Genomic DNA, 57,671 nt, shown 5'->3' with positions numbered 1-57,671 from the left:
TCCTGACAGGAAACACGGGATCTGCATGCGACACACGCTGCCAATAGCGCCACAATTCTATGTGACGGCCCCACAGCCCTGCCCCTATCTTGAGGGCCGGATGGAAAGAAAGCTGTTCACGGCACTACAGGGCGAAGGCGCAGAACGACTGAACAACTCTCTGTCGCAACAAGGGTTTCGCCGATCTCAGAATGTTCTCTACCGCCCGTCCTGCGCAGATTGCGCGGCGTGCCTGTCCGCCCGGATTGACGTGTCCAAATTCCGCCCCACCAAAAGCCAGAAACGCGCAGCCAGACGCAACGCATATCTGGAACGGCGCGCAACATCGCCCTGGGCAACCGATGATCAGTTCGAATTGTTCCGGCGCTATCTGGATGTCCGCCACGCTGACGGCGGAATGGCGGATATGGACGTGTTCGAGTTCGCTGCAATGATCGAAGAAACACCAATCCGCAGCCGCGTCGTGGAGTATTCCGACACCCGAACCGGCGACCTGATCGCCGTCAGTCTGACCGATGTGCTCGAGGACGGCCTCAGCATGGTCTACTCCTTCTACGACCCGCTACAGCCGCAGAATTCACTCGGCACCTACATGATCCTGGACCACATCGACATCGCCCGCGAGGCCGGGCTGCCGTACGTCTATCTGGGTTACTGGGTGCCCGGCAGCCCAAAGATGGGATACAAGGCAAAGTTCGCCGGGCTTGAAGTCTACATGAACAACGCCTGGCAAAGCGTCCCGAATCCCGAAAGGTTTTCCCGCACCTCCAGCCACCCTCTCTCGACGGCACCCATTGCCGAGCAGGTCGCCAACATACAACTCCCTGACAGACATCCAACCAAAGGCTGATCCCGCATGCAGCAAAGCCTTCACGCCGTCACTCTGGTGGTGCCGGACTACGACGACGCGATCTCGTTCTATGTCGGGACACTGAGTTTCTCTCTGGATCAGAATCTGGACCTTGGCGGCGGCAAACGCTGGGTCCGCGTGACACCGCGGGGATCAAGCAATGGCTCGTTGATCCTGGCACTGGCTGACGGCTCTGACCAGCAGGCAGCCATCGGCAATCAAACCGGAGGGCGCGTAGGGTTTTTCCTGTCCACTGACGATTTCGCCCGCGATCACTCTACGATGCTGGCCAAAGGTGTTCAGTTCGAAGAAGAACCGCGCCACGAACCCTACGGTACGGTCGCAGTCTGGCGCGACCCTTTCGGTAACCGCTGGGATTTAATCCAGTTCACCTGAAACCCTTCCTTTCGCCCAATATATCCCGGGGATGAATTGGCCATCAGGTCAAGACGGGGCAGCGCCCCTTCGCGCCCAAACGTAAAAAGCAAAGGGGGCCATCCGGCCCCCTTTTCAATTTGATATCAGCGATCCCAGATCAGTTCGGAATCAACTCGGGAACAATTGTCACGATTGTCGGGAACAACCACAGGATCGCGATCCCGACCACCTGAATGATCACGAAAGGAATGATCCCGCGATAGATATGCCCTGTCGTAACCTCTTTGGGTGCCACACCGCGCAGATAGAATAGCGCAAACCCGAACGGTGGTGTCAGGAACGAGGTCTGCAGGTTCACCGCAACCATGATCGTCACCCATTTCGGATCGAACGACCCGCCATAGATGACCGGTCCCACAATCGGGATGACAATGTAGATGATCTCGAGGAAATCCAGCACGAAGCCAAGGACAAAAAGCACCAGCATCACGATCAGGAAAACCGTGAACTCATTGTCAAAGCTCTTCAAGAATTGCTGGATGTAATGCTCTCCCCCGAAAGAGATCACCACAAGGTTTAGCAGCTGCGACCCGATCAGAATGGTAAAGACCATCGACGTGACCTTGGCGGTTTCACGTACGACCGGTGTCAGAACACCGCTTGCAAACAGAACCCAGCACCCGAAGATCAGCCCGAACAAAGCGTACAGATATGTGGCATAGGCCAGTACGAACGCGATCCACGTTTCGACCGTGACGCCGCCCTGATTGATCCGCAGGTCAAAGTTCACCCCGATCAGCAAGCAGATGATGATGGCAAACGTGGACCAGATGATGACCTTGCCAGAACGCCCCTGATCCTGAAGCTTGCGATACGCTGCCAGCATGATGGCCCCACCTGCCCCAAGCGCCGCTGCAGGCGTCGGATTGGTGATACCGCCCAGGATCGACCCCAGAACGGCAATGATCAGGACCAGTGGCGGAAAGACGACACGGATCAGATCATTCGTTGCACAACGGGCTGCGGCCTCCCTGCAGCCATAAAGCGCAAGCAGGGCAGGCAATGCCAGAATAACGAACGTAGCACCCGAGGATGTCAGCGGTGTCACCAGCAGAATGTCGGCCAGCAGGACCAGCAACAATCCGATACCGCCCAGGATAAGCGGTTGCGGTGAACGCGAAGGGGCAATGCCACGACCAAGAACCAGCGTCAGACCCAGCAGCACGACAAAGACGGCAACGCCCGTGCCAATCGGTGCGGCTCCGGCAATTTTTGCCTCACGGGCAGCCGTGATTTCCTCCTCGCTCAGTCTCTGCGATTGCGACACTCCACCCGCCGCGTCGATCTGTTCCTGCTCGGCCACGGCCTGATCCCAGGCCGACTGACCGTGCAGTTCGATCATGGACGCCTGACATTCAGCGGATACGTTCGTGCGCAGGGATGCCCCTTCGGAAATGTCCGAGAACCCCGAAACCGAGACATCCTGACTGCCGATCAGTCCAACACTGCCCATCAGAACGGCGCCAACGATCAGGCCCACAGGTGCAGCCAGCAACCATGTCAGCCCTTCGGCGCGGGTGATCGGCTCACCGCTGCCGCCGGACAGGGCAACTGCCGGTGCTTTTTCCGGGTTCAGCATCGCATAGCCAAAGGCGTAAAGCGCATAAAGCAACGCCAGCATGATCCCCGGCAGCAGCGCGGCCTGAAACAGCGTACCCACGGACACAACCGCAGGCTCACCCAGATAAGTCAGCGCATCCGAACATCCCGCCTCGACCGCGCGGGTTTCCTGCGCCGTCGAATACAGATCGCCTGCCAGCGTCCCCAGCAGAACGATAACGATGGACGGTGGAATGATCTGCCCCAGTGTACCCGACGCGGCAATAACCCCGGTCGCCAGTTCCGGTGAATAGTTGTTGCGCAACATCGTCGGCAGGGCCAACAGCCCCATCGTGACAACCGTCGCGCCCACGATCCCGGTCGATGCCGCAAGGAACGCCCCCACGACCACAATGGAAACGGCCAGACCGCCCGGTAGCGGGCCGAATACACGCGCCATTGTCGTCAGCAGGTCATTGGCGATCTTGGAACGTTCCAGCGTGATGCCCATCAGAACAAACATCAGAACCGCCAGAAGTGTCTCGATGGATTGCCCCGCCAGCACCCGTTCGTTCATGCGGTTCACGATGAACGATACGTTGCGATCCAGCGCGGTTTCCCATCCCGACACGAATACCGGTTCAGCTATCCTGGGCAAATCCGGGTATCGGAACACGGATATGACATCTGGTTTGACGCCCGAATTCACAACGTCCCGATAGGCCTGAGAACTGGTGTCTATCGCCTGATGTATAAGCAGCCCGGCGCTGTCCAGTGCAGCGATAATCCCGAACGAGATGATCCCGGCACCGCCGATGGCGAAAGCCACCGGAAACCCGGATAGGATACCGCCGAAAAGGCAGAAAAATACGATAATGAGGCCGATTTCGACGCCATCAAGTCCGAATAGCATTGTCTTGGTCTCCGTCCTTAATGTGCGCCTTCATAGGCTTCTTCGCCCTCGCCAAGGCTGTCCTTGTCGAGGTATTTACCGGCACTTTCGGGCCCTTCCACATATTCCAGATACGACCGGTACAGGAACGCAATCGCGTGCAGGAACACCATGCCGGCGAACGCCACCAGCAGTACCTTGAACAGGAAATAGCCATTAAAGCCGTTGGGGCTGAACCCGATGGTTTCGACGTTCCAGCGCAACGCGCGGGACTTCATAACCAGCCGGTCCAGGGTATCGCTTGCGGATGGTTTCGGCACAATCAGGTGCCGCCACATAAAGTACCAACCGTACATCCATGTCAGCACAGCCATGGGCATCATGAAGAACACCGACCCCAGCATGTCGACCACCCGTTTGCCCCGGTGGCTGAGCCCCGCATAGATCAGGTCAACGCGAACATGGCCGCCCTGAACAAAGGTGTAGGTGACGCACAGGCAAACGACCATGGCATTGTACAGTTTCAGTTCCTCGGCATACCAACTGATGTCCATCTGGAACGGAATACCCAGACCAAATGCCATATCGGGCCGGGCAAAAACGCGCTGCATGAAAACGATGACGATTTGCTGGATCACCATCAACAGGCCCGCCCATGCGAAAAAGCGACCGGTGGTATTGGCAAATCCTTCCAGCCCGCGGACCATGCCCCACATGAAATTCCGATAGTACAGGCCGATGGCCGTCAGAACCAGAAACAGGGTGAAGACCACAAAGAAGAACTCGACAGATCCGCCATAGTAGACAAAGCGCATGATCGCCTCTTTGTCCGACCAGTTCAGCCAGAGCTGCGGATGCGTGATGGCGTATCCGAAATTATAGAAGGCCTCGGCGATGTTCTGAACGAACCAGATCAGTCCGTTCCATAGGGCGCCGAAGAAGGAGATACCGTTATCGTCCTGCATTTTGTCCCCGGTTCATCAGTTGCTATGCTTATGTTAGCGGACTTTTCCAATCCGTGCATGTGCAACAGGAAAAGCTCCCCCGCGGTTGCGGGGGAACCAAAGTGCTACAAGATCGGCGATCAGCCGCGAACGCGGTCGCGCTGTCCGGTGTAAACACCCGACGACATGTTCAGCCAAGCAGACGATGCGGCCATCGATTCCATGGCGCTGTCGTTGATCTTCTTGAACAGCTCGTCGCCCATGTTCTCGTCCAGAACTTCCTGGCTGGCCTTGCCGAACGCATCCCAGACGCTGTCCGGGAATTCCAGAACCTTGACGCCGCCCGCCTGCAGACGCTGCAGGGCTGCACCGTTGTTGGCCAGGAACTGTGCCAGGTTCCACTGGTGGCATTCGCCAGCCGCGATCTCGATGATCTTCTGCTGAGCAGGTGTCAGGCTTTCGAATACTTCGCGGTTGGTCGCCAGCGACAGACCCGCACCCGGCTCGTGGAAGCCAGCGGTGTAGTAGGTCTTGGTGATTTCCTGGAAGCCAGCCTTTTCGTCGGCCCACGGACCGATCCACTCGGTTCCGTCGATCGCGCCGGACGACAGCGCCTGATACACTTCCGAACCCGGAATGTTCTGAACCGACGCGCCCAGTTTGCCCAGTGCCTTGCCGCCCAGACCCGGCATACGGAACTTCAGTCCGTTGAAGTCTTCGGGGCCATTGATCTCTTTCGAGTACCAGCCGCCAGCCTGCGCACCGGTGTTACCGGCCAGGAATGATTTCAGGCCAAAGATCTGACCCAGTTCATCATGCAGTTCTGCACCACCGGCATGATAGTACCAGTTGACCATTTCCTGCGCGGTCATGCCGAACGGAACAGCGGTGAAGAAGGCATAGCCCGGGTGCTGACCAACAAAGTAGTAGTCGGCCGCGTGATACATATCCGCTTGGCCCGACGACACCGCGTCAAACACTTCAAACGCGCCAACCAGTTCGCCTGCAGCCTTGATATCAACGGTCAGGTTGCCGTCCGACATGGTGGTGATGCTGTCAGCGCAGCGCTGCGCGCTGTCGAACACCCCGGCCAGACCACGACCCCAGGACGTAACCATGGTCAGCGTGCGCTTACCCTGCGCATACGCCGGAGCGGCCAGCGAGGTCGCCGCAGCAGCCGAGCCGCCGATTGCGGATGTTTTCAAAAATGAACGACGATCCATGTGAGTGATCCTCCCCTACACAATTCTATTGCCCGGATGTGCTCCGGGTCAGTCGTTTCCAGTGCGCGCCAGCCTAATGACGGAGTCGTGAATGTGAATACCAAGTACTGCGTAGACGGATCGGTTTTTTGACAGAAACGAATGAACCACGTCCATTTTTCCCGGACTTACGATGCGACACTCACGCGGAATGGTCGCCGCGATGTATTCCTTTTGCAATTTAGCCCCGGCTTGCGTAACGATTCGGACATGCGTCCACTCCGCGATATGATTTCACTCACATACGCCCAGAAGCTGTCGCTTGTGGCTGCGATTCCGCTGGTGGCTGCGGTGGCTGCCATCGCTGTGATGGTGACCTACGAAGCCCGCGCCACTGCTGACCGCGAAATCAAGGCGCTGGAGCGCAGGCTGATCGAAGCCAAGAAAGAAGAGTTGCGAAACTATGTGACCCAGGCCCGCAATGGGTTTGCCTATATCTATGGTCGCGCCGCGCCGGATGATGAGATCGCCAAGAACCTTGTCACGCAAATCCTTTCGGCGATGATCTATGGCAAGGATGGGTTCTTTTTTGTCTACGACTATGACGGCACCAACCTTGTCAGCCCCCGCCAGACCGAATTCATCAACCGCAACTGGGAAGGATTGACCGACAGCAACGGCACCCCGGTCGTGGATGAGTTTCTTCGTCTGGCACGGCAGGGCGCAGGCTGGCACAGCTTCATGTGGCAAAAGCCCTCGACCGGGGACGAGGCGATGATGATTGCCTATGTGGTGGGGTTGCAGGATTGGCGATGGGCGGTAGGGACAGGCGTTTTCATTGACGACATTGTGGCCACCGTGGCCAATGCTCGCGCCGAGGTCGAGGCGCGGGTGCGGCGCACGTTCCTTTATATCGGCGGCATCGTTCTGGCCGCGCTTCTGATCGTGTTCGTTTCGGGAATGCTATTGAATTTCCGCGAGCGCAGGCTGGCCGACGCCAAACTCAAGGAACTAACCCAGCGGGTGTTTGATGCGCAGGAAGAAGAGCGGGGCCGCGTCGCCCGAGAATTGCATGACGGCATCAGCCAGATTCTGGTTGGCGTACGCTATGCGCTGGACAATGCCCGCCGCAGGCTGCAGCGCGGGGACGATGGTGGCGCGCGTGACCCTCTCGACAAGGGGATCGACAATCTGGGCTCGGCCATCACCGAGGTGCGCCGCATCAGCCGCGACCTGCGTCCCGGCGTTCTGGACGACCTGGGACTGGGTCCTGCGTTGAAGGCGCTGACCGACGATTTTCGCGAACGCACCGGGATCGAAACCGAATTCACTACCGTCGTATTCCGCAACCGGCTGGATCAGGACGCCAAGATCGCACTCTACCGCATCGCACAAGAGGCGCTGACGAATATCGAACGTCACTCTGGCGCCACCCGTGTCACGATCGATCTGCGCGGCCACAAAAGAGGCGCAACCATGCGGATCACCGATAACGGCCGCGGGTTGCGCCGCAGGCTGGGCGAAATCACTCCGGGGATCGGCCTGCGCAACATGCAGGAAAGGATCGAACAGCTTGACGGATCGCTGCGCATTCTGTCATCACGCGGCGCGCAAAGTGGTACGGTAATCGAGGCCAGCCTGCCGCTAAGCCGCCTGCTGCCGCCGCAGGAAGATGCCACACCCAAAGGAAAGGCCGGTTCATGATGTCCGATACGGTTCGTGTCCTTATCGTTGATGACCACCCGATGGTGGCCGAGGGTATTCAGTCGATACTGGAAAGCTATGATGACATCCGGGTCGTCGGAACCCTGGGCACTGGTCAGGAAGCGGTGGATCAGGTCGAGGCGCTGCGCCCGGACGTCATCCTGATGGATCTGAACATGCCCGGCCTTGGCGGCCTCAGCGCGACCGAGATCATCCTTGAACGCCTGCCCGACACGCGCATCCTGATTTTGTCGATGCACGACAGTCCCGAATATATCTCGACCGCGCTCAGCCATGGCGCCAAAGGTTATGTGCTCAAGGACGTTCCTACCGAGGAAATCAAACAGGCCATCGATGCGGTGATGCAGGGCGAGCGGTACCTGTGCACCGGGGCCAGCGGATCACTTGAACCCAAAGGCGACAGCACGCGCGAGGCATTGACGGGCCGCGAACAGACGATCCTGCTGCAACTGGCGCAGGGCAAATCCAACAAGGAAGTGGCGAATGCACTCGATATCTCGGTGCGTACCGTCGAAACCCACCGCAAGAACATCAAGCGGAAGCTGGGTATCTCTTCGACGGCCGGTCTGACCCGCTATGCGATGGAGCACGGAATGCTTCAGGGAACCGGCGTTGGGTTCTGACCCGCCCATTCGTTTAGCGTTCAACGGCGACATCTTCGCCGGCACTTCACAGCAACGGTCAGTGACGGCTGAAGCGGATCAATCCAACAGTTGATCACCCCGCAAACCTTCACGCTCATAATGATGGGGCAGCACGCGACCATAAAGCTGTTTGGTCCTCTCGACCCCGCCACACATGCCTTCGGTCTCAACAAACGAGAAAATTCCAACATACCGCTTTTGGGCACCGGAAACCGGCTTGACCCGGTGCAGGGCGTACCGGCCCTTGAATATCTGGAGGTCGCCGGGATTCAGTGTCAGCTGGCGCACCTTTGCCATGTTCCCCTGAAGGATCGAGGTCACCCCAGGGAAATTCTCGTCCTCGGAACTGCGCAGGTTTGAGGCATATTCGAACTCTCCCCCCTCCTCTCCGTTTTGGATCGCCAGCGTAACGGTGAAGTTGTTGGTATCAAAATGCCACGGAAACCCCTGCCCCTCTTCTACGACATTGATAATGACATCCGCCAACGGGTCTTCATATCGAAAGAACCGGTCTTCGGGCTCATCCAGCGCGGTGCGAATGAACGGCATGAAGCCTTCGTATTCATAGATTCGCCGCAACGGGCTGGATTTCGGGAAATTGTCTGCGGGAACAAAGGCATTTGAACGGTCAAAGAACTGGCGCACCGGATGGGATGGCGCCAGCGACGGATTATCCTTGCTGAAATATGCATTGGTCCGGTTGAAGGATCGATGCGCCTTGGACGCGACAGTTTCGGCTTCTTTGACCAGCTGCTCGACACCCGTTTCATGCACGAAACCAGGCAATACGGCACAACCATCATCTTCCAGTTCGCGTCTCAGGTCAGCGATCAGCCTGTCGTAGGCCGGCGAACCTGGCCTGTCGATTGGATAACGCCCCAAATCAATAAGGTCCTGCATCATAATCCGCACTCCATATTCAACCAATCTCGGATCAGCGTGGACTGTGTGAGCGGTAACTTCAGGCCAATTTCGGACATTGCGCTGACGGTTTTGAACCATCGCGACTATCCCGGATCAAATTTACGAGGGGTCATTTCCCGGATATTCCCAGCATGCGGCAATCTGCGCAATAAAATGTCGCAAAATCCACCGCTCCAGACAGGAAATTTACACGATTGACGGTTGACGCCCCCTGCCCCCGCTCATAATGTCCCCTCCAGCAAAAAGGAGCCTCTGGCGATGAACACGCTAGTCGTAATCGTAGGAACCTCGCGCATGGGCCGGTGACGGTGAACCATAATCGAACCCATGCGCCTCCGAAAAATCGGGGGCTTTTTTTATGCTGAATGCAAGACACATGTCGCGAACGGAGCAAAGCAGATGACACGTGAGATGACCGGCGCAAAGATGGTGGTTCAGGCCCTCAAGGATCAGGGCGTGGACACGGTATTCGGGTATCCCGGTGGCGCCGTGCTGCCGATCTATGATGAGATCTTTCTGCAAAACGACATCCGTCACATTCTGGTGCGCCACGAACAGGGTGCGGTGCACGCAGCCGAAGGTTATGCCCGCTCAACCGGCAAACCCGGCGTGGCGCTTGTGACATCCGGCCCCGGCGCGACGAATGCGGTGACCGGATTGACCGACGCGTTGATGGATTCGATCCCGATCGTGGTTCTGACCGGTCAGGTTCCGACCTTCATGATCGGGTCCGACGCCTTTCAGGAGGCGGACACCGTTGGCATCACACGCCCCTGCACCAAGCACAACTGGCTGGTTAAGGACACCGACTCTCTGGCCGAGACGCTGCACGAAGCCTTCCACGTGGCGACCGCGGGTCGACCCGGCCCGGTTCTGATCGACATCCCCAAGGATGTACAGTTCGCAACCGGCGAATACTCCTCTCCGAAGCCGTCGGTTTCGCACTACCAACCAGTCGTCAAAGGTGACCTGGAAGAGATCACCGAACTTGTCGCGGCCATGGAAACGGCAAAGAAGCCCGTGTTCTACACTGGTGGTGGCGTGATCAATTCGGGCAAGGCCGCCAGCCAGCTTCTGCGTGAGCTGGTAGACTCAACCGGTTTTCCGGTCACATCAACCCTGATGGGGCTTGGGGCATATCCGGCATCGGGTGAAAACTGGCTTGGTATGCTGGGAATGCATGGCCTGTATGAGGCCAATATGGCGATGCACGACTGCGATTTGCTGATCAACGTCGGCGCCCGTTTCGACGACCGGATCACCGGCCGGATCGACGCCTTTTCACCCAACTCGAAGAAGGCGCATATCGACATCGATCCGTCCTCGCTCAACAAGGTAATCCGTGTGGATATCCCGATTGTCGGCGATGTTGCACATGTGCTTGAGGACATTCTGAAGGTCTGGAAATCGCGCGGACGCAAGACCGACGCGGCCAGCGTCAAGGAATGGCAGGCGCAGATCGCGGATTGGCGCAAGGTGAACTGCCTTGCCTACACCAACAGCGAAAAGTCCATCAAACCGCAATATGCCCTGCAACGGCTGGAAGAGCTGACCAAAGGTCACGACCGCTATGTCACGACCGAGGTCGGGCAGCATCAGATGTGGGCGGCACAGTTTCTGGGTTTCGAGGATCCGAACCGCTGGATGACATCGGGCGGATTGGGCACCATGGGATATGGCTTCCCGGCCTCGATCGGCGTGCAGATGGCACATCCAGATGCGCTGGTGATCAACGTCGCTGGTGAAGCTTCGTGGTTGATGAACATGCAGGAAATGGGCACCGCCGTTCAGTACCGCCTGCCCGTGAAACAGTTCATTTTGAACAACGAACGCCTTGGCATGGTGCGCCAGTGGCAGGAACTGCTGCATGGCGAGCGCTATTCGCATTCATGGTCCGAAGCCTTGCCGGATTTCGTTAAACTCGCCGAAGCGTTTGGCGCCAAGGGTATCTGCATCAGCGACCCGGCTGATCTGGACGACGCCATCATGGAAATGATCAACTATGACGGTCCGGTCATTTTCGACTGTCTGGTTGAAAAGCATGAAAACTGCTTCCCGATGATCCCGTCAGGCAAAGCCCATAACGAGATGCTTCTGGGCGAAGCCGAAACGCAGGGCGTGATTCAGTCCGGCGGCGCGGTTCTGGTTTAACAAAATTCGACGAATTTTGTCGGGCGCCCGATGCGCCCGACACTCTCAGGATGATGAAAGGGACATAAATGTCTGCCCTACATATCAAAAAAGGCTCCACCCGCCATTCCGCCTATAACCTACGTCCAACGTTTTCCGATGTGCAGGAACAGCATACGATTGCCGTTCTGGTAGAAAACGAACCGGGCGTTCTGGCCCGTGTGATCGGCCTGTTTTCCGGCCGCGGTTACAACATCGAAAGCCTGACCGTGGCCGAGGTTGACCATACCGGCCACCTCAGCCGGATCACCATTGTCACCAAGGGCACACCGCAGGTTATCGAACAGATCAAGGCCCAGCTGGGTCGGATCGTCACCGTCCATGACGTGCATGACCTGACCGTCGAAGGCCCTTCTGTCGAACGCGAACTGGCTATTATCAAGGTTGTCGGCGCAGGAGACAAACGGGTCGAGGCGCTGCGTCTGGCCGATATCTTCCGTGCCAATGTTGTGGACAGCACGCTGAATTCCTTCATCTTTGAAATCACCGGTGCACCAGACAAAATCGATGCTTTTGCGGACTTGATGCGCCCTCTTGGATTGGTGGAAATCGCACGCACTGGCGTTGCCGCGTTGTTGCGCGGCGAATAGCCAGACATTATACGCCCGGCTGCCGCCTTGCGGCGCCGGGCCAGCGCGGTTTCCCGGCGCCTCGGCAACACTGATGGTGCTTAGCCAGTCAACTCTACTTTGTGGCGCCATCTATTTTTGGTTTCGGCAAATACTCGGCATTTGGCGCGCGTATCCAAACGTGACGAAGGTGCCCCCTCAGCTTGGGACAATCCGATCACCGCAAACAAATTTGTCGCTGTGAGAAATGTCGAAGTCGCGGAAATCCAAGCGCCGGGTTGTCAGATGTGGCTAGCATCCTTCGAATGGAGGAGAGAGCATTGTCCGATAGCACCACCAGTTTGTCAGATGTCCGGCAGCCAATCGAGAACGCTCATGGGCTACCGAATGAACACTATACCGACGCAGCCGTTCATTCCGAGGAATGTCAGGTATTGCTAAAAGATGGCTGGGCCGGATTGGCGGTGACAGCGGATGTGCCCGAACCGGGCGATGCCAAACCCATTGAATTTCTTGGCATTCCCCTGCTGTTGCTTCGCGATCGTCAGGGTCAGGTGCGGGTATTCCAGAACATCTGTCGCCACAGGGGCATGATACTGGTCGAAGAACCGCGCAAGATCGAAGGTGCAATCCGTTGTCCATATCATAGCTGGTGTTATTCAACCGAAGGCAAACTGGTCGCGACACCGCATGTGGGCGGGCCGGGACAGAACTCACATGAGGGCATCAAGCGCTCGGAACTTGGACTGATCGAGGTACGCAGCCATATCTGGCGCGAGGTCGTATGGGTCAACATCTCGGGCACTGCACCGGAATTTGAACAAGAGAACCAACATCTGATCAAGCGTTGGGCCGAGTTTGACAAGCCACTGTATCACGGTGGTCCCGAAAGCGCCTTTCGGCTGGATGTGAACTGCAACTGGAAACTGGCGGTGGAGAACTACTGCGAAAGCTATCACCTGCCCTGGGTACATCCCGGTCTGAACAGCTATTCCCGGCTGGAAGATCATTACCACATTGAAGAGCGGGGCCTGTATTCTGGTCAGGGAACGCTGGTCTACCGTCAATTGAAAGCAGAAGATGGCAGTGTGTTCCCCGACTTCGAAAATCTGAGCGACCACTGGGACACTGCTGCCGAATATATCTCGGTGTTCCCGAATGTCCTGCTGGGCGTCCATCGTGATCATGCGTTTGCGATCATACTTGTTCCCGAGGCACAGGATCGAACGTCTGAACATATTCACCTGTTCTACGCGACCGCCGACACCGACGAGGAACTGCGCCAGAAGAACGCGGCACAGTGGAAGCTGGTCTTTGAAGAAGATGTTTTTGTGGTTGAGGGCATGCAGCGAGGGCGCGCCGCCCCTGGCTTTGATGGCGGCCGGTTCTCACCGGTGATGGACGGACCGACGCACCTGTTTCATGATTGGATTGCCGGGAAACTGCAGAGCCATAGAACGCCGAAGGCGGCTGAATGAGCGATCTGGACGCGCGGCTACTACGTGCGCATGAGGCTGCCGATCAGGCAGCCTTGGTCAGTCTTTACCAGGAAGCCGCAAACGCGGCTTCCGATGATGTCGCGCGGGGTTTTTACCTGACGCATGCCTATATCTACGCGCTCGAATCTGGCGCGCCCGAGGTTGAACACCTTCGCCAGCGCCTGATTGCAATGGGCCGTGAGGTTCCTTCGTAAGCACATCAACGCGCGCATACGGTGTGCCCCGATTGGTGTTGGTCTTAATCGTCGTCCACATCGGTAATCTGGCGGTACAGATGCCAGCTGGCGTGGCCCAGCAACGGCAGAACAAGGAACAACCCCAGAAACCATGGCGCCATGGCCAGAAATGTCAAAATGGCGATGAACACGCCCCAGACAAGCATGACTTTGGCATTGGTGCTTACATAGGCATAGCTTGAGATCATGGCGGTTACGAAATCAAGTTCCCGGTCCAGCAGCATCGGGATCGACAGAACGGTAAGCATGTAAAGCAGCGTGGCAAAAACCGCCCCCACCACCGATCCGACAGCCAGCATCGTAAGGCCATTGAGGGTCTGAAAAACCTCCAGCGATGAGGACACGTTTGTCATGGTGGACAGCCCCATGAACAGGGCAAATATCATGTGTCCCAGAAAGAACCAGAACAGGAACATCACCACGATGATGGCGCAGATAGATGGCAACTGTCTGCGGCTTTGCTGAACAACGACGCCAAAAACGGCTCCGAAATCAAGCGGCTCGCCCTGCTCAAGCCTGTGCGACACTTCGTACAGGCCCACGGCGGCGAATGGTCCGATCAATGGAAATCCGATGGCGGCCAGAACCAGCCAATAGGTTGTTCCGGTGCGGATGGTAATCCAGGCCATCGCCCAACCCGCCAAAACGTAGAACCCGGCAAACAGCAACCCGAACAAGGGCGCCCGCTTGAAATCACGCCACCCCTTGCCCAACGCCTCGCGCAGCATGTCGAAATCGACCGGCTTCAGCTTGGGAACGCCAAATGGTTTTTCCATCGTCACTCTGTCCTCCCCCGTTCTCAAATCGCCGGTCTTTGCTGCGGCCATTCTGTTGCGGCATGATATGCTGCAGCCAACGACAACAGATCAGCGTCCGCCCCCCTTTTGCCGAAAATCTGCACACCCATTGGCAGGCCCGCATCGCCAAACCCCGCAGGCGCTGCAACACAGGGCAGCCCCAAAAGGCTGACTGGTGTCACCACCTGCATCCACCTGTGATAGGTATCCATCGCTTTGCCTGCGATCTCGGTCGGATAAGGCAGCTTTGCATCAAAGGGCCAGACCTGTGCGGCCGGCAGGATCAGTGCATCGTATTCCTCGAACAAGGACGCGGCCCGCCTGAACCAGGCGGAACGTATGACGCTGGCGCGCTGAACATCCTTGGCGCTCATTTCCAGCCCGCGATCCAGTTCCCACTGGGCGCTGTCTTTCAGATGGGCGCGCCTCTCGGCCAAAGCCTCCAGACCACTCGCGACGCTCCATGAACGCAGGGTGATCCAGCTTTCCCATATCTGTTCAGCCTTGAATGGTGGTGCCGCGGCCTCGATCGTGCAACCCAGGTCTTCGAACACTTTCAGGGCGGTTTTGCAGGTCTCCAGAACGCCGTCTTCCATCGGAAAGGCCCCATCCCAGTCACCCAACCAGCCCAGTCGCAACCCTTTAACGTCGCGGGTTGCCAAGGGCGACACTGGCGCGCTGAGGAACGTATGCGGTTGCCGCGGGTCCGGGCCGGACATGACATCCAGAAGAATGCCCAGATCAGCAGGGCTGCGCGCCATCGGACCCAGAGTCGAAAGCTGGTGCAGGAACGTATCGCCGACGGGTTCGGATGGGACACGTCCCCAGGTCGGTCGAAAGCCGTAGACGTTGTTCCACGCCGCCGGGTTGCGCAGGCTGCCCATCATGTCGGAACCGTCCGCAAGCGCCACCATACCCGTTGCCAGCGCGACTGCCGCCCCGCCCGATGATCCCCCGCATGACCGGGTGGAATCGTATGGATTGACCGTTGCGCCATAAACCGGATTGAAGGTGTGAGACCCAAGGCCGAATTCGGGAACATTCGTCTTGCCGATCAGAATTGCACCGGCAGCGCGTAGTCTTGCCGCGATCAGATCGTCCGATTTCGGGACGTGGTCGCGAAAAATCGGAGACCCTTGCGTTGATGCAATCCCCGCAACGTTGACCAGGTCCTTCACCGCAATCGGCAATCCATGCAGCCGGCCTCTGTTCGGGCCCGAATCCAGCGCTGCTGCTTCATCCATCAATTCCCCCTCGTCTCGCAGCGCGACGATGGCATTGACCCCGCCATTGACCGCCGCGATGCGATCAAGCGTCTGGCGCATAAGGCTTGTCGCTGACAGACGCTGGTTTGACAGGTCGGCCAGAAGGTCAGCGGCGGAAGTTGTGTTCAAATCCATAGGCATAGGTTCCCGGGGCTGCTTGCGGTCAGCCTAGCGGTGCATCCAAGCCATTTAAACCCACTGTTTCAATGTATGTTTTCCAGCTTGCCAAAGGCAAAGCGCCCAGCTCATCTTAGCTTGACGCTGAAGCGCAGATTGCTGTCCCGACCCAGATAGCGTTTCATGCAAAAGAAAATCACAATGAAACTCAGCACCAGCCACAAACCACCCCACAGCATCGTGGTGCCACCGAACTGGTCCGCCAGCATACTTGCGTCCGACCGGATGCCCGGACGACGGATGGTATCGTCGAAAATATCATAGGGAACGTAGATTATGCTGGTCAGGCCGATCACCCGCAGAGCCATGTCGCAGACCCGCCTGTCCAGATAACGCGCCATGGCCAGCATCGACACGCCCATAGCCGCGCAGAAGAGCATCGGGAACGGATCACGAATGTACAGAAGCGTCACCAGCAGCATGACACCTCCGAACAGGCCGAGCACGGCCCGGTCGGCACGCGTTCGCAGCGCGACGATCAACAGTCCCATTCCCAAAAGCAACGACCCGAGATACCCGGCTGTCAGAATGAAAAATGCGTTGCCACCGCGTGTGATCGCGTGGCCACCCTGCTGAACCGACAGCGAAATGTCCTCGACCGCACCACTCGTCAGGATGGCAGCAAGCCCGTGTGACAGCTCGTGTAAAAAGACGACCAAGATCTTCAGCGGCAACACGACAGGCGTGTTCCAAAAGGCAAACACAAGCACCGTGATAAGAATGAGCTGCCAGTGGCCCCTGAGAACTTGCATTTCAAACGCGCCGCCAACCCGGCCTTAGCCCTCGGATTGGGCCTCGGAACGGCTTTTGCCCGCGACATCCAAGGCCAGCGTGGCAGCCATGAATCCGTCCAGATCGCCGTCCAGCACACCTTTGGTATCCGAAGTTTCAAAGTTGGTGCGCAGGTCCTTGACCATCTGATACGGCTGCAGAACGTAGGACCGGATCTGGTTCCCCCACCCCGCATCACCCTTGGCCTCGTGCGCCGCGTTGATTTCGGCGTTGCGGCGGTCCAGCTCTTGTTGATACAGGCGCGATTTCAGCGCTTTCATGGCGATATCGCGGTTCTGGTGTTGTGACTTTTCCGAGCTTGTCACAACGATCCCGGTCGGGATGTGGGTAATCCGCACCGCCGAGTCGGTGGTGTTCACGTGCTGACCGCCCGCACCCGAGGACCGATACGTATCGACACGGATTTCCGACGGATTCACTTCAATCTCGATGTTGTCGTCAACAACGGGATACACCCAGACCGAGCTGAACGAGGTATGCCGCTTGGCCGCCGCATCAAACGGTGAAATCCGCACCAGACGGTGCACGCCGCTTTCGGATTTCAGCCAGCCATAGGCGTTATGCCCAGAAATCTTGTAGGCCGCGGATTTGATGCCTGCCTCTTCACCGGCCGTTTCGGATTGCAATTCGACCGTATAGCCCTTTTTCTCGGCCCAGCGGACATACATCCGCGCCAGCATCGAGGCCCAGTCGCAGCTTTCAGTCCCCCCCGCGCCCGAATTGATTTCAAGGAAGGTGTCGTTGCCGTCAGCCTCACCATCCAGAAGCGCCTCAAGCTCTTTCTTGGCGGCTTTTGCCTGCAGCTTTTTGATCGACTCCTCGGCGTCCTGAACGACTTCTTCGTCCTCTTCCATCTCGCCCAGTTCGATCAACTCGACATTATCGTTGAGGTCGGTCTTGATGGACTCATAGGTCTCGATGGCATCGACCAGCAACTGGCGATCGCGCATAAGCTTCTGCGCGTTCTCGGGATTGTCCCACAGGTTCGGGTCTTCGACACGCGCGTTGAATTCCTCCAACCGGTGCGGCGCGGTCTCATAGTCCATGCGCTGCGCCAGCAGCTCCAGCGACTTTTGTATTTCCGCCACGATGTTCTGGGTTTCGGCGCGCATGGTTTCGTCCCAACTTGCTCAATCAGGCCTGCGTGATAGCAAGAGGCGCGACCCACCACAAGATGAGTGGCAAGCGAATACACGCTTTCAGTCTTTAGTCATCAGACGCACGCAGTTCCGCAATTGGCCTCTTGTACATGACACGCGCGGCAGTTCGTTAATAAACGCCGCCCGTGGTCAAATCACCCTGATTTGCCTTCGGTCCGATAATGATGACCTTGCCTGTCGAGGTCTTGACCTGCCGTCCGGCACGCTGCGCCTCTTCGAACAGCGGCAGTTCCGACCCGATGGCAAAGCCGCCATCGTAGACGCGGTCAAATATGGCATCCACGCCATCGCGGAAATATTCGGCCACAACGTATTCACCGCTGGCGTCTTCCGGCAGTCGGGCGCCAGTAATGCGGTCGATCTTGATGAAATGACCACCCGACGGCACCTCGAAAGGTCCACCGCCATATTTCTCGACTGCCTTTTCCATGAAGCTCTGGAATACGGGTCCACACATCGAACCGCCATAGGCCCCACGCCCCATCGGACGGGGACGGTCATATCCGATATAACAACCGGCAACGATGTTGGACGTAAACCCGATGAACCAGACGTCTTTGGCGTCGTTGGTTGTACCGGTCTTGCCTGCCGTCGGAACAGGCAGGTTTACAACACTTGCCGCAGTGCCCCGATCCACCACACCTTTCATCATCGACGTCAGCTGATAGGCGGTGATCGCGTCCATCACCTGCTCGCGGTCATCCACAATACGCGGCGAGGCGTTGGGCCTGATCTGGTCCGAGTTGCAATCCACACATTCGCGGTCGTCGTGGCGATAGATCGTCTTGCCGAACCGGTCCTGAATACGGTCTACCAGCGTCGGTTCGACCCGCTCACCGCCGTTGGCAAACATCGCATAGGCGGCAACCATCTTGTACAGCGTGGTTTCCTCGGCCCCAAGCGCGTTGGCCAGATAGGCACCCATATGGTCATAGACGCCGAACTTTTCGGCGTAACCTGCAACCACAGGCATCGTGACCTCCTGAGCCAGTCGAACGGTCATCAGGTTCCGAGAGCGTTCGATCCCGGTGCGCAGCGGCGTTGGGCCGTAGAATTTGTTCGATGCGTTTTTAGGCCGCCACAGTCCCTGTGGGGTGTTCACCTCGATCGGAGCATCCACCACGATGGTTGCCGGGCTATAACCGCTGTCCAACGCCGCTGCATAGACAAACGGTTTGAAACTGGAACCCGGCTGCCGTTGTGCCTGCGTCGCGCGGTTAAAGACCGTGTCCTGATACGAGAACCCGCCCTGCATCGACAAAACGCGGCCCGAGTTCACGTCCATCGCTACAAAGCCGCCCTGTACCTCTGGTACCTGACGGGCCGACCATTGGCCCTCTTCCCCGGCAACCACCAGAATAACGTCGCCGCGTTTGAAGTTGGCACCGAAATCGCCCTGCATCCATTTGATGTCCGAACGCGGGATTACGCCATCGGCCGGACCATCTTCGATGCCCACGGTCAGGGATTGTTCGGCAACGTTCAGTACCACTGCGGGATACCAGCGCGTCGGAAGAACCACATCGCGCGGGATTTCCATGATCGCCAGCGCCTCGCGCCACTGCGTTTCATCGGCCAGTTTCTCTTCGGGGATCACCTCGCCCGTACCGCGCCACCTGCCGCGAGAGCGGTCGTATTTCTGCAATGCTTCACGCAATGCACGCGCGGCTTCTACCTGCATTTCCTCATCAATCGAGGCGCGTACGCTAAATCCGCCTGTAAAGAATTCGCCTTCACCAAAATCCTCGCTCAACTGTCGCCGGATTTCATCGGTGAAATAGTCACGCGGCGGCAAAGCGGTGCGGAAGCTTTCGAAGTCGCCGTTCTGAACCGACCGCAGCGGCATATCAACCTCGACCTCATAGGTCACCTGATCGATATAGCCATTCTCGCGCATCTCGCGCAGGACATAGTTTCGACGAGCCAGCAGCCGCTCTTTCTGTCTTACCGGATGGTAGTCAGACGGCGCCTTGGGCATCGCGGCCAACATGGCGGCCTCATGCGGTGCCAGTTCCTGCAGTGTTTTGTTAAAATAGGTCTGCGCCGCGGCCGTTACCCCATAGGAGTTCTGACCCAAAAAAATCTCGTTCATGTAGAGTTCGAGGATCTGCTCCTTGTCCAGCGTGTCCTCAAGCCGGGTCGCAAGGATGATTTCCTTGATCTTGCGCTCGGCCCGACGGTCGCCGGACAGCAGAAAGTTCTTCATGACCTGCTGCGTGATGGTCGACGCGCCGCGAACGGTTTCGCCCTTGGTTTTCACCGCTTCGACACCGGCTGCGACAATCCCGCGAATATCATAGCCCTGATGGGAATAGAAATTCTTGTCCTCGGCTGAGATAAAGGCCTGTTTCACCAGATCCGGAATTTCCTCGGACGGGGTGAAAAGGCGGCGTTCCTGCGCAAACTCGTCAATCAGATTGCCTTCACCCGAATAAATCCGGCTGATTGTCGGCGGCTTGTACTGCGCCAGCGATTCATGGCTGGGAAGGTCGCGCCCATACATCCAGAACACCGCCCCGATGGTCAGGGCGGCCATAAAAATACCCAATGTCACGAGGCTGAAAATTGCCCCGAAGAACGAAAGAATGAACCGGATCACGTTGCTGCCTTTTTTCCGCGGTGCCGCCTATATAGTGCCGCCCCGCCCAAGGGTCAAAACACGAAGGCGCTTTTTAGCCATTTTGCGCCGCAGGGTCACTGACCAATCAATGATCTCTTGGCCAGATCCTCCTGACGCCATTTTTCCAGCCCCAGATGTATTCCTTTAGCCATCGACGCGCGCCATTCCGGATTCTTGATGTTTTTCACATCTCTGGGGCTGGACAGAAACCCAAGTTCGACAAGAACCGACGGAATGTCCGCCGCCTTGAGCACCGAGAAAGACGCCTTTCGGATTGGCCGCCGGTTCATCGGACCGCCCTGCTGCCCCATCCCATCCGCCAAAGCCTGGGCCAGAGACCGGGTTCGCGGCAGCGTTTCCAGCCGCGCCAGGTCCAGCAATACATCGGCAACCTGATCGTCCGCACCGCTCAGATCGACCCCTGAAATCAGATCGCCACGGTCATGCCTTTCGGCCAGTTTTGAACTGGCAATATCCGATGCATCTTCGTCCAGCGTATAAACCGTCGCGCCATGCGCCAGCCCCTCGGACAGGGCGTCTGCATGAAGCGATATGAATACGTCCGCCCCAGCGCGGTGCGCCAGCGCTATCCGGCGTTCCAGTGATACAAACTGATCATCCGCGCGGGTCATCACGACCTCGAACCCTTCAGCGCGCAGCAGTATTTCCCGCAATTCGCGGGCAAATGTCAGCATCAGCGTCTTTTCATCGGTTTCACCCGCTTCGGCCCCCGGATCAATGCCGCCGTGCCCCGGATCGAGCATCACACGCAGGGGGCGGTCAGCAGGGTCTCCGGTAATCCCCCCGACCTGAGCGGGTTCCGGCAAGTCCCATCTGGGATCGTTGGGTGCACCGGCGCCTGCCGCAAATTTTTTGGCGTCTGTCTTTTGCAACTCCAGCTTCAGAACCGCCGCGCCGGTCACGGTATCGACGCGCAACTCGGCCTGCCCGACCGCAAGCGGTTTCCCCAGATCCAGCACCATGCGCGACCAGCCCGGCACGTAGGTGCCGAACTGCACCCCTTCGATACGGTTCGTCTGCAGAAATTCCTCTGGATTCAGACCGGTCCAATCCACTTCCTGAAAATCCAGAACCAGCCTGTAGGGCTCGTCCAGTGTGAACACGCGGTATGGCACGCCCTGACTGAGGCCCAGTTGCATCAGCACGCCCGAAGAACCGGCCTCGGCAATCCGGCTGTCAGCGGGTTCGACGCGGGCCAGTGCGCTAAAGTTCTGCGCCTGCGCCACGCCGACAAGCGCCCACCAGAGCGCAAAGGTAATAAGAATTCTGCTCATGGCCTCAGCTTGGTCCGAGATCGTTTGTCGTAGATCCTACAGCACGCAGCAGCCCTTGTGAACGCCTTAGACTTCGACCGACTCTGCTGAAATCGCACCGCGCGCGGTCATGAAGGTTCGCAACCGCTTAAGCCCCTCTTCGATATCAGCAGTGGACCGGGCATAGGAAAAGCGCAACGTTGTATTGCCCCGCACAGGATCAAAATCCAACCCCGGTGTCACGGCGACGCCTGCCTGTTCCAGTATTTCCGCAGCAAAGGCGCGGCTGTCATCAGTCAGACCCGAGACATCCGCGTAAACGTAGAAAGCACCATCCGGCGGTGCGATGTTTGTAAACCCGGCTTTCGGCAGCCCCTCCAACATCAGTTTGCGGTTCTGGCGATAGACATCCAGATTGGCCTGCAACTCGTCTACACATTCCATTGCAGCCAAAGCCGCCACCTGACTGGCATGAGGGGCGCAGATGAACATGTTTTGCGCGATACGTTCGACAACGCGAACCTGATCCTCGGGTACGACCATCCATCCGACGCGCCAACCTGTCATCGAGAAATACTTGGAAAACGAATTGATGACATAGCATTCATCCGTCAGTTCCAGCGCCGTGACAGCCTTGGCCTCGTATTCCAGCCCATGATAAATCTCGTCACTGATGAATGAGGCACCCTGCCCCTGCGCCGCCTCGATCAGCGCCGCCATCGCCGCGTGATCCAGCATCGTGCCGGTGGGATTTGCAGGCGACGCCACCATGAGACCTGCAAGATCAAGCTCCGCCAAATCCGCCGGAACAGGTTGCAGCCGGTTTTCCGGCGCCGTCGGAAGATCCACCGGAACCAACCCCAACGCGCTTAATATCTGGCGGTACGAGGGGTAGCCGGGCGCGCCGATGCCCACTCGGTCGCCACTATCGAAAAGGGCGGTAAATGCCAGCAGGAATCCACCAGATGAACCGGGCGTGATGATCACGCGTTCCGGGTTAAGGTCCACGTCGTACCACTGGCCGTAAAGCTTTGCGATCCGTTGCCGCAACTCGGGAATGCCCAGCGAAACGGTATACCCCAAAGGAGAATCCTCCATGGCCTTCGCCAATGCCTGCACCGCCCCTTTGGGCGCACCGGTTCCGGGTTGGCCAACTTCCATGTGGATAATGTGACGGCCAGCTTCTTCGGCCTTTCTTGCGGCCTCCATCACGTCCATCACGATAAAGGGATCGACCCTGGACCGGCTTGAGTTTCTCATGCCCTTCTCCCATGTTGCAGCCATGGCTTTTGAACGCTTATCCCGGCTGGCGTCAATCCCGGCCCTTGCTATGGCACTTGCCGCATGGCTTTTGAGTGCAATTCAGGTAAGCGCGCAGGGTCTTATTCGCGATCCGGACATCGAACACGGTCTGCAAGAACTGGCATTCCCGGTTCTGCGCGCTGCTGGCCTGAATACCAACCGGGTCCGCGTTCTGGTCGTGAACGACCTGCGTTTCAATGCGTTCGTGATCGATCACAACACGATCTTCGTGAATACCGGCCTTATCCTAAGCGTTGAAAGAGCCGATATGCTGCAGGCCGTCATCGCCCACGAAGCGGCGCACATCGCCAATGGCCATCTGGCCCGACGCTCTGCCAACCTGCAGGCCGCGCAGCGTTATGCAACCTTGGGCACGGCACTTGCTCTGGTCGCCGCTGCAGCTGGGGGTGGTGAAGCCGCAGGTGGTATAGCGGCAGGAACCGCAAGCTCTGCGCTGCGGGGTTTCCTCAGCCACACACGCGCCGAAGAATCCGCCGCAGACCGTTCTGCGGCCAGTTATCTGCGGTGGGCCGACATCTCACCCAAAGGTATGGTCGAGCTTCAGCGTAAGTTTGCAGGTCAGGAATTGCTGAGCTCTGCCAATCAGGACCCCTATTTCAGATCACACCCCATGAGCCGGGACCGTCTGCGCGCAGCCGAGGCTTTTCTGGACGAATTCGGCGACAGAGCCCCCGCAAACCCGAACGCCGACTATTGGTTTGCCCGGGTCAAAGGCAAGCTTTCGGCATTCACGCGCTCTCCGTCATGGACGCTGCGCCGGGCCCACGAAGAGACAGAAGACGATATACGTCTGATGCGCGAGGCATCGGCGCATCATCAAAACCGAAATCTGTCACAATCACTGGCGGCAATCGACGGTGCCTTGGCCATCCGGCCTGACGATCCATATTATTACGAGTTGAAAGGGCAAATCCTGCTGGAAAACCGCCGGGTTAACGAAGCCATTGCCGCCTATCGGAAAGCTCAGGAATTGGCGCCGAACAATGCGCTGATTCTGGCCGGATACGGCCGGGCTCTGTTGGGCACCGGGCAGTTCAAGGACGCCATACAAGTACTTGAAAAGGCTCGCGCAAGAGACTATCGAAACGGCCGCTTGATGCAGGATCTGGCGGTTACTTATTCACAACTGGGAAATAACGGCATGGCATCGACGGTGACGGCAGAAAGATTCGCCCTGCAAGGCCGCCTAATTGATGCCGGAATTCACGCAAGGCGCGCCATAGGACAGTTGCCCGAAGGATCACCGGGTTGGCAACGGGCTCAGGATGTGTTGATTGCATCAGAACGCGCGCAGAAAAGGAAGAAACGAAAATGATGATCAGACTTGCCGCCCCGGCCCTTCTTGGGCTTTCCATCCTGTCCGGCCCCGCGCTGTCTCTGGACCTGAATTCGATGAGCGACGCCGAAAAGGCCGAATTCGGCGCGCAGGTGCGCGAGTATCTGCTTGAAAACCCCGAAGTCATCATCGAGGCGATCAATATCCTAGAAGAGCGTCAGGCCGCCTCTGAGGCATTGGCAGACAAGGAACTGGTTGCCAGTAACGCAGATGAATTGTTCAACGACGGGTTCAGCTGGGTTGGCGGCAATCCCGAAGGTGATATAACTCTGGTCGAATTCATGGACTATCGCTGCGGCTACTGCCGCCGCGCCGTGCCCGAGGTGGACAACCTGCTGAAAGAAGACGGCAACATCCGGTTGGTCATCAAGGAATTCCCGATCCTCGGAGAGGCGTCGGTCACATCCTCACGCTTTGCGGTGGCGACAAAACACGTCGCAGGCGATGACGCCTACAAGCAGGTTCATGATGCATTGCTGGAATTTGGCGGCGATATCAGCGAGGTCACCCTACGCCGCATCTCGGACGGCCTTGGGCTGGACACCGATGCGATCATGACCGCCATGAACAGCGACAAGGTGACCGAAGAAATCTCGAAAACCCGTGCTTTGGCGCAACGGCTGCAAATCTCGGGAACGCCGACATTCGTGCTCGAGACGGAAATGCTGCGCGGGTATCTGACGGCGGATCAGATGCAAAACATCGCCAACGGCGTCCGCGCCGACAAAAGCTGACGTTATCGGAACGCCCGGTTGACCTGACTACTCAACCGGGCTGTGTCATGGGCGTCGAAATACGCCAGTGCTCAGCCGAGGCGCATTGATTACTGCAATTTTACTTCGATCGCCTGCTGAAGAACGGGACCCAGTCTGCGCGAGAAGCTTTCCGAAAAATGACCACCATCCGCTTTTACCAAATGATTTCCGATCTGTTGCGGGCAAACCAAATCGTTTGAGCAAACCCAGAATGTCAGATCAAGGAACGGCAATCCTGCCCTTTCCGCCGCATCTACTTTCATCAGCGCCAGCTTTCTTTCGAACTGCGTGTCCTTGGTCGGCTCGCATTTGCTAGGAACCGCATGATTTTGAATCATGCAATTTGCCCGTGGCGGCGATTCAACAACAACCAGCGGAAAATCCACTTTCACTAGCTCTGAATAGAATGACACGGTGCCCTCGCGCATTTCCGCAAGCCCTTCTTCATCCACGTTCTTGGACATGAGCCGTTGATAAGCGCTGATCGAGGAATCGGCCGCTATCACAAGCTCAGGCTCGGCAGTCCTGAGCATGTCCAGAACCCGCCCCCGGTGTTCTTCGCATCTCTCGAATTCTGCCGTCTCGCTCCAGGTGTGAACGCTTACATCGGCCAACGGGCACTGGCCCAAAGTGAGCACAAGTATTTTCCAGTCTTCGCCATAGGCTTCGCGGATCGCGGGCAGCAGATGTATGGCCCAGGAATCTCCGATCAGCGCCAGTTTCCGGTCAGATGACGCATTTCCATATTGGCAGGTCTCACGCTTTGCCTTTGATAGAACATTCAGACACCCGTCAACGACCCATTCCGAGGGCAATGCATCCTTGCCTGCGGACTGATCCGCCAGAGGCCACGCCCGTTTCTCAAGTGTAACGCCAAGATCGTGCTGAATGTCGCTTACGACAGAGTACGGCCTGTCCAGAAACGGGACGGCTTCCAACTGACGACGAACGTACTGCTGGGCCAGAATGCCGCCAACTGTCGGGACGAGCATCGCAACCGCAGCTAATCCAAACACGGGTACCATCCTGCCCGGTCCCACCCTTTTTTGGCGCAGCGGGTTTTCTACGAAGATCAACGTCAGCCATGCCAGCAAGAATGTCGTTGCAACGATGGCCACCCCCTCCAACGGTTCGTAATTTCGATGAAAAACAAAGGGGAATACCACGATGATCGGCCAATGCCACAGATACCCCGAATACGAAGTATTTCCCAGAAAGCGGATCAAACCCAAACTGCTTATGGAGGACCAGGACCAGGCACCCGGCTGACTGCCCGACCAGATGACCAGCGCAGTACCTGCAACCGGGATCAGGGCGATCACTCCGGGAAATGGAGTTGAACCGGAAAAGGAAATGGCGCTGAAAACGATCAAGCCAATCCCGAACCACGTGGTGACAAACGGGACAGACCGGTACCTGCCATCAGCGCTCGAGACGCGGGGAAGCGCGTGAAGCAGAGCGCCCAGTGCAAACTCCCACGCTCTGGTCCCGGTCGAGAAATATGCAAGCCCGGGCGAATTCGCGGTGGCCGCAACGGAATAGGCCAGCGACAGGACAAGGACCGCCAGAGCCGTCCAGAAAAACACCCGGGTCTGCGCAGCCAAACCGTTGTCGCGTCGAAAAAAACGAAAAGAAGCGATCAGAATGATCGGCCACAGCAGGTAAAACTGCTCTTCAATCGAAAGCGACCAATAGTGCTGAACCATGGTTGGCTGGTTTTCCGCCGCGAAATAGCTGACCTGTTCAAATCCGAGCCACCAGTTCTGCACATAAAACGCGCTGGCTATAATTTCCGAGACCGTTTGTTTCCAAAGTGCTTTCGGCAAAAAGCTGACAGTCAGCAGTACACATGCACAAAGCACAAGGGATGCGGCGGGCAAAAGACGCTTGATCCGCCGCTGCCAGAACCGTGCCAGATCGACAGTACCTGTGTCAGTATGTTCGCGCAGCAGCTGGCCGGTTATTAGGAATCCTGAGATCATAAAGAAAACGTCCACACCGACAAACCCACCGGGCAAGACCTCGGGCCAGACATGAAAAACGACAACCAGCATGACTGCCAGCGCCCGCAACCCGTGGATTTCCTGCCGGAACTGCCCCATGAATGTCTTTTTCCTTGTTTGTCAGTATTCATCCATCGTCGGTAACGAATACCTACGTTTCGTGGAGATACCCAGATTTCCGGTGTTTTCCTATGCGAAAGACGGTGCGGCAAGGATTCCGAAAAATTGCGTGTGCTCTGGCCGCCTTTACCGCCCTTCCCGTGTTCAATGCGTTATGGGAAAACCGCAGACCTACCCGATCACTAGTGTCCTGAGACTGCAAAGCCTGACAGGGCATTGGTGTATCGGGTTTTCCCCGAAACACACTGTGGCTTAACTGTATTTTTCACGCATTGGTTCAAACAGGCCCGCCGCGGGTGCGTTACCGATTGCCCCCGCAACAGCGCCTGAAGTGGTCCGCCTGTGTGCTATTCGTCGCCGGGATAAGGAAAGTCGCGGCCCAATGCCTCTGACGCTTCCTCGAATATCGGGCGCAGAACATCGTCGACGTCCCAGACACCTTCGGCAATGAAGTCCGTGTAACCGACGGCCTCGACCGGCAAACCCCGGTTTGTAGCAAAGGTTTCACGATCTTCAGGGTTCGGCGGTTGGGCCGGCGCAGCAAGAGGCGGCGACCAGGTCTGTTCTTCGGTGTGGGCCATGCGAACCCTGATGTCATCCTTGGTCACATTCCAGACCATGAAATCGTTCGCCAGGCTTAGTGGCCCATCATACGTGGAACGCACACGCTCATAAACGGCGGTCGTTGTGTCCCAGTCATTGAAAAAGTGATAGGCGACGGCCATACGGGGCTGGATCTCTGACATGACTTTCCCGAACGCTTCCGGGGCCGTGTGGATCTGCGTGCCAACGATCAGCGCGGACTCTGGTGTAAACCGCATCTTGTTCACGATATCCGGAACAGCCACAAAACACTCATGAATGACGATATCGGCGTCTTTGGCATATTCGATAAACCACTTGTTCGGGTAAGTGTCAGAACTGAAAACGAACTTCAGATCGTTCCACTCCAACGCATAACTGACTGAGCCGTCTATGGAATGGATCGCCGGGAAGGAACGAATGACAACTCCGTTTTCTTCAAAAACGATCTGGTTTTCACCAGTATAGTCAAATTCGTTGACCTCCAGAAAATACCCTCGGGGATCGGTGGCGCCTGCCCGCCCGGCCAGATCCCAGGTCAACATTCGCTGCATACCGTCCAGGGCATATGCGGTCCCGAGTTCCGGCACAGCACCACTTGGACCCCAAACACGAAGAGGCACATTGCGGCCCATTAAGGCACCACCAACAAACAGATCATGCAGCGCACCAAAGTGATCGGTGTGGAGGTGTCCGATGAACACTTTGTCCAGATAGTTATATGGTATCTGCAATGACGAGATACGTTCTGCCGAGCCCGAACCGATGTCGAACAAGAACTTGTCTCCATTTCCCAGTTCGACAAGAAAGCAGGCTGCCGCCTGTGCCGCCCGGGTTGTGGGCATCCCGGTGCCACAGGCGATGACTCGCATTTCGTCCGACATCAAATCTTCTGTATTGGGGTAATACGTGTCCCTCGGTCGGTCCCTGACACTTATCGGAGATACCTCAGCCTCAGCTTCCTGAGCGTGCAAGGGCTGGGTCGGGACCGTACCGGCAATCAAAAGCAAGCTTGCGATAAAAGCGGAATAATTGCTCCATTCGGGTAGTTTCATAAGATTTCCCCCACAGACATAAACAAATTCCAATAATATAATAAAATTTTTGAAATCGATAGTTAATTGCCCGGCGTCAGGTTCACCCGCATCAGGTCAGCTTTGAAATGTCTATGATTTCAGAAACTTCTCGAACGTTGCTTTAGCAAAATCACCGGCCTCCGGGCCGTCGCGACCTGTCTCGGCCCACCCGTTTCGCAGATAAAACCCAATCGCCTGAGCGTTGCCGACAAAGGTTTCCAATTGCGCGCGATCATGCCCTGCGGCACGCATCTGTGCCTCGCACCACGCAAGGATCGCCGTTCCGACGCCTGTTCGATGCAGCCTGACATCCACCATCATCAGGTGAAGGAAACCTTCCCAGTAGATCACAAATCCCGCAATCCGGCTGTACACACGCGCGACGTACAGGTTTGGCAGATGAGCGGCGATTTCGGCGTCCGACTGACCGCTGTCGATGAACCCGATAACGGTTTCTTCTCCCAGAAAGACCGAGGCGGTCTGACGCAGGGTTTCGCGCGCAATCTTTTGCACCAAAGGCAAATCCTCGGGCGTCGCGTGCGATATGGTCAGACCTTCCATTTCCCTATTCGGCAGCTTCCCGCGTTGCGTCGATCTCTGCCGCCTTCTTTTCAACTTCTTCGACGATGTGATCAATCATCTTATCGTTCGACATCTTGTGGCTGGCCTTTCCGGCCAGATAGACCATGCCCGACCCTGCCCCACCACCGGTAAAGCCCACATCGGTCATCAGCGCCTCACCCGGGCCGTTCACGACGCAGCCGATGATCGACAGGCTCATCGGTGTTTTGATGTGTTCCAGCCGTTTTTCCAGTGCTTCCACAGTCTTGATGACGTTGAAACCCTGCCGCGCACAGGACGGGCACGAGATGATGTTGACGCCGCGATGGCGCAGGCCAAGGGATTTCAGAATCTCAAAACCAACCTTGACCTCTTCGACCGGGTCGGCGGACAGGCTTACGCGGATCGTGTCACCGATGCCCATCCACAGAAGGTTGCCCAGACCGATCGCGGATTTGATGGTGCCGGACACTAGCCCCCCGGCCTCGGTGATACCCAGATGGATCGGTGCGTCTGTGGCTTCGGCAATACCCTGGTAGGCAGCGGCGGACAGGAATACGTCGCTGGCTTTCACGCTGATCTTGAATTCGTGAAAATCGTTGTCCTGCAGGATACGGATATGCTCCAACCCGCTTTCAACCATCGCTTCGGGGCACGGTTCGCCATATTTTTCAAGCAGATGTTTTTCCAGGCTGCCCGCGTTTACGCCAATCCGGATCGAACAATTGTGGTCGCGCGCGGCCTGGATGACCTCTTTTACGCGCGCTTCATTGCCAATATTGCCCGGATTGATCCGCAGGCAGGCGGCACCGGCTTCGGCGGCTTCGATCCCACGGCGGTAGTGGAAATGAATGTCTGCCACGATGGGTACCGGGCTTTCGCGCACGATCTCTTTCAGCGCTTTCGACGACGCTTCGTCCGGGACGGAGATCCGCACAATATCGGCGCCCGCCTCAGCAGCGGCCTGAACCTGTGCGACCGTTGCCGCAACATCCGTGGTCAGAGTGTTGGTCATCGTCTGCACCGCAATAGGTGCATCGCCGCCAACGGCCACATTACCGACCATGATCTGACGGGATTTACGACGATAGATATCGCGCCAGGGGCGCACGTGATTGATGGACATGGGAACGGGTCCGCGTCTGCTCCGGTTGCACTTTAGATAGTTCGGCGACCGGGTCACCGCAATGACAGATTACTCGGTGGGCGCTTCGGTCGCTTCGGTCTGCAACTCGGCAACCAGTTGCCTCAGGGCGCTGTTGTCGTCCGAGCTCATATCTGCCTCAGCGAATACCTCGGTTACAGAGTCCGGTGTCAGGACAACGCCTTTGGCCACTGTCCCCGGCGCACCGACCGGGCCATAGTGCTGACCGTTCACAGCGAAATACACCGAGCCAGCGGCCCCGGCGCGCAGTTGCGGCGCCTCTTCGGTCAACGGCACCTCAAAGACATTGCCTTGCTCGACGGTGCCCAATGTGCCCTCAAACAAAATGCTGCCATCTGCGCTGCTCACCCGCATCCAGGCAGGGTTGACTGCTACAATTTTCAACGACGGCTCAAGATCCTCCACAACCTGCGGAAGGACGTTTTCTTCAACAATTTCAATCGCTGCTGTCTGTACCTGATGTACCTGAGGCAGTTCGGGCGAGCGGAACGTGCCAACGGTGCGCGGATCAAGCGTCGAAATTGGTGCGTCACGGGCTACCAGAACCGGGACATCCAGCGCCTGCGGGCGATAAAGCCGATCCAGTGCGTCGCTTGCCGGGGCTATCGGGCCAGCGGTCTGAATTTCATCGGACCGATTGCGCGCCTCATCAAGCGGATCAAGATCCGACAATACGACAGGCGCCTGCTCGACAGGCGCGACCTGAACCTGCTGAACTTCTTTCAACACGGCCCATCCGCCATATCCCATGCCCGCGATCAGGGCCAAAAGCACCAGTGAGGATCCTACGGCCCTTGGTTCGATCTGGTTGAGAAAGGACTCTTTGCCGGGCACGAACGGAGTGTTCGGAGAAATGAACGGGTCACGCCCCATTGGGCCGCGCGATGGAAGGCTGTCACTGGATTTTCTGACAACAGACGCTTCGGCGGACATGCCATGCGCCACTTCAAATCCGCTTTCCTTGCAAAAAGTCGCGAACGTTTCGTCCGGGTTCATCCCCAGATAACGGGCGTAAGAACGCACATACCCGGCGATAAAGCCGGGTGTATCAAATGCGTCGGGGTCGGAGTTTTCTATGGCAGCGATGTAGTTGGCCTTGATCCGCAATTCTCGCTGAACATCCAGCAACGATTTTCCCATCGTCGCACGCTCGCCTCGCATGACATCGCCAAGCCGCAACTCAAAATCATCAAAGCCCTTTGGCTTGACGTTTTCGGTGTCGTCGGATTCGCGCTGTGTCCTGCGCCCTATCATTCTTGCTGCCCCATTTTGCCTGTCGCGTGTTCCACGCCGGATGGCGATTCGTCCCCAAAACGATTCGACCAACTCTTTTGTTGCTTCAAGAGTAACACGCTGCAAGCGAGTTGCACACTATAGCGTGAGGTTAACCGGCAAGTTCGGCGCGATTTAGCGCACAATGTGACCAAAGTTCGTCCAAAGCATTCACCAATCGGTTCATTTCGTCCGGGCCATGCACCGGGGACGGTGTGAATCGCAACCGTTCGGTTCCGCGTGGAACGGTAGGAAAGTTGATAGGCTGCACGTAGATTCCAAAGCTCTCCAACAGCATGTCGCTCAACTTTTTGGTGTGAACGGGGTTTCCGACCATGACCGGAACAATGTGGCTGCCGTGATCGATCAACGGCAATCCAAGCCCTTTCAAACGCAGTTTCAGAATCTTGGCCTGCGTCTGGTGCCGCTCGCGCAGCTCGGGCGCGCGCTTGAGAAAGGCAACTGAGGCCGCTGCACCTGCCGCAACCGAAGGCGTCAGCGACGTGGTAAAGATAAAGCCAGGCGCATAGGACCGCACCGCGTCGCACATCTTGGCGCTTGCCGCGATATAGCCACCCATCACACCATATGCCTTGGCCAGTGTACCGTTGATGATGTCGATGCGATGAGCCAGCCGGTCACGCTCGGTAACGCCGCCACCGCGCGGTCCGTACATGCCAACCGCATGAACTTCGTCGATATACGTCAACGCACCGAATTCATCGGCCAGATCGCAGATTTCTTCGATCGGGCCAAAATCGCCGTCCATCGAATAAATCGATTCAAAGGCGATCAGCTTGGGCGCGGACGGATCGTCCGCCTCAAGCAACTCGCGCAGATGGGCGACATCGTTGTGACGGAAGATGCGCTTGGCCCCGCCGTTACGACGCACACCTTCGATCATCGAGGCGTGGTTCAGCGCATCAGAATAGATGATCAGGCCGGGGAACAGCTTGGGCAAAGTTGACAGCGTGGCGTCATTGGCGATGTAGGCGCTGGTGAACAACAGCGCGGCTTCTTTGCCATGCAGATCCGCCAACTCGGCCTCGAGCCGCTTGTGATACACAGTGGTGCCCGAAATGTTCCGGGTTCCGCCCGACCCTGCGCCGGTGGCATCGATTGCATCGTGCATCGCCTCAAGCACCACCGGGTGCTGGCCCATGCCCAGATAGTCGTTTCCGCACCACACGGTGATGTCCTGTTCGGACCCATCCGGACGCGTCCAGACCGCATGAGGGAAATTGCCGTTGCGGCGTTCGATATCGATGAAAGTCCGGTACCGGCCTTCTTCATGTAGCTTGGCGATCGCACTATCGAGCTGAGCTGTGTAGTTCACCGATTCCTCCTTGGTCGTTCGACCGACAATATTTCACTTTGGCGGCCCAACCATGTTCAGTATCGCAATCGGCTTGCGCAACTGTACATAAGTCTATCATTCACCTTCAGGTCGCCTGACTACATCCGGGTACGACGTCGAGGCATTGATTTGCATCAAATATCTCTTTGAACCTGCACTCTCAAGTAAAGTTACGGCCAAAGGACGCGAGGAAACGACGCAGGTGTCCACAGGCAACAGCCTCTGGTTTCCGATAATATACACCATTCCGGCCTGCCCGGGCTAGACGGCACCGAATGCCCTGCTAGGGTCCGCGCCAGGATATGAACCTTTCAGGAGTACATCATGTCGCTTGACGCTGTATTGACCCAAATCGACTCGGATCTGTCATCCTCCATGGATCGCCTTATGGAGTTACTGCGAATCCCATCCATTTCAACCGACCCCGCCTTCAAAGAACATTGCGACAAGGCTGCGGACTGGCTTGTGGCGGATCTGAAATCCATCGGAATCGCAGCGGAAAAGCGCGACACGCCCGGTCATCCGATGGTCGTTGGACATGTGGGTGAGGATGGCGACGGACCGCATGTTCTGTTCTATGGCCATTATGACGTCCAGCCAGTCGACCCGCTGGAACTATGGAATCGCGACCCCTTCGATCCTGCCCTGGAAGACACCGCAAACGGTCAGGTCATCCGTGGACGCGGGTCCTCTGACGACAAAGGCCAGTTGATGACCTTTGTCGAGGCCTGCCGCGCATGGAAGGCCGTCCACGGTAAATTACCCTGCCGCATCACGTTCTTTTTCGAGGGCGAAGAGGAGTCCGGCTCGCCGTCACTGGTTCCGTTCCTTGAAGAAAACGCGGCAGAGCTGAAGGCCGATCTGGCGCTTGTCTGCGATACATCGATGGTCTCGCGTGGTGTTCCGTCGATTGCGGCGCAATTGCGGGGAATGCTCAAGGATGAGTTCACTATCGTCGGTCCCCGGATTGATCTGCATTCGGGCCACTATGGCGGACCGGGCCTGAATCCCCTACGCGAAATCTCTCGTATCGTAGACTCTTTCTACGACGAGGAAACCGGCCGTGTGGCCGTCGAGGGTTTCTATGAAGGCGTTCACGAGGTTCCAGCCGAACAGTTGCGGCAATGGGAAAACTGTGGCTTTGACGAAGCAGAGTACCTGAATTCAGTCGGCTACACTCAAGCACATGGCGAAAAAGAATACTCCACTCTGGAACAGCAATGGGCGCGCCCGACGCTGGAGGTAAACGGACTTTGGGGTGGCTACAACGGTGCCGGATCGAAAACCGTGATCCCATCCGAAGCCCACTGCAAGATCACCTGCCGCCTGGTGGGCGACATGGACCCTGACGCGTTGCGCGACAAGATCCGCAAACACGTTCAGGATCGCCTCTCCCCTGACGCCAGTGTCGTCTGGGACAATGAACTTGAGGGCTCGCCCGCTTCTGTCATGAACATCAACCGCCCCGAATTCGAAGCAGCACGCAACGCGCTGTCAGACGAGTGGGATCGCGAGGCCGTGTTTACCGGCATGGGAGGATCAATCCCGGTGGTCGGATATTTCGACTCGATTCTGGGACTGGATTCGATGTTGGTCGGCTATGCCAACGACGATGATGCAATCCATTCGCCGAATGAAAAATACGACGTCAAAAGCTTCCACAAAGGAATTCGTTCCTGGGCGCGCATTCTAAACGCGCTTAACTCCTGAGGATTTGACTGGATTTTGCGAGGCTCTGCCTCGCGCTCCGGAGTATTTGGGCCAGATGAACAAGGGATCCCTTATTCATCTGGCTTGAAAATACTCCGGGGGAGTCGCGCCTGTGCGACGGGGGCAGCGCCCCCTTCGCTGTTGTTCGAGCCTGGAAATCACATGTGGATTACACGCCCATAGGCATCCAGAACGCTTTCATGCATCATTTCGGACAGCGTCGGGTGCGGGAAGACCGTGTTCATCAGATCTTCCTCGGTGGTTTCCAGTTGACGCCCAACCACATAGCCCTGAATCAACTCGGTTACTTCGGCGCCGATCATATGCGCGCCCAACAACTCTCCGGTCTTGGCGTCGAAGACCGTTTTAATCAGACCTTCTGGCTCTCCCAGCGCAATCGCCTTGCCATTCCCGATAAAGGGGAAACGACCCACCTTGATGTCATAGCCCAGCTCCTTGGCCTTGGCCTCGGAATAGCCCACCGACGCCACCTGCGGCTGGCAGTATGTACATCCCGCAATGCTTTCCGGTTTTACGGGATGCGCGTGTTTGCCAGCGATCAGATCAGCCACCATCACACCTTCATGTGACGCCTTGTGCGCCAGCCACGGCGCTCCGGCGATATCGCCGATCGCATAGACGCCCTCGACACCGGTGCGGCAGAACTCATCAGTCACTACATGGGTCCGGTCGATTTTTACACCAAGCGCCTCGAGCCCAAGGTTTTCGACATTGCCCACGATTCCAACTGCGGAAATCACCGTGTCAAAGTCGTGCTTTTCCACTTTGCCCTTGACCTCGATATGGGCGGTTACCTTGCCCTTACCGCGATCCAGTTGCTTGACCATCGCCTTTTCCATGATGGTCATACCCTGTTTTGTGAACGCCTTTTTGGCGAGGGCGCTGATCTCGGCATCTTCGACCGGCAGAACGCGATCCATCACTTCGACCACGGTCGTATCCGCACCAAGAGTATTGTAGAAGCTGGCGAATTCGATGCCGATCGCGCCCGAGCCGATAACCAGCAGTTTCTTGGGCATTCGAGGCGGTTGCAGCGCATGCTTGTAGGTCCAGACCAGATCGCCGTCAGCCTCAAGCCCCGGAAGTTCACGGGCGCGGGCCCCTGTGGCGACGATGATATTCTTTGCCGTCAGCTCTTCGGCGCCCTTGTCTGTCTTGACGCTGACCTTGCCCTTGGCGGGGATCGTTGCCTCCCCCATGAATACGGTAACCTTGTTCTTCTTCAGAAGGTGACCGATACCGCCGGAAAGCTGGGCCGCGACCCCGCGAGAACGCTTTACCACCGCGTCCAGGTCATAGCCCACCTCGTCCGCCTTCAGACCAAAATCCTTGGCGCGTTCCATCAGGTGAAAAACCTCGGACGAGCGCAAAAGCGCCTTGGTTGGGATGCAGCCCCAGTTCAGACAGATGCCGCCCAGATGCTCACGCTCGACCACGGCCGTCTTAAGGCCCAGCTGCGCACCGCGAATGGCCGCCACATAGCCGCCCGGCCCTGCGCCAATTACGATCAGATCAAAGGATTGTGCAGCCATGTATACCTCGCGGCGCAGATCGGTTGAAAAAACTAGTTTACCATTAAACTACTTTCTAAATCGCATCAATACACTTGGCCCGCGACAAAAGCGACGCGGGGTCAAGTGGGATATATTGCGCATGTTTCAGCCTATACGCGGCCCGGGTCATTGGCTAGAACGTATGTGGTGGCCGCGCCCTATGTGCGGAAATACATTTATCTGGAAGTGATTTGAAAGGCTTGTCATGGCCAAGACGCTTAAGGACCTGATACTCGCCCTGCTGAATGCAACGCTGATCCTGTTGGCGGTTTGTCTGTTTCTTGGGTGGAAGCTTGCAACTACGGTCGACGGAATCACGACTAAATTCGCGGAAAACCTGCAACTGGTTGCTCCGCTTCGAGAAGAAGCCCAGGGCATTCGCGGAGAGCTGACGGCCTTGAGAAGTTCTTTGAACACGCTGAGTAGTGGTGACCGCGCACTCGATACCACCGAGACACAGCGATTAAACGCGCTGATCGACAAGCTTGATGGCATTGAGCAGAGGCTTGCGACAACTCAGACCAGATTGGGCGAACTTGCAGACTCGCCGGAAACACTGATCAACCACGCCATAGACAAGACTGCTGACACGGTGACTGACCGCATCACTGCCATCCGGGGTTGCGTGCCCGAAACCTAAAGAACCGCCTGCAACTCGCGCACGGTCCGGCCATAGCCGCCATTGCTGACATACGCCGCTTCCTGCGCCGTATTCTCACGATGCAGCGCCTCGTTCCGGTATGGGAACCGTCCGAACTGGCGAATGATCTCGCGATGCGCGCGGGCGTGCAAAAGGTTGCTTGCACCATATTCCGGCATCCGCTGGCACATCAGCCGCACACAGCGTTCCTGATCACACAGGCTTTCTGAATGCATCATCGGCAGATAAAAGAACTGCCGTGCCGGTTCATCGATCCTCAGATCCCAACCCTTGTCGACAGCACATTTCGCTGCTGCCAGTGCTGCACGATCCGACGCAAACGCTTGGCTGCTACCCCGGAACATGTTGCGGGGCAACTGATCCATCAGAATGATATATGCCAGAGCACCGCTGGGATATGTCAGCCAGAGCGAAAATCTGCCCTCGCACGCGGCTTGCCATGTTGTGAGGAAACGATCCCGGATGTGCGCATCAAGCGCTTCATCTTCCAGATACCACCCCTCGGGACCAACTTCATCTAACCAAAAACTAAGTACTTCTTCAGGACCAACCATTGCCCTTGCTCCGTAATTTGCCCTCCCCAGGGACGTAAGGTCATTTAAATCTGTTTTACAGAATTGTTACAGTAACATATTGCAACATTTGCGACACAAATCCAAGTATTACGCGACTTCTTGCGCATCCTTCTCTTCCTGATCGGCCTCGATGGCGACTTCCTGGGCCACTTCAAGGGCAACTGGTGAGGCGGTTGGATAGACAGGTGCCATGGTACCGGTCTCATCCACAGGCACCGACGCACGCTGTGTCATCCGGTAAAGCGCATAGACGGCCATCAGGAACAAAAGCGCCGCAATAAACAGAAAGAAACCCTGCGGGCCGAACACCGCATCGCCCATCAGCCAACCGGTAATCACCGGGCCAGCGATCGCGCCCAAACCGTTGATGAACACCAGCCCTCCGGACGCGGCGGCCATGTCTTCGTGATCCAGATAGTCGTTAGTATAGGCAATCAGCAGTGAATACAGAGGGTTCGACATGCCTCCAATGGCAAAGGCGGACATCAGCAGAACCGGAAAAGTTACTCCAAATGCCATACCAGCGAAGGCACCAAGCCCCCCCACCACGGCAACAAACATGATCAGAAATCGCCGATCCATCCGGTCGGAGAACCAGCCCAGAGGGTATTGCAGTATGACCGCGCCCACATAGAAGGACGCAACAAACATCGAGATCTCCGCCAGCGACAATCCTGTCCGGGCGCCATAAACCGCCGCCATGCCGAACTGGGCAGAGAAGACGCCCCCCAACAAGAACATGCCAACACATCCCAACGGCGACGTTTCCATCAGCTTGCGCAATGTCATTGGCTTTGTCGTATCGAACGCAGGCGTCGGAGAAATCGATAGAAGAATTGGTGCAAAAGATACGGAAACAAGGATCGAAGCGATCACGAAGGTTTCATAACCTGCCGGATCTCCGACCAGCAGCAATGCCTGCGCGCTGACAATCCCGGTCATCTGCACGATCATATAAAGTGACAGCGCCTGACCACGATTTTCATTGCTGGCCGCGTTGTTCAGCCAGCTTTCGGCCGTCACATACACGCCGGAAAAGCAGAACCCGATGATCACGCGCCCTAGGGACCAGGCAATCGGATCGGTCAGCATCGGATACATGATCATCACGGCGGAAATGAACGAGGCCAGCGCCGCAAAGACCCGCACATGGCCGACCCGCCGGATCATCTCGGGCGCCAGACGGGACCCGCCGAGGAAGCCGACGAAATAGGCCGACATCACAAAAGACATCTGAAAGGTCGAAAAACCCTCGATCTCACCCCGGACGCCCAACAGTGTACCCTGAAGACCGTTGCCGACCATCAGCAAACCCATACCGAGCAGAAGCGCCCATGCGCTGGATAGAACCTGAAGCATCGGGGGCCTCCGTAAGCCGTCGTGGTGTGTGTATTTCTGCGATCAAATACTGTCCTGATCGCGCTTGTCTACGACATTGAAAGGATTCGGTCAGGAAAACGCGCCACTCAGGGGATCAAAAGCGACGCGTCACCATATGAAAAGAAACGATACCTTTCAGCGACTGCGTGGGCATAGATATCGCGCACTCGCGTCTGCCCCATCAGTGCCGAAACCAGCATCAGAAGTGTCGATTTGGGCAGATGGAAATTCGTCATCAGCGCGTCGGTGACCTGAAATTCGAACCCGGGGTAGATGAAAATATCGGTCTCCCCCTCCCAAGGGGCAATTTCGCCCCCGCGTGCCGCACTTTCGATCAGGCGCAAGGCGGTTGTCCCCACCGGAATGACACGCCCGCCCGCAGCTTTGGTCGCTTGGATTTCAGCAACCGCCTGATCGCTGACCCTGCCCCATTCGGCATGCATCCTGTGGGTTGTCACGTCTTCGACCTTGACCGGTAGAAACGTACCAGCCCCGACATGCAGCGTGACGTGGCTGAACTCCACCCCCCTTTGGGAAAGGGCATCCATCAGCGCATCATCAAAATGCAGCGACGCGGTGGGGGCGGCAACGGCGCCCGAATGGCGCGCCCATATCGTCTGGTAGTCGGTTTTATCCTGCTCGTCCGCGGGTCTTTTCGCAGCGATATAAGGCGGCAGCGGCATCGCCCCCGCGTCCTCAAGTGCCGCATCAAAATCGTCACCTGTCAGATTGAAACGCAGAAATGCCTGACCATCGTCGACCCGGTCCAGCGTCGCAGTCAGACGATCCGAGAAAACAATGTCCTCGCCCGGCTTTACCTTTTTTAGCGGTTTGATCAGCGCGGCCCAGGTTCCATCGGCCTGCGGGTCCAGCAGCGTAGCCTCAATCGCGGCGGAAACCGCCCCTTGCGCGGATTGCCTGTGGCGGCGGCCACTCAGCCGCGCAGGGATCACACGGGTATCGTTCAGAACCAACCGGTCCCCCGGACGCAGCCAATCAGGCAGATCAAGAACACGGGCATCGGAGATCGCATCGCCCTGCGCCACCAGCAACCGCGCGGATGAGCGCGGATTTGCCGGTCGCGTGGCAATCCGGTCTTCCGGTAGGTTGAAATCGAAATCGCTGAGTTTCATGCGCGCGCCTTACACCCTGCGATCAGAATTGGCCATAAACAGAATTACCTGTCGCCTGACTCAGATTCAAACGACCGTTGCGATTGCGGTGTTTCGGGCAACACAATGTTTTGCCCGCCCTGCACCTTTGGCGCGGGCGAACGCATCAGATCCCTCAGAAACAGCGGCGCAAGTCCTGAAATCGGGTTCACGGACACCTTGGGCGATCTGAGCGGACCCTTCAGTGTATAGTTAAAGGCGAATATCCCCTCTCCCTTGCGGGTAAATACACTGCCGATGGCATTGACCAGATAAAGCGGAGAAATCGCGCCCTGCAAATCCAGCAATCCGCGTTCTGTATCGACCCGCCCGTCAAAGGACAGCCCCATCGAAGGACCGGCGGCGCTGCCGCTTAGAACCGTTACCTGCGTTGGTGAGATACGCATCTGACTTTCGATGGAGCTGAAGAAAATCCCCTGCCCCGACAATTCGTCCAACAACCCGACCAGACTGATTGCGTCCAGCAAGGCAGCCATCGCCGGGGCGTCCCGAACATGTGTATTGGTTATTTTCAGACCCGCGTCGTAATTCCCCGGAGAGCCCACCGGCTCCAGCTGGAACTGCAATGTGCCGCCACGCACCTGCGTAATCAGGCCCGCAGATTTTAAAACTGCACCCGCATTGTCCGAGCGCAGGGTCACACCGCTGCGTGGGCCGCGCGAAACAACCTGCCCTGAAACGGCAGCGCCACCATTGACGAATGCCGTGAAATTCCCTGCCAGCCCGCCGGTGGTCGTAAAATTGCCACGCAATCCTGTCAGGGCGATTGTTTCCGTTATCTGCAACCTGTCCAGAACCACATTCAGGGCGGGTCCAGCGCCCGCGCTGCCTCCGCCCCCACCGCTGCCAAAGGTCGACTTCTGCAGGTTCAAGACGCCGCCGAGGATGCGGATGTCCGGAATGGCCTTACCGCTTTCAATCAACTGCGCCGGTACCGCCAGCCAGTTGCCCAGCTCAAACGAGCTGAAACTGACGCGATCCAGTTGCTGGTTGGCCTTGAACGAGATCGTTGCATTGGCCCGCAAACCGGCGGCGTCTATCTTTAACGCGTCCACACGCATCTGTTTGCCAAGGGTTGCTTCGGCCGTCAGGCTGCCGCTTGTCCCGGCACTTTTTCTCCAGCCCAGCTCGGGTATTGCAAGGCGCACGCCCACCAGATCGGATTTGGCCGTCAGCTTTGGTGGTGCGCCTGCACCCAGTGTCACCGTGAAATCCGCTTCGCCCTGTCCCGATATCGCATTATCCGGTAGTCCGGCGCGAATTTCCTTCATCAGCTGCCGGGACAACTCGATCTTCCCGGTCAGCTCGCTGCGTTCCGGTTCTTTTCCCCCGATAGGCTGACTCCATGTTGCCCGCACCGGAACGGCACCGAAGAAACCATCCCCTGATATAGTCACCTGCGTATGGTCGCCGCTGACATTCAGACTTTGGGCGCTGACATTCACGCCCGGAACCAGTTTGTCGCTGTCCACATCACTCAGATCACCGACAAAGTGAAACTCCATATCGTCCAGCATCACCTTGTCTTTCAGCGGCAGAGCCAAAGTGCCCTGTAAACTCACATTGCCCTCAGCAAGGTCCACGGGCAGCCCGGCCTTGGTCATGACCTCCAACGGGGGTCTGTCCAACAACGACAGCGCAGCGGTTGCGCTTCCGTTCGCCCGGATGCGGGCGATACCCGGCGCCGATTTCTTGATGCCGATATCTGGAATAATGAAGGACGTGCCCGAAGCGTCCACCGGCCCACCCTCATCAGGGTTGACCACACCGCGCCGCGCTGTCACCGAGAACCTCTGACCAACAAGGCTTGCCTGCCCTTGCGCGTTTTCAATCGGCGGCAAAGTCTTGGCAAACCTGATCTTTGCCTTGTCAAAATCGAAATCAGCATAGATATCCGGCTTTTCTCCGGGTTGAACCCTGAAGGCCAGATCAAGATCGGACAGCGTGCCCTCGGTCAGGTTCTCGGTAACCCATTCGCGCGGCTTGTCGGCCACCGCTTCAGGCCAGTAACCCAGCAGCTGATCGGGCGTCATCCTGTCAATCGACGCATCCACGGCAACGTCCCAACCTTCGGACGAGCCCGTCATGTCGCCGGACACCATCAGCCGCGTGTCCCTATGTTCGACCGTCATCTGGCCCAGTTGCAAACGGAACGGAGCCAGCTTCATCTGGAAATCCACCGTTGCCCGTGACAATTCCAGCGGCTGCGGGAACAGATCCTCGGGGTTCACTTTTATGCCGGACAGCACGAACTGGGCCGACAGGTTTTCAAGCGCACCATTTTCGACGCCCTGCAAAAACGCCTTGCCTTCGGCACGGACGGCGCCCCATTCCGAGACGATCGAAACCTCATTGAAATCCAGCACCTGCTGTCGGGGTTCGTAGGTGAAATAGGTGCGCGCGGATTCGAACGGTATCGGGCGCGTTTCCGGGTTGGGCTGAACCGCTCCGGCACCCAGATTGAGTGTCGCAAACACCGCACCCAGCGTGCCCTGCGCGTCGATACTGCCCCGCAAAGCGCCCGAAATCGGAGTTCTTAGAACCTGCAGCCATGCCATTGCCGGACTCTGTCCCGCGATATCCTCGGCCGGCAGGTCGGTAACCGTAACACCAAATTTCGCCGCAGGTGAACCAAGCGTGCTGGTGTAATTCGCCTCGATCGAACTGACATAATCCCGCCCGCCCAGAACGGAAAAACCGGTGGCCAGCCGAACCTCATGCTCGCTGCGTGTTGCCTGGATATGCCCCCCGTCAAAGGTCCAGCTTCGCCCTTGTCGAAGATCGCGATAATCTAGGGTGATGCCGCTGATCTCGACCGAGGTCATGGCCGAAAGTGCCGGGGATAGAAACACCTGATCTGACTGTTCAATCAACTGGGCAAGGTTGGGCGCCTGTCGGACCGGAGCACTCTCGGACCCGACGGTCAGAGACAGCGATCCGGTCTCATCCCGCACCAGACTGACCAAAGCCCCCCTCAGCATGATGCGTTTGGGCCTGACATGGCCGCGCAACAGTGGACGCATCGCAAGGCTGGCGCGCATGTCCGCCACTTTGGCAATCTGGCGGCCGTCTGCATCGCTGACGGTCACATCTGTCAGGCGCAAACGTGGCCGCCACCCCTCGTGGATGATGAAACTGACGTCGCCAAACCGGATCTGCAGCCCGCCCAGCGCCCGTTCAAGCCGCGTCTCGACGCGATCCTTCAACCAGACCGGCGCGTGCATGGTCTGACCGACGACCATGAGGGCGGTAAAGCCAGCCAAAAGAACCAACAGGAACAGCCCCCGCATGGCCCATAACCCGGCTCTGCGGCGACGCGAACGCTTAGGGCGGGGTTTTTCCCCTGCCTTTTCAACATCTTCCTTGATCTGTTGGGCCAATTTGCCTCTTGCGCCTTTCAACTTGCCCGCACCGCAATATTATTCCGGGCATCAGTTCTCACATTCCGCCGGAGAGGCCTCATGCCCGAAATTTCCGAACCCGCCCCTAACTTTACCCTGCCTCGCGACGGTGGTGGCGAAGTCACCCTGTCCGATCTGCGTGGCAGTATAGTCGTTTTGTTCTTTTATCCCCGCGATGATACCCCGGGCTGCACAAAGGAATCCATTGGTTTCTCGGAACAACTTCAGGCTTTTGCAGCGGCGGGCGCTCAAGTTTTCGGGATTTCACGCGACACCGTTGCCAAACATGACAAGTTTGTCGCCAAATACAGCCTTACTACACCTCTTTTGTCCGACGCAGAATCCTCGGTTTGCGAAGACTATGGGGTCTGGGTGGAAAAGAACCTCTATGGCAAAAAGTCCATGGGGATCGAGCGCGCGACCTTCCTGATCGACGGCAATGGCGACATCTCCCGGATCTGGCGCAAGGTCAAGGTTCCCGGTCATGTGGACGAGGTCCTCGAAGCAGTTCGCGCGCTTTGATCACGCCGCACCCTCGACCCCCGAAATGATTCAGTCTATCTGCCGGGTTTGACCCAAAAGGAACGGAGTGCGCTGTGCCGAAAACCCTGACCGAAATGGCGACCGAAGTTCTGAACACCGGGGATGGGCGTGCGAAAACAGCCCTGTCCCGGCAGCACGCGGCCGACTGGTTTGCATCCCGCAATGGGGACAGACCACCTGTTGAGATCGGTACAGGGAACCCACCGCTTTACCCGGCCCGCCCTGAGCGCCCCGAGCTGTTGTCGCCCCGCGACGTACCAAGGCGCCGCCCGGGGTCCGAGGCCGGGCGCATCGCCCTGTTGCACGCGGTCGCACATATCGAATTGAATGCGGTGGACCTACATTGGGACATCATTGCCCGGTTCGGGCACATCCCCATGCCCATCGGCTTCTACGACGACTGGGTCAAATGCGCCGAAGAGGAATCCCGGCATTTTGAAATGGTCTGCGATTGTCTGGAGGCGATGGGCAGCCACTATGGCGCCCTGCCCGCACATGCGGGCATGTGGCGCGCAGCCGAAGACACGTCAGAGGACCTGATGGGCCGTCTGGCAGTAGTGCCAATGGTGCTGGAAGCACGCGGCCTGGACGTCACCCCCGGCATGATCGACATCTTCCGAAAAGCCAAAGCACAACAGGCTGTCGATGCGCTGGAAGTGATCTATGCCGAAGAGGTCGGGCATGTCGCCTATGGCTCAAAATGGTTCCATTTTCTGTGCGGTCGCGAGAATACGGACCCCAAGGACGCCTTTCATCAATTGGTGCGGCGTTACTTTCACGGCGCGCTCAAGCCCCCCTTCAACGAAGAGAAGCGGGCCGAGGCGGGATTGCCACCCGATTTCTACTGGCCTCTGGCCGACGAGATGCCCCCGCCCGGTTCTGTTGCGGATTGACCGTTTATCAGCCGCACACCCGGGAAATCGGCAAGTTCCCGCTCATCTGGCGCATGAAATTTCCCGATGTGCGCGCGTTTCGGTCAACAAACTTGCCCCGAATCCGCACCGTCGTTATGCAAACGCCCCAAGAGCCGACGCACCACTCTCGTACGGTTCGGATCAGGGGATATAGAGGAAGGGCGCGTGCGAACACGTCTGGCAATAAAACTACACTCACTGCTCGAGCGGCACTTTCCGGAACGTAGGGTTTTCCTGAAATCTGATACCGACACCCGGTTTATCCGGCTACGGTCGGAAACGCAGGTTGTTGCGGTCGCAGGCGTCGCGCTGACGGTTGTCTGGACCATTGTCGCAACCGCCATCATTCTGATGGACAGCATCGGATCAGGAAACTTCCGGGAACAGGCCAAACGCGATCAGGCCACCTATCAGGAACGCCTGAACGTGCTGTCTGCCGAGCGGGACGCTCGTGCAGAAGAAGCTCTGGCTGCGCATGATCGTTTCAACGCCGCTTTGGAGCAAATCTCGGCGATGCAGTCCGAATTGCTGAAATCGGAAAACCGCCGTCGCGAGCTTGAGACCGGGATTGAAGTCATCCAGACCACGCTGCGCGCTACGATGAAACAGCGTGAAGAATCGCGTGACGCACTGGCCCAACTGCAGCAGGAAACCGGGGAAGACGCATCCGTTCAGGTTGCCGCAGCAACCGCTCCGGTCCAGATGGCCTTTATGACCGACGCCTTGGCGCGAACCGCAAAAGAGCGGGACCAGATCGAATCCGACGCTCAGGACGCTCTGGACCAGCGCGCCGAGCTTGAACTGGAAATCCAGTTGATGCGCGAGCGCAGCGACCAGATTTTCCGCCAGTTGGAAGAAGCCATGGCAATTTCGGTTGAGCCGCTGGACAAGATGTTCCGTCAGGCTGGCATGCCGACGGATCGCATCATCGAAGAGGTTCGGCGCGGATATAGCGGTATGGGCGGTCCGCTGACCCCTTTATCCTTCAGCACACGCGGTGATGAGCCCACACCGGATGAAATTCGCGCAAACAACCTGCTGCATCAGATGGATCAACTGAACCTTTACCGCATTGCGGCGGAAAAGGCCCCGTTTGCCAGCCCGGTTCATTCCGCCGTTCGCTATACCAGCGGATACGGCTATCGGCGCGACCCGAAAACAGGCGGTCGGCGCATGCACAATGGCTCGGATTTCGCAGGCGCACACGGAACGGATATCTTCGCCACGGCCGATGGGGTTGTCTCTCATGCGGGCTGGCAATCGGGTTTCGGCAGGCTGGTCAAGATCCAGCACGCCTTCGGGATTGAGACACTTTACGCTCATAACACCAAGATCCGGGTCAAGGTCGGCCAAAGGGTCTCGCGCGGCGACCATATAGCTGATATGGGTAGCACCGGACGGTCGACCGGCACGCACCTGCACTACGAAGTACGCGTGAACGGAAAACCAGTGAATCCAATGACATACATTAAGGCTGCGAGAAATGTTTTCTAAGAGCAAAATCAACGAGCCCGCGTCCAAGACACCCGAAGCGGCCAAACCCGCCGCACCGGCAACACCTGCGGCACCTGCACCCACCGAAACCAAGGCCAGCACACCGCCAAAGCCCAAGCCTCCGGCGTCGGTTCTGTCGTCTGATCTGCACATCACCGGCAACATCAAGACCACCGGCGATATTCAGGTTGAAGGCACGGTCGAAGGCGATATTCGCGCACATCTGCTGACAATCGGTGAAACCGCGACCATCAAAGGCGAAGTCACTGCCGATGACGTGGTTGTAAATGGCCGTGTCGTTGGCCGTGTCCGTGGTCTCAAGGTACGCCTGACCTCGACCGCACGTGTCGAAGGCGACATCATCCACAAGACCATCGCAATTGAAAGCGGTGCGCATTTCGAGGGGTCGGTTCAACGTCAGGACGACCCGCTGAACCCCGGGCGCAGCGGTAAATCGGGGGCCAACCCGGCCGCTCAGACCGCCGAGGTCAGCCAGTAAGACAGGTACCACTCAGGCAGATAGGGCGCCGCAGGATGATCCTGCGGCGCTTTTTTCGTGTGCGGCGCGGCGTTGAATTTGCAACGCCTCCATACCTTCCGCCTTAACGATACTTTCAAAAAACATGTTTTGTGATTTACACTTAAGCCACATTTAAGGGAGGACTATTCATGCCATCACGACTAATGGCCGAGTTTCTTGGCACCTTTTGGCTGGTTTTGGGCGGTTGCGGCAGCGCCGTTTTGGCGGCGGGCGTCGCGGATGTCGGCATTGGCTGGCTGGGTGTGGCGTTTGCCTTTGGCCTGACCGTTCTGACAATGGCTTATGCCGTTGGCCACATCTCGGGCGGGCATTTCAACCCTGCGGTAAGTCTGGGCCTGATGATAGGCGGTCGTTTCGATGCCAAGGACCTGCTACCCTACTGGGTTGCTCAGGTCATCGGGGCGATTGCCGCAGCGGCTGTACTCTACCTGATCGTGTCAGGCGCACCGAGTTTTGAAAGCGTGGGCAGCTTTGCAACCAACGGATATGGCGAGGCCTCACCCGAAGGGTATTCGCTGACGTCGGCCTTGGTGATTGAAATAGTTCTGACCGCCTTTTTCATCCTGATCATTCTGGGCGCAACGTCTGACAGCGCTCCGGCTGGCTTTGCCCCGATCGCCATTGGTCTGGGACTGACACTGATCCACCTGATTTCCATTCCGGTGACAAACACGTCGGTCAATCCCGCCCGCTCGACCGGAGTGGCCTTGTTCGCCGAAGGCCCTGCCCTTGCGCAACTCTGGCTATTCTGGGTGGCTCCGTTGATCGGGGGCGCCATAGGCGGCGTGATCTGGAAAATGCTGTCACCTGACGACTAGAGCATCCCGGACAAACGTCCATGAAAACCGTCACCGCCTGACTCTGGCGGTGACACCTGATCAGGTGAAACACACAAGTGTTCAACCTGAAAAAACCAGAACTTTCACCGGCAATAGAATCGCCTGACCACGAATGACGATGGCATTGGCGATCCCCATTCCGTCAACGATTTGCGTGACGAACGCCCGGAAGCCCGAGATTTCACCGCTTTCCCGCTGCGCGGCCCGATTGCTGTAGGCCACACCGACGCAAGCACTGCCTAAAGGTATATCCGCCACCTGCTCGGGATAGATTGGGGCCAGAAACGCGGTGACGGTTCCCGGACGCACCCTGTCCTGCAGATCCAGCAATGCGTCACCCGGACGAAACTGTCCGGCAGCTATCGCGCCCTGCAACTCGTCCACAACCATCGGGATCACGGACAGGGGTTTGGATGCACAGGTAATCTCTACCAACATGCCCGGCTGCAATATGTTTGCCGAGATCTGACCAAACGCCGCTACAAAACGTCCCTCGCCCGTGGTCTCGGGCACAAGAACACCGGCGGGCCGTAGAATGGGATTGACGATATCCCCCGGTTTCAGAAGGAACTGTTTGACCGTGCCATCAACGCTGGCGAACACGGTGGATTTCGCGATCTCGTTTTCAGCCTCGGACAGCAACGCCATTGCCGTACTCCGCTGCGCAGGCAACACCCGCGAAAGCCGCGCTTTGACCGTCTCCAGCCCGGCAAGCGCCGCCTCACGCTGCGCCTCGGCCCGGGCGACGGCCGTGCGCAATCTCTCAAGCTCCTGCTCGCTGACGACTGCGGAATTACGTTCAGCTATCTCCTGCCGCCGCTCCAGATCATCAACCGCCTGAGACAGCTCGGCGTCGATTGCAGCCAGTTGCGCCTCTGCCCCCGCGATCTCGGCGTCGCCCAGCTCAATTGCCGCATCTATTTCCGAGATGCGGCGGCGTGCGGTTTCGGCGGCCCCCTCCTGCCGCGAGGTATCCAGCCGGAAAATCGCGTCACCTGCCCGGACTGCATCATTGTTGCCGACATAAACCTCGGCCACGCGCCCGGCCCTGTCGGACAGAACCGTTACCGTGCGAAACGCAGCCGAGACATTCTTGGTTGTCGGGTGGAACAGAAAGATCACCGTGATCAGCGCAATGGCCAGAATGGCGCACCCGGTCAAACCCCAGCGCAATTCATACCAGACATTGAACAAGGTGATTTCGTGCCCGATCCGTTTTCCCTGTTTGTAGCGCCGGTACAGATAGTCAGGCAGAATGGTTATCAGGGCCGAGAAGATTAGCTCAATCATCCCCGGTATCCCCAGCATCCATCTTAGGTTTCAGCCCGGGAAACACCTCATGCAGGGGAACGGCGGCGATCAGGATTGCGGCGACCCAGAAGGCGTTGTTCAGCGAAAACAATGAAATCAGCCCCAATATGCCGACAACCTGCATCTGGATCTTATGCGCCCCTGCGGCCATCCGGTCCGGTATCGCCTGAACCGTGAAATATAGCGCGCCAAAGCCCAGCAGGATAAGCGCCAGCACCAGTCCAATAACCAGCATAAACCCGTCCGTTTCACCCGGTGCGGTGACCCAGAACGGTAATCTTTCCATGGCTTCCGGCGAGAGTTGGCCCGACATGGCTTCCTCGGCTCCATATGCGCAATTTTGAATTAGAGCCGGTTTTCTCTGAAAAATCAATAAAGTCGGTCTGACAGGGTCAGTTGCCCATCATCCACTGCCCGTCCGGCCAGAACGCATGAAAGGCAAATGCGAACATCACGTCGTGGGTGACGTTCTGGCCCTTGGCATTGCGCACCCGGATGGAACCTACATCGCGCCCTTTGCCAACGCGCCCTGCATCAAGCGCCGATGCCTGCCCCGGCAACCAGCTGATCGTCACACCGGCCTCGGTCACGACACCCGCGTCGCTGAGCCGGGACATGGGCCACGCTCTCTCCCCCACCCGAACGACACGCTCCAGGGGATGAACGCCGTGTGGGGGCATCTCTCCCGAATACAGGAAAGGACGGCGTGAGGTATCGTAGCCACGATACGGGTTGCGGCCATAGTCGCGGTTGTGCGCCGGTTCGGCCATTACCAGACCATTGGGGTTGCGGCCACGAAACTCGGCCCAGCTTTCCATCCAGACCGGCAATGCCTTTAACTGCGTACCCGTCAGACGACCCACAATCGCCTCACCCGTTGCCTGCTGCCACCAGCTTTGGGTTTCCCGGTCATACATCACCATGTCCGAGTTGCGCAGCTTGCCGGAAACGCCAAAGGTCAGAACGCCGCGCGGCGTGCGGCGGTCAAATACAATGGCCGAGTTGCAAAGCGGGCAATAGGTCACGGCAACCAGCTTGTTGCCGATCCGGTCGTTCACGATCTCGTGCCACATGAGGTAGCGGATCGGATAAGCGCGGGGCGTCTGACCGCTCAGCTCCACCGTTATGACCGCTTCTGCTTTTGCAAGGCCGGATTTACCGGAAGCACGAACGAACTTGGGATCGCTTAGTGCAGGAATGCCATCTTTTGGCGGGCCGCCTGATTGGATCTCTGCCCAGCTTTGAATGGTGGTCTTTCCAAAGTCCGTATCCGGCCACTCACCCCGCCAGGCCCCGGGATTGGCCTGCGCGGACACGGCCAACAGGATCAGCGCGACTGCAACGATGATGCGCATGGTGTGCTCCGAATTCGCGAACTATCGTGAACCTCCAAGCCACATTCGGCCAGTCCCGCACACGTGGTCGTGAAAAGATTTGCAGCGAACACCGGATAGAAACCTGCCTCACAACCACCCGCTTATCGCCGTGCGTCTTGCGAGAAATTAAAGGCGTGTTCAATCGAACTTTTCCTTGGCCGGCGGGCGCTTCTGCTTCCGCAAATCGCACAAACAAAGGTGAAAGTTGGAAATTTTCCCAATTTGATATATTGTCGTCAGAGTTTTGGTTGCGATTATTTGGGGGGCAAGTACGTTGAAACTCTGGAAACTCTTGTGCGCGGCGATGGCCACTGCCTGTATTGCAGAACAATCAGAAGCCATCGTTGTTACGTCGTTTTATGAAAGCGGTGGAGATGTGGTGGGTACCTATTCCGGGTCTCTTGATCTTACCGGGTTAACTTTCGCGAATACAGCCTCCCACCTGAGATCGAGCATCTACAACTATGCCTTTGGCGCCCCGCAGGCGGATATACTCAATCTCACTTCCACATGGGACAGGTATCTTGCGCCTTCGCCATTTTTCGTTGGTTTTGGATCACCTGGATATTACACGGCTACGTCGTCATCAGGCGATCCATTTGGTTTTGTTTCCGTGTTCGGTGAACTGTACGTACCTACCGGTTACAGCGGCGGTTTGCTGTCCGGAAGCCTTGTATTCGGATCTACCACTTTGGCGGCAATGGGTCTGACATCAGGAAGCTACACGTTTGGATTGCCCAATGATCAGATCACGATAAATGTTGGCTCACCAGCGCCGGTGCCGTTACCAGCTTCTCTTCCATTGCTGATTGGCGGATTGGGAACATTGGCCTTTGTTCGCAGTCGTCGGCGGAGACAATAATCAGCGACTCTGATCCAAAATCAGACGTTGATTTGGGCCAGCTAAAACAAGGAGATGACGATGTTGAAGCTGATCGCGGCAATAGCAGCCGGATTCACGGCTACTGCAGCATTTGCCGAGGACCAATGGCTTTCAATCCCGGAGCCACCCGCCATGCCCGAAGCAGTTGAAAGCGGCACCGCCGAGGTCAACGGTATTAACATGTACTATGCCACCTATGGAGAGGGCGATGGAGACCCCGTTCTGCTGATCCATGGCGGACTTGCCCATGGCGATATCTGGGCTGCACAGGTCGCGGACCTGTCGCAGGACCACCGGGTCATCGTGGCGGATACACGTGGTCACGGGCGTTCGACCAATGACGGCAGCGCCTATACCTACGACCTTCTGGCGCAGGATTATCTAGCGCTTCTGGATCACCTGAGTGTGGACAAGGTGCATCTGGTTGGATGGTCTGACGGGGCAAATATCGGCTACGTGATCTCGACCACCTCTCCTGATCGACTGGCAAGCCATTTTGCACATGCCGGGAATGTCAGTCTGGACGGCATCGACCCGTCGGTCGAGACCAACGAAGTCTTTGGGGCTTATGTCGGCATGATGGCGCAGGATTACGCAGAGATGTCCCCTACCCCTGATGGCTTCGAAGGATTTATGGGCGGTGTCGCAACCATGTGGGGTACCGAGAAACCCGGTGGGGTGGACTCACTTCAATCCGTAACCGTCCCCACACTTGTTGTGCAAAGCGAACATGACGAGGCCATTCTGGAAGCACACTCGAAGGCGATTGCCGAGGCGATACCAGAAGCAAATCTGCTGATTTTAAAGGACGTCAGTCACTTTGCCTCGTTTCAGGCGCCCGAAGCTTACAATCAGGCGATCCGCGGCTTCATCGACCAATAACGCCGCGATATGACCCGGCGCCTCTGCAAGCGCCGGGATCAGGATTCATTCGGTCACAGTGACCTTTTTCATCACGTCAGGCTGGCCGACCACGGCCCCGTTCTGACCAGTGCCGCGCTTGATTGCGTCAACCACGTCCATGCCGTCCGTAACCTTGCCAACAACCGTATATTGGCCATCAAGGAACGGGCCAGGAGCGAACATGATAAAGAACTGCGAATTGGCGCTGTTGGGGTTCTGCGAACGCGCCATGCCGACGACACCACGATCATAGGTGATATCCGAGAACTCGGCAGGCAGGTCCGGGCGGTCCGAACCACCGGTTCCCGCGCGGCCCATGTCACTGCCCAGCTTGCCATGTTCCACGTCGCCGGTCTGGGCCATGAACCCGTCGATCACGCGATGAAACACGACACCGTCATACAGGCCTTCGCTGGCCAGTGCAGTGATCTGCTCCACGTGCTTGGGCGCTACATCGTCGAACAGGTCGATGGTGATTGTGCCATTCGCCTCACCCTCAACCTCGATCTGCAAACCTGTCGCCAGCGCAGGGCTGGCCATCAGGGCAAATACGGCGGCCAGCTTATGCATCTGCGGCCACCTTGACGCTGATCATACGGTCGGGGCTTGCAGGCGGCTCACCACGTACGATGGCATCCACGTGCTCCATGCCGTCAATCACACGGCCGTAAACGGTGTATTGCCCATTCAGGAAGTGGTTGTCCTTGAAATTGATGAAGAACTGCGAATTGGCCGAGTTCGGGTTCTGCGAACGCGCAGCGCCCAGCGTGCCCCGGTCATGCGGCAGTTTCGAGAATTCGGCCGGAACGTTCGGCAGCGACGACCCGCCGGTTCCCGCCATGCGCAGGTTGAACCCGTCTTCCATATCACCGTGCTGCACATCGCCGGTCTGGGCCATAAAGCCGTCGATCACCCGGTGAAAGGCCACGTTGTCATATTCACCCGCGCGCGCCAGTTCCTTCATGCGCTCGCTGTGCTGAGGGGCAACATCTGGCAGCAATTCGATGACGACATTACCGTCCTTCAGTTCGATGATGATTGTGTTTTCGGGATCCTTGATCTCGGCCATCTGGCCCTCCTGTCGTTTGGTATTGCGCAAATACCTATGCGCCGGGCGCGCGAATGCCAAGTGACGCATTGACCTGAGGGCAAAATGCAGGAAAAGAACCGCCCAAATCTGATGCAAGCGGCGGAGTGAACGCGATGGGCTGGAAAACACTGGACGACATGGACCTGAACGGCAAGCGCGTGCTTGTACGCGTGGATATCAACGTGCCGATCGTGGACGGCGTGGTGACCGACTCGACCCGTATCCGCCGCATCATCCCCACCGTGCGCGACATCATCGCGGCGGGTGGTAAGCCGATCCTGCTGGCGCATTTCGGTCGTCCCGGTGGTGAGCGCCGCGAAAACCTGTCGCTGAACCAGCTGATCCCGACGCTGGAACGCGCATTCGAAACCAAGGTTCTGTTTGCCGCCGATTGCGTCGGTACGGCAGCGGAACTGGCTGCCGGAGAATTGCAGCCGGGCGAGGTATTGCTGCTGGAAAACACCCGCTTCCACGCTGCCGAAACCAAAAACGATCCCGACCTGGCCGCTGGTATGGCCCGGCTTGGCGATGTTTACTGCAACGACGCCTTTTCCGCCGCGCACCGGGCCCACAGCTCGACCGAGGCCATCGCCCGGCTTCTGCCCGCCTGCGCAGGCCGCTTGATGCAGGCCGAACTGGAAGCGTTGGAAAGCGCGCTTGGTGCTCCCAATCGCCCCGTCACAGCGGTTGTTGGCGGCGCCAAAGTTTCCACCAAGCTGGAATTGCTGGGCAACCTGATCGAAAAGGTGGATTACCTTGTGATCGGTGGCGGCATGGCCAACACCTTCCTCGTTGCCAAGGGGCTGAACGTGGGCAAGTCTCTGGCCGAACGCATCATGAAAGACACCGCCGCCGAAATTCTGGCCAAGGCCGAGGCATCGGGATGCAAGATCATCCTGCCCAGCGACATCGTGGTTGCCGAAAAGTTCGAGTCCCACGCGCCGCATCAGGTTTTGCCCGCTGATCAGTGCCCCGAAGAAGGTCTGATCCTGGATGCAGGCCCTGACAGCATCGACGCAATCGTCGAGATTTTTGAACAAAGCCAGACCCTGATCTGGAATGGTCCGCTGGGCGCGTTCGAGCTTGAGCCGTTCGACGCAGCAACAAACGCCGCGGCACTCAAGGCTGCGGCGCTGACCCGTGCGGGCAAGCTGATATCGGTTGCCGGTGGTGGAGATACAGTTGCGGCCCTCAACGCATCGGGTGCGGCAGGCGATTTTTCCTACATCTCCACCGCTGGCGGTGCATTTCTGGAATGGATGGAAGGCAAGACATTGCCCGGTGTCGCCGCGCTGGAACAATAGCTCCGAACAAACAGGCGCCCTGCTCGGGGCGCCTGAATTATCTATTTCGAATCATTTGACATCTTTTTGCGATTTCGGGGATTCACAACCCGAATCACCTGTGACATAGTGCTGACAGATGCCCGAAAAGGGCACGTTATTGAGGCAGACTTCATACGGCGGTAAACAGAGTGTCCCGTTCCCATCGGCCCGGTTTGGGCGCAGCGTTGTTCTTTGCAGTGGCATTCATGCTGGGTGTTTATTTCACCTTCGCTGCCGTGCAGGGCGACTATGGCCTGTTCCGTCGGGTCGAGATCGCTGCGGAACGGGACGCCCTGTCACGCGACCTTGCGCGGCTGGATGCAGAAATCGCAAGGACAGAAAACCTCACCCGCCGCCTGTCAGACACCTACCTTGACCTCGACCTGCTGGACCAGCAGGCGCGCTCGGTTCTGGGCCTGATCCGTGCAGACGAAATCGTCATTCGCTAAAGCGTTTCACGAACTGGCTAACCCTCAACAGATCACCAATGTGTCTTAGGCGCTAAGTTCATCTGGGTGTCGTTTTTTTAGGTCTTTTATTAACCGCAGCAAGCGACCCGCCGCCCCGGACGACGCTGCGTCACATTTCCCCTCGCCAGACGCCGCGAAATGCTTTATGAGATAGTTTAACGCTAAACTATCTTGCCGTAAGGGGGAGATCGCCACGATGGCCGCGCGAAAAACCACAAAGAAACCAAACGTTTCGGCGGATGAGCTGAAACACTACTACCGCGAAATGCTGCTGATCCGCCGATTCGAGGAAAAGGCTGGCCAGCTGTATGGCATGGGCCTGATCGGCGGTTTCTGCCACCTCTATATCGGACAGGAGGCCGTTGTGGTCGGCCTCGAGGCTGCGGCCGAAGAAGGTGACAAGCGCATCACCTCGTACCGCGATCACGGCCATATGCTGGCCTGCGGTATGGACCCGGGCGGCGTGATGGCCGAACTGACCGGGCGCGAGGGCGGGCTGTCCAAAGGCAAAGGCGGCTCAATGCACATGTTCTCGAAAGAGAAACATTTCTACGGCGGCCACGGCATCGTCGGCGCACAGGTTCCTTTGGGCGCCGGTCTCGCCTTCGCGGACAAGTACAAAGGCAACGGTCGCGTGACGTTTACCTATTTCGGTGACGGCGCCGCAAACCAGGGTCAGGTCTATGAGACCTTCAACATGGCTGCCCTTTGGGACCTGCCGGTCATCTTCGTGATCGAGAACAACCAATACGCCATGGGCACCGCTCAGGCGCGCTCGACCTCGACCAAAGACATCTATCACCGCGGCGAGGCATTCGGCATCCCCGGTGAAATCGTCAACGGCATGGATGTTCTGGCCGTGAAAGAGGCCAGCGAAAAGGCCGTTGCCCACTGCCGCGCGGGCAAGGGGCCGTATATCCTTGAGGTCAAGACATACCGCTATCGCGGCCACTCGATGTCCGACCCGGCCAAGTACCGCACCCGCGAAGAGGTTCAGAAGGTGCGCGAACAAAGCGACCCGATCGAACATGTGCGCGAGTTGCTGCTGTCCGGCAAACACGCGACCGAGGATGATCTGAAGGCGATCGACAAGGAAATCAAAGAGATCGTTAATCAGGCCGCCGAATTCTCGAAAGAAAGCCCTGAGCCGTCGCTGGACGAGCTCTGGACCGATATCTACGCCTGAGAGGACGAATAAGACATGGCAACCGAAATTCTCATGCCCGCCCTTTCGCCCACGATGGAAGAAGGCACATTGGCCAAATGGCTGGTCAAGGAAGGCGACTCCGTGTCGTCCGGCGACATCATGGCCGAGATCGAAACCGACAAGGCCACGATGGAGTTCGAGGCCGTCGATGAAGGTATCGTCGGCAAGATCCTGATCGCTGAAGGCACCGAAGGGGTCAAAGTGAACACCCCCATCGCGATCCTCGTCGAAGAAGGCGAAGACGCATCCGCCCTGCCCTCGGCTGCGCCCGCAGCCGAAGCGGTGGCAGACGCGGCCCCTGCGGCGGCCCCGGCGCCCGCTCCTGCCGCTGCAGCACCCGCCGCACCGGTCGTTGACCTCTCGCCAGACTGGCCCGCAGACGCCGAGATGAAATCGCAAACGGTCCGTGAATCCCTGCGCGATGCCATGGCCGAGGAAATGCGCGGTGACGAAGACGTCTATCTGATGGGCGAGGAAGTCGCCGAATATCAGGGCGCCTACAAGATCTCGCAAGGTTTGCTGGACGAGTTCGGAAGCAAACGCGTGATCGACACCCCGATCACCGAACATGGCTTTGCCGGTATCGCGGTTGGGTCCGCCTTTGGCGGTCTGAAACCGATTGTCGAGTTCATGACCTTCAACTTCGCCATGCAGGCGATTGACCAGATCATCAACTCTGCCGCCAAGACGCTCTATATGTCCGGCGGCCAGATGGGCTGTCCCATCGTGTTCCGTGGCCCCAACGGTGCCGCCGCGCGCGTGGCTGCCCAGCATAGCCAGGACTACGCCGCGTGGTACATGCAGGTCCCCGGCCTCAAGGTTGTAATGCCCTATTCGGCGGCTGACGCCAAAGGTCTTCTGAAATCGGCTATCCGCGACCCCAACCCGGTGGTCTTTCTGGAAAACGAAATCCTCTACGGTCGTTCCTTTGACGTGCCGCAGGTGGACGACCTGACCGTCCCGCTGGGCAAGGCCCGCATCTGGCGCGAAGGCTCGGACGTGACCATCGTCAGCT

The 57,671-nt window shown here is 57.7% G+C and carries 50 protein-coding genes (1 of these 50 running past the window's edge); 23 read left to right on the top strand and 27 right to left on the bottom strand.

The features are described from left to right. The first annotated feature begins 25 nt into the window (after positions 1–25). Both ACR0D6_RS07210 and ACR0D6_RS07205 read left to right on the top strand, forming a co-directional pair. Positions 26–850 (top strand): arginyltransferase, encoded by an 825-nt coding sequence (locus tag ACR0D6_RS07210; RefSeq protein WP_480449843.1) that lies wholly within the window; start codon positions 26–28, stop codon positions 848–850. 6 nt (positions 851–856) lie between these two features. Beyond that, a complete protein-coding gene (locus ACR0D6_RS07205) occupies positions 857–1,246 on the top strand; it encodes a VOC family protein (RefSeq protein ID WP_480764999.1) in 390 nt (129 codons plus the stop codon). Between the two features lie 139 nt (positions 1,247–1,385). On the opposite strand, the gene ACR0D6_RS07200 is transcribed toward ACR0D6_RS07205, so the two are convergent. From ACR0D6_RS07200 to ACR0D6_RS07190, 3 genes are all read right to left on the bottom strand, one after another. Next, the gene (locus tag ACR0D6_RS07200) at positions 1,386–3,740 is read right to left on the bottom strand and encodes a TRAP transporter large permease (protein ID WP_480764998.1); all 2,355 of its coding nucleotides are present in this window, start codon (positions 3,738–3,740) and stop codon (positions 1,386–1,388) included. 17 nt (positions 3,741–3,757) lie between these two features. Beyond that, positions 3,758–4,684 (bottom strand): TRAP transporter small permease subunit, encoded by a 927-nt coding sequence (locus ACR0D6_RS07195; RefSeq protein WP_480764997.1) that lies wholly within the window; start codon positions 4,682–4,684, stop codon positions 3,758–3,760. A 119-nt stretch (positions 4,685–4,803) separates the two neighbouring features. Continuing rightward, positions 4,804–5,886 (bottom strand): TRAP transporter substrate-binding protein, encoded by a 1,083-nt coding sequence (locus ACR0D6_RS07190; RefSeq protein ID WP_170652037.1) that lies wholly within the window; start codon positions 5,884–5,886, stop codon positions 4,804–4,806. A gap of 267 nt (positions 5,887–6,153) precedes the next feature. Here ACR0D6_RS07190 and ACR0D6_RS07185 point away from each other — a divergent pair, with 267 nt between their 5' ends. Both ACR0D6_RS07185 and ACR0D6_RS07180 read left to right on the top strand, forming a co-directional pair. Continuing rightward, entirely contained in the window at positions 6,154–7,569 is a 1,416-nt protein-coding gene (locus ACR0D6_RS07185; RefSeq protein ID WP_480725462.1) for a cache domain-containing protein, read from the top strand. Next, positions 7,569–8,213, top strand: coding sequence for a response regulator transcription factor (locus ACR0D6_RS07180; RefSeq protein WP_170652033.1), 645 nt, complete (start codon positions 7,569–7,571; stop codon positions 8,211–8,213). The genes ACR0D6_RS07185 and ACR0D6_RS07180 overlap by 1 nt, the downstream gene beginning before the upstream one ends. Positions 8,214–8,291: 78 nt before the next feature. Here the strand turns inward: ACR0D6_RS07180 and ACR0D6_RS07175 are convergent, their stop codons facing one another. After that, a complete protein-coding gene (locus tag ACR0D6_RS07175) occupies positions 8,292–9,137 on the bottom strand; it encodes a HalD/BesD family halogenase (protein WP_480764996.1) in 846 nt (281 codons plus the stop codon). A gap of 420 nt (positions 9,138–9,557) precedes the next feature. Here ACR0D6_RS07175 and ACR0D6_RS07170 point away from each other — a divergent pair, with 420 nt between their 5' ends. The 4 genes from ACR0D6_RS07170 (at position 9,558) to ACR0D6_RS07155 (ending at position 13,610) form a co-directional block, all read left to right on the top strand. Continuing rightward, positions 9,558–11,309 carry an acetolactate synthase 3 large subunit gene (locus ACR0D6_RS07170; protein WP_480725467.1) on the top strand — a complete coding sequence of 584 codons (1,752 nt, stop codon included), beginning with the start codon at positions 9,558–9,560 and terminating at the stop codon, positions 11,307–11,309. 68 nt (positions 11,310–11,377) lie between these two features. Further along, on the top strand, positions 11,378–11,938 hold the full coding sequence (ilvN, locus tag ACR0D6_RS07165) for an acetolactate synthase small subunit (RefSeq protein ID WP_170652027.1): 561 nt from the start codon (positions 11,378–11,380) through the stop codon (positions 11,936–11,938). A gap of 299 nt (positions 11,939–12,237) precedes the next feature. Next, positions 12,238–13,395, top strand: a complete 1,158-nt coding sequence (locus tag ACR0D6_RS07160; RefSeq protein ID WP_480764995.1) for an aromatic ring-hydroxylating oxygenase subunit alpha — start codon at positions 12,238–12,240, stop codon at positions 13,393–13,395. Beyond that, a complete protein-coding gene (locus ACR0D6_RS07155; protein ID WP_480764994.1) occupies positions 13,392–13,610 on the top strand; it encodes a hypothetical protein in 219 nt (72 codons plus the stop codon). Before ACR0D6_RS07160 ends, ACR0D6_RS07155 begins: the two co-directional genes overlap by 4 nt. A 44-nt stretch (positions 13,611–13,654) precedes the next feature. On the opposite strand, the gene ACR0D6_RS07150 is transcribed toward ACR0D6_RS07155, so the two are convergent. From ACR0D6_RS07150 to ACR0D6_RS07120, 7 genes are all read right to left on the bottom strand, one after another. Next, positions 13,655–14,428, bottom strand: coding sequence for a DUF2189 domain-containing protein (locus ACR0D6_RS07150; protein WP_170652021.1), 774 nt, complete (start codon positions 14,426–14,428; stop codon positions 13,655–13,657). A gap of 23 nt (positions 14,429–14,451) precedes the next feature. Then, the gene (locus ACR0D6_RS07145) at positions 14,452–15,849 is read right to left on the bottom strand and encodes an amidase (protein ID WP_480764993.1); all 1,398 of its coding nucleotides are present in this window, start codon (positions 15,847–15,849) and stop codon (positions 14,452–14,454) included. Positions 15,850–15,959: 110 nt separating this feature from the next. Continuing rightward, positions 15,960–16,643, bottom strand: a complete 684-nt coding sequence (locus ACR0D6_RS07140) for a M50 family metallopeptidase (protein ID WP_480764992.1) — start codon at positions 16,641–16,643, stop codon at positions 15,960–15,962. Positions 16,644–16,667: 24 nt separating this feature from the next. Beyond that, on the bottom strand, positions 16,668–17,795 hold the full coding sequence (gene prfB, locus ACR0D6_RS07135) for a peptide chain release factor 2 (protein WP_480764991.1): 1,128 nt from the start codon (positions 17,793–17,795) through the stop codon (positions 16,668–16,670). Between the two features lie 157 nt (positions 17,796–17,952). Further along, positions 17,953–20,442, bottom strand: coding sequence for a penicillin-binding protein 1A (locus tag ACR0D6_RS07130; protein ID WP_480764990.1), 2,490 nt, complete (start codon positions 20,440–20,442; stop codon positions 17,953–17,955). 95 nt (positions 20,443–20,537) lie between these two features. Further along, the gene (locus ACR0D6_RS07125; RefSeq protein ID WP_480764989.1) at positions 20,538–21,758 is read right to left on the bottom strand and encodes an N-acetylmuramoyl-L-alanine amidase; all 1,221 of its coding nucleotides are present in this window, start codon (positions 21,756–21,758) and stop codon (positions 20,538–20,540) included. A gap of 66 nt (positions 21,759–21,824) precedes the next feature. Next, entirely contained in the window at positions 21,825–22,997 is a 1,173-nt protein-coding gene (locus ACR0D6_RS07120) for a pyridoxal phosphate-dependent aminotransferase (RefSeq protein WP_480764988.1), read from the bottom strand. Positions 22,998–23,019: 22 nt separating this feature from the next. On the opposite strand from ACR0D6_RS07120, the gene ACR0D6_RS07115 reads away from it, so the two are divergent. Further along, complete coding sequence (locus ACR0D6_RS07115; protein ID WP_480764987.1) at positions 23,020–24,375, top strand: M48 family metalloprotease; 1,356 nt, start codon at positions 23,020–23,022, stop codon at positions 24,373–24,375. Continuing rightward, complete coding sequence (locus ACR0D6_RS07110) at positions 24,372–25,130, top strand: DsbA family protein (protein ID WP_480764986.1); 759 nt, start codon at positions 24,372–24,374, stop codon at positions 25,128–25,130. The genes ACR0D6_RS07115 and ACR0D6_RS07110 overlap by 4 nt, the downstream gene beginning before the upstream one ends. 89 nt (positions 25,131–25,219) lie before the next feature. Here the strand turns inward: ACR0D6_RS07110 and ACR0D6_RS07105 are convergent, their stop codons facing one another. From ACR0D6_RS07105 to hemA, 6 genes are all read right to left on the bottom strand, one after another. Then, the gene (locus ACR0D6_RS07105; protein ID WP_480764985.1) at positions 25,220–27,253 is read right to left on the bottom strand and encodes an acyltransferase family protein; all 2,034 of its coding nucleotides are present in this window, start codon (positions 27,251–27,253) and stop codon (positions 25,220–25,222) included. A 368-nt stretch (positions 27,254–27,621) separates the two neighbouring features. Further along, on the bottom strand, positions 27,622–28,911 hold the full coding sequence (gene gntH, locus ACR0D6_RS07100; protein ID WP_480764984.1) for a guanitoxin biosynthesis MBL fold metallo-hydrolase GntH: 1,290 nt from the start codon (positions 28,909–28,911) through the stop codon (positions 27,622–27,624). A 111-nt stretch (positions 28,912–29,022) separates the two neighbouring features. Continuing rightward, positions 29,023–29,493, bottom strand: a complete 471-nt coding sequence (locus ACR0D6_RS07095) for an N-acetyltransferase family protein (protein ID WP_480764983.1) — start codon at positions 29,491–29,493, stop codon at positions 29,023–29,025. A gap of 4 nt (positions 29,494–29,497) precedes the next feature. Then, positions 29,498–30,619 (bottom strand): flavodoxin-dependent (E)-4-hydroxy-3-methylbut-2-enyl-diphosphate synthase, encoded by a 1,122-nt coding sequence (gene ispG, locus ACR0D6_RS07090; protein WP_480764982.1) that lies wholly within the window; start codon positions 30,617–30,619, stop codon positions 29,498–29,500. 69 nt (positions 30,620–30,688) lie between these two features. Continuing rightward, a complete protein-coding gene (locus ACR0D6_RS07085) occupies positions 30,689–31,912 on the bottom strand; it encodes a helix-turn-helix domain-containing protein (RefSeq protein WP_170651996.1) in 1,224 nt (407 codons plus the stop codon). A gap of 130 nt (positions 31,913–32,042) precedes the next feature. Further along, the gene (gene hemA / locus ACR0D6_RS07080; RefSeq protein WP_170651994.1) at positions 32,043–33,266 is read right to left on the bottom strand and encodes a 5-aminolevulinate synthase; all 1,224 of its coding nucleotides are present in this window, start codon (positions 33,264–33,266) and stop codon (positions 32,043–32,045) included. Positions 33,267–33,611: 345 nt separating this feature from the next. Here hemA and ACR0D6_RS07075 point away from each other — a divergent pair, with 345 nt between their 5' ends. Beyond that, on the top strand, positions 33,612–34,997 hold the full coding sequence (locus ACR0D6_RS07075) for a M20/M25/M40 family metallo-hydrolase (protein WP_480764981.1): 1,386 nt from the start codon (positions 33,612–33,614) through the stop codon (positions 34,995–34,997). 158 nt (positions 34,998–35,155) lie between these two features. Here the strand turns inward: ACR0D6_RS07075 and lpdA are convergent, their stop codons facing one another. Beyond that, a complete protein-coding gene (gene lpdA, locus ACR0D6_RS07070) occupies positions 35,156–36,550 on the bottom strand; it encodes a dihydrolipoyl dehydrogenase (RefSeq protein WP_480764980.1) in 1,395 nt (464 codons plus the stop codon). Positions 36,551–36,776: 226 nt separating this feature from the next. Between lpdA and ACR0D6_RS07065 the strand changes: the two genes are divergently transcribed. Further along, a complete protein-coding gene (locus tag ACR0D6_RS07065; protein WP_480764979.1) occupies positions 36,777–37,211 on the top strand; it encodes a hypothetical protein in 435 nt (144 codons plus the stop codon). Here the strand turns inward: ACR0D6_RS07065 and ACR0D6_RS07060 are convergent. From ACR0D6_RS07060 to ACR0D6_RS07045, 4 genes are all read right to left on the bottom strand, one after another. Next, complete coding sequence (locus ACR0D6_RS07060) at positions 37,208–37,786, bottom strand: DUF924 family protein (protein ID WP_480764978.1); 579 nt, start codon at positions 37,784–37,786, stop codon at positions 37,208–37,210. The two genes, ACR0D6_RS07065 and ACR0D6_RS07060, sit on opposite strands and share 4 nt — an antisense overlap. A 108-nt stretch (positions 37,787–37,894) precedes the next feature. Then, positions 37,895–39,166, bottom strand: coding sequence for an MFS transporter (locus tag ACR0D6_RS07055; RefSeq protein ID WP_480725515.1), 1,272 nt, complete (start codon positions 39,164–39,166; stop codon positions 37,895–37,897). Between the two features lie 107 nt (positions 39,167–39,273). Continuing rightward, the gene (queA, locus tag ACR0D6_RS07050) at positions 39,274–40,320 is read right to left on the bottom strand and encodes a tRNA preQ1(34) S-adenosylmethionine ribosyltransferase-isomerase QueA (protein ID WP_480764977.1); all 1,047 of its coding nucleotides are present in this window, start codon (positions 40,318–40,320) and stop codon (positions 39,274–39,276) included. A gap of 44 nt (positions 40,321–40,364) precedes the next feature. Continuing rightward, positions 40,365–43,739, bottom strand: a complete 3,375-nt coding sequence (locus ACR0D6_RS07045; protein ID WP_480764976.1) for a YhdP family protein — start codon at positions 43,737–43,739, stop codon at positions 40,365–40,367. A gap of 81 nt (positions 43,740–43,820) precedes the next feature. Here ACR0D6_RS07045 and ACR0D6_RS07040 point away from each other — a divergent pair, with 81 nt between their 5' ends. From ACR0D6_RS07040 to aqpZ, 5 genes are all read left to right on the top strand, one after another. Next, positions 43,821–44,282: a peroxiredoxin gene (locus ACR0D6_RS07040; protein WP_480764975.1), complete on the top strand. Its 462-nt coding sequence runs from the start codon at positions 43,821–43,823 to the stop codon at positions 44,280–44,282. A gap of 95 nt (positions 44,283–44,377) precedes the next feature. Continuing rightward, complete coding sequence (locus ACR0D6_RS07035; protein ID WP_480765245.1) at positions 44,378–45,196, top strand: ferritin-like domain-containing protein; 819 nt, start codon at positions 44,378–44,380, stop codon at positions 45,194–45,196. Between the two features lie 186 nt (positions 45,197–45,382). Then, positions 45,383–46,711: a DUF5930 domain-containing protein gene (locus ACR0D6_RS07030; protein ID WP_480764974.1), complete on the top strand. Its 1,329-nt coding sequence runs from the start codon at positions 45,383–45,385 to the stop codon at positions 46,709–46,711. Then, on the top strand, positions 46,701–47,210 hold the full coding sequence (locus tag ACR0D6_RS07025) for a polymer-forming cytoskeletal protein (protein ID WP_170651974.1): 510 nt from the start codon (positions 46,701–46,703) through the stop codon (positions 47,208–47,210). The genes ACR0D6_RS07030 and ACR0D6_RS07025 overlap by 11 nt, the downstream gene beginning before the upstream one ends. Before the next feature lie 170 nt (positions 47,211–47,380). Then, positions 47,381–48,070, top strand: a complete 690-nt coding sequence (gene aqpZ, locus ACR0D6_RS07020) for an aquaporin Z (RefSeq protein WP_480449872.1) — start codon at positions 47,381–47,383, stop codon at positions 48,068–48,070. Between the two features lie 81 nt (positions 48,071–48,151). Here the strand turns inward: aqpZ and ACR0D6_RS07015 are convergent, their stop codons facing one another. From ACR0D6_RS07015 to ACR0D6_RS07005, 3 genes are all read right to left on the bottom strand, one after another. Further along, positions 48,152–49,381 (bottom strand): HlyD family secretion protein, encoded by a 1,230-nt coding sequence (locus ACR0D6_RS07015; protein ID WP_480764973.1) that lies wholly within the window; start codon positions 49,379–49,381, stop codon positions 48,152–48,154. Beyond that, positions 49,374–49,715: a hypothetical protein gene (locus ACR0D6_RS07010; RefSeq protein WP_480764972.1), complete on the bottom strand. Its 342-nt coding sequence runs from the start codon at positions 49,713–49,715 to the stop codon at positions 49,374–49,376. Before ACR0D6_RS07010 ends, ACR0D6_RS07015 begins: the two co-directional genes overlap by 8 nt. Positions 49,716–49,794: 79 nt before the next feature. Then, the gene (locus tag ACR0D6_RS07005) at positions 49,795–50,757 is read right to left on the bottom strand and encodes a DUF3179 domain-containing protein (protein ID WP_480764971.1); all 963 of its coding nucleotides are present in this window, start codon (positions 50,755–50,757) and stop codon (positions 49,795–49,797) included. A gap of 295 nt (positions 50,758–51,052) precedes the next feature. On the opposite strand from ACR0D6_RS07005, the gene ACR0D6_RS07000 reads away from it, so the two are divergent. Next, the gene (locus ACR0D6_RS07000; RefSeq protein ID WP_480764970.1) at positions 51,053–51,640 is read left to right on the top strand and encodes a VPLPA-CTERM sorting domain-containing protein; all 588 of its coding nucleotides are present in this window, start codon (positions 51,053–51,055) and stop codon (positions 51,638–51,640) included. A gap of 60 nt (positions 51,641–51,700) precedes the next feature. Beyond that, positions 51,701–52,543, top strand: a complete 843-nt coding sequence (locus ACR0D6_RS06995; RefSeq protein ID WP_480764969.1) for an alpha/beta fold hydrolase — start codon at positions 51,701–51,703, stop codon at positions 52,541–52,543. 45 nt (positions 52,544–52,588) lie between these two features. Here ACR0D6_RS06995 and ACR0D6_RS06990 read toward each other — a convergent pair whose 3' ends face one another. Then, the gene (locus ACR0D6_RS06990) at positions 52,589–53,134 is read right to left on the bottom strand and encodes a peptidylprolyl isomerase (protein WP_480725536.1); all 546 of its coding nucleotides are present in this window, start codon (positions 53,132–53,134) and stop codon (positions 52,589–52,591) included. Beyond that, entirely contained in the window at positions 53,127–53,633 is a 507-nt protein-coding gene (locus ACR0D6_RS06985) for a peptidylprolyl isomerase (RefSeq protein WP_480725538.1), read from the bottom strand. Before ACR0D6_RS06985 ends, ACR0D6_RS06990 begins: the two co-directional genes overlap by 8 nt. A gap of 134 nt (positions 53,634–53,767) precedes the next feature. On the opposite strand from ACR0D6_RS06985, the gene ACR0D6_RS06980 reads away from it, so the two are divergent. The 4 genes from ACR0D6_RS06980 to ACR0D6_RS06965 form a co-directional block, all read left to right on the top strand. Then, on the top strand, positions 53,768–54,958 hold the full coding sequence (locus ACR0D6_RS06980; RefSeq protein WP_480725541.1) for a phosphoglycerate kinase: 1,191 nt from the start codon (positions 53,768–53,770) through the stop codon (positions 54,956–54,958). Positions 54,959–55,128: 170 nt separating this feature from the next. Then, complete coding sequence (locus ACR0D6_RS06975; RefSeq protein ID WP_170651955.1) at positions 55,129–55,428, top strand: septum formation initiator family protein; 300 nt, start codon at positions 55,129–55,131, stop codon at positions 55,426–55,428. Between the two features lie 217 nt (positions 55,429–55,645). Then, positions 55,646–56,635 carry a pyruvate dehydrogenase (acetyl-transferring) E1 component subunit alpha gene (pdhA, locus tag ACR0D6_RS06970; protein WP_480449879.1) on the top strand — a complete coding sequence of 330 codons (990 nt, stop codon included), beginning with the start codon at positions 55,646–55,648 and terminating at the stop codon, positions 56,633–56,635. 15 nt (positions 56,636–56,650) lie between these two features. Continuing rightward, positions 56,651–57,671 carry the 5' portion of a pyruvate dehydrogenase complex E1 component subunit beta gene (locus ACR0D6_RS06965; RefSeq protein ID WP_480764968.1) on the top strand. Its footprint extends 353 nt past the window's final position, so 1,021 of the gene's 1,374 nt are visible here — the first part of the coding sequence; its start codon is at positions 56,651–56,653; the stop codon falls past the right edge of the window.

The sequence above is a fragment of the Ruegeria sp. BJ6 genome (genome assembly GCF_056537885.1).
The sequence above is the reverse complement of the archived record's forward strand: the minus strand, read 5'-3'. Positions and strand labels throughout refer to the sequence as shown.

Excerpts from the sequence above, each read along its gene's own strand:
- ACR0D6_RS07210 (WP_480449843.1), top strand. The coding sequence starts at position 26 with ATGCGACACACGCTGCCAATAGCGCCACAATTCTATGTGACGGCCCCA.
- ACR0D6_RS07205 (WP_480764999.1), top strand. The coding sequence starts at position 857 with ATGCAGCAAAGCCTTCACGCCGTCACTCTGGTGGTGCCGGACTACGAC.
- ACR0D6_RS07200 (WP_480764998.1), bottom strand. The coding sequence starts at position 3,740 with ATGCTATTCGGACTTGATGGCGTCGAAATCGGCCTCATTATCGTATTT.
- ACR0D6_RS07195 (WP_480764997.1), bottom strand. The coding sequence starts at position 4,684 with ATGCAGGACGATAACGGTATCTCCTTCTTCGGCGCCCTATGGAACGGA.
- ACR0D6_RS07190 (WP_170652037.1), bottom strand. The coding sequence starts at position 5,886 with ATGGATCGTCGTTCATTTTTGAAAACATCCGCAATCGGCGGCTCGGCT.
- ACR0D6_RS07185 (WP_480725462.1), top strand. The coding sequence starts at position 6,154 with ATGATTTCACTCACATACGCCCAGAAGCTGTCGCTTGTGGCTGCGATT.
- ACR0D6_RS07180 (WP_170652033.1), top strand. The coding sequence starts at position 7,569 with ATGTCCGATACGGTTCGTGTCCTTATCGTTGATGACCACCCGATGGTG.
- ACR0D6_RS07175 (WP_480764996.1), bottom strand. The coding sequence starts at position 9,137 with ATGATGCAGGACCTTATTGATTTGGGGCGTTATCCAATCGACAGGCCA.
- ACR0D6_RS07170 (WP_480725467.1), top strand. The coding sequence starts at position 9,558 with ATGACACGTGAGATGACCGGCGCAAAGATGGTGGTTCAGGCCCTCAAG.
- ilvN (WP_170652027.1), top strand. The coding sequence starts at position 11,378 with ATGTCTGCCCTACATATCAAAAAAGGCTCCACCCGCCATTCCGCCTAT.
- ACR0D6_RS07155 (WP_480764994.1), top strand. The coding sequence starts at position 13,392 with ATGAGCGATCTGGACGCGCGGCTACTACGTGCGCATGAGGCTGCCGAT.
- ACR0D6_RS07150 (WP_170652021.1), bottom strand. The coding sequence starts at position 14,428 with ATGGAAAAACCATTTGGCGTTCCCAAGCTGAAGCCGGTCGATTTCGAC.
- ACR0D6_RS07145 (WP_480764993.1), bottom strand. The coding sequence starts at position 15,849 with ATGGATTTGAACACAACTTCCGCCGCTGACCTTCTGGCCGACCTGTCA.
- ACR0D6_RS07140 (WP_480764992.1), bottom strand. The coding sequence starts at position 16,643 with ATGCAAGTTCTCAGGGGCCACTGGCAGCTCATTCTTATCACGGTGCTT.
- prfB (WP_480764991.1), bottom strand. The coding sequence starts at position 17,795 with ATGCGCGCCGAAACCCAGAACATCGTGGCGGAAATACAAAAGTCGCTG.
- ACR0D6_RS07125 (WP_480764989.1), bottom strand. The coding sequence starts at position 21,758 with ATGAGCAGAATTCTTATTACCTTTGCGCTCTGGTGGGCGCTTGTCGGC.
- ACR0D6_RS07120 (WP_480764988.1), bottom strand. The coding sequence starts at position 22,997 with ATGAGAAACTCAAGCCGGTCCAGGGTCGATCCCTTTATCGTGATGGAC.
- ACR0D6_RS07115 (WP_480764987.1), top strand. The coding sequence starts at position 23,020 with ATGGCTTTTGAACGCTTATCCCGGCTGGCGTCAATCCCGGCCCTTGCT.
- ACR0D6_RS07110 (WP_480764986.1), top strand. The coding sequence starts at position 24,372 with ATGATGATCAGACTTGCCGCCCCGGCCCTTCTTGGGCTTTCCATCCTG.
- ACR0D6_RS07105 (WP_480764985.1), bottom strand. The coding sequence starts at position 27,253 with ATGGGGCAGTTCCGGCAGGAAATCCACGGGTTGCGGGCGCTGGCAGTC.
- gntH (WP_480764984.1), bottom strand. The coding sequence starts at position 28,911 with ATGAAACTACCCGAATGGAGCAATTATTCCGCTTTTATCGCAAGCTTG.
- ACR0D6_RS07095 (WP_480764983.1), bottom strand. The coding sequence starts at position 29,493 with ATGGAAGGTCTGACCATATCGCACGCGACGCCCGAGGATTTGCCTTTG.
- ispG (WP_480764982.1), bottom strand. The coding sequence starts at position 30,619 with ATGTCCATCAATCACGTGCGCCCCTGGCGCGATATCTATCGTCGTAAA.
- ACR0D6_RS07085 (WP_170651996.1), bottom strand. The coding sequence starts at position 31,912 with ATGATAGGGCGCAGGACACAGCGCGAATCCGACGACACCGAAAACGTC.
- ACR0D6_RS07075 (WP_480764981.1), top strand. The coding sequence starts at position 33,612 with ATGTCGCTTGACGCTGTATTGACCCAAATCGACTCGGATCTGTCATCC.
- lpdA (WP_480764980.1), bottom strand. The coding sequence starts at position 36,550 with ATGGCTGCACAATCCTTTGATCTGATCGTAATTGGCGCAGGGCCGGGC.
- ACR0D6_RS07065 (WP_480764979.1), top strand. The coding sequence starts at position 36,777 with ATGGCCAAGACGCTTAAGGACCTGATACTCGCCCTGCTGAATGCAACG.
- ACR0D6_RS07060 (WP_480764978.1), bottom strand. The coding sequence starts at position 37,786 with ATGGTTGGTCCTGAAGAAGTACTTAGTTTTTGGTTAGATGAAGTTGGT.
- ACR0D6_RS07055 (WP_480725515.1), bottom strand. The coding sequence starts at position 39,166 with ATGCTTCAGGTTCTATCCAGCGCATGGGCGCTTCTGCTCGGTATGGGT.
- queA (WP_480764977.1), bottom strand. The coding sequence starts at position 40,320 with ATGAAACTCAGCGATTTCGATTTCAACCTACCGGAAGACCGGATTGCC.
- ACR0D6_RS07040 (WP_480764975.1), top strand. The coding sequence starts at position 43,821 with ATGCCCGAAATTTCCGAACCCGCCCCTAACTTTACCCTGCCTCGCGAC.
- ACR0D6_RS07035 (WP_480765245.1), top strand. The coding sequence starts at position 44,378 with ATGGCGACCGAAGTTCTGAACACCGGGGATGGGCGTGCGAAAACAGCC.
- ACR0D6_RS07025 (WP_170651974.1), top strand. The coding sequence starts at position 46,701 with ATGTTTTCTAAGAGCAAAATCAACGAGCCCGCGTCCAAGACACCCGAA.
- aqpZ (WP_480449872.1), top strand. The coding sequence starts at position 47,381 with ATGCCATCACGACTAATGGCCGAGTTTCTTGGCACCTTTTGGCTGGTT.
- ACR0D6_RS07015 (WP_480764973.1), bottom strand. The coding sequence starts at position 49,381 with ATGATTGAGCTAATCTTCTCGGCCCTGATAACCATTCTGCCTGACTAT.
- ACR0D6_RS07010 (WP_480764972.1), bottom strand. The coding sequence starts at position 49,715 with ATGTCGGGCCAACTCTCGCCGGAAGCCATGGAAAGATTACCGTTCTGG.
- ACR0D6_RS07005 (WP_480764971.1), bottom strand. The coding sequence starts at position 50,757 with ATGCGCATCATCGTTGCAGTCGCGCTGATCCTGTTGGCCGTGTCCGCG.
- ACR0D6_RS06995 (WP_480764969.1), top strand. The coding sequence starts at position 51,701 with ATGTTGAAGCTGATCGCGGCAATAGCAGCCGGATTCACGGCTACTGCA.
- ACR0D6_RS06990 (WP_480725536.1), bottom strand. The coding sequence starts at position 53,134 with ATGCATAAGCTGGCCGCCGTATTTGCCCTGATGGCCAGCCCTGCGCTG.
- ACR0D6_RS06985 (WP_480725538.1), bottom strand. The coding sequence starts at position 53,633 with ATGGCCGAGATCAAGGATCCCGAAAACACAATCATCATCGAACTGAAG.
- ACR0D6_RS06980 (WP_480725541.1), top strand. The coding sequence starts at position 53,768 with ATGGGCTGGAAAACACTGGACGACATGGACCTGAACGGCAAGCGCGTG.
- pdhA (WP_480449879.1), top strand. The coding sequence starts at position 55,646 with ATGGCCGCGCGAAAAACCACAAAGAAACCAAACGTTTCGGCGGATGAG.